37 protein-coding genes, 4 tRNA genes and 1 pseudogene are annotated in these 45,534 nt (G+C 42.8%); 30 read left to right on the forward strand and 12 right to left on the reverse strand.

All coding sequences use genetic code 11. The annotated features are described in order from the left end of the window. Window positions 1–78 precede the first annotated feature (78 nt). From R7Z77_RS18630 to R7Z77_RS18715, 18 genes and pseudogenes are all read left to right on the forward strand, one after another. Window positions 79–486, forward strand: a pseudogene (locus R7Z77_RS18630) (type VI secretion IcmF C-terminal domain-containing protein); the annotation flags it as partial. Further along, on the forward strand, window positions 468–1,163 hold the full coding sequence (gene tagF / locus R7Z77_RS18635; protein WP_005375944.1) for a type VI secretion system-associated protein TagF: 696 nt from the start codon (window positions 468–470) through the stop codon (window positions 1,161–1,163). The pseudogene R7Z77_RS18630 and the gene tagF, both read left to right, overlap by 19 nt. Window positions 1,164–1,172: 9 nt before the next feature. Continuing rightward, window positions 1,173–1,967, forward strand: a complete 795-nt coding sequence (locus tag R7Z77_RS18640; RefSeq protein ID WP_005375947.1) for a PP2C family protein-serine/threonine phosphatase — start codon at window positions 1,173–1,175, stop codon at window positions 1,965–1,967. Then, on the forward strand, window positions 1,960–3,075 hold the full coding sequence (tssA, locus tag R7Z77_RS18645) for a type VI secretion system protein TssA (protein WP_186585263.1): 1,116 nt from the start codon (window positions 1,960–1,962) through the stop codon (window positions 3,073–3,075). Before R7Z77_RS18640 ends, tssA begins: the two co-directional genes overlap by 8 nt. A 15-nt stretch (window positions 3,076–3,090) precedes the next feature. Continuing rightward, window positions 3,091–3,621 carry a type VI secretion system contractile sheath small subunit gene (tssB, locus tag R7Z77_RS18650; protein ID WP_005375949.1) on the forward strand — a complete coding sequence of 177 codons (531 nt, stop codon included), beginning with the start codon at window positions 3,091–3,093 and terminating at the stop codon, window positions 3,619–3,621. Continuing rightward, entirely contained in the window at window positions 3,621–5,114 is a 1,494-nt protein-coding gene (tssC, locus tag R7Z77_RS18655) for a type VI secretion system contractile sheath large subunit (protein WP_005375950.1), read from the forward strand. The genes tssB and tssC (R7Z77_RS18655) overlap by 1 nt, the downstream gene beginning before the upstream one ends. Window positions 5,115–5,166: 52 nt before the next feature. Then, window positions 5,167–6,678, forward strand: coding sequence for a type VI secretion system contractile sheath large subunit (gene tssC, locus R7Z77_RS18660; protein WP_318136785.1), 1,512 nt, complete (start codon window positions 5,167–5,169; stop codon window positions 6,676–6,678). 10 nt (window positions 6,679–6,688) lie between these two features. Then, on the forward strand, window positions 6,689–7,483 hold the full coding sequence (locus R7Z77_RS18665) for a type VI secretion system accessory protein TagJ (protein WP_017820215.1): 795 nt from the start codon (window positions 6,689–6,691) through the stop codon (window positions 7,481–7,483). Between the two features lie 7 nt (window positions 7,484–7,490). After that, a complete protein-coding gene (gene tssE / locus R7Z77_RS18670) occupies window positions 7,491–7,955 on the forward strand; it encodes a type VI secretion system baseplate subunit TssE (protein ID WP_017635621.1) in 465 nt (154 codons plus the stop codon). Further along, window positions 7,952–9,775 (forward strand): type VI secretion system baseplate subunit TssF, encoded by a 1,824-nt coding sequence (gene tssF / locus R7Z77_RS18675; RefSeq protein WP_017820213.1) that lies wholly within the window; start codon window positions 7,952–7,954, stop codon window positions 9,773–9,775. Before tssE ends, tssF begins: the two co-directional genes overlap by 4 nt. Next, window positions 9,772–10,737: a type VI secretion system baseplate subunit TssG gene (gene tssG / locus R7Z77_RS18680; protein WP_005375963.1), complete on the forward strand. Its 966-nt coding sequence runs from the start codon at window positions 9,772–9,774 to the stop codon at window positions 10,735–10,737. The genes tssF and tssG overlap by 4 nt, the downstream gene beginning before the upstream one ends. Before the next feature lie 10 nt (window positions 10,738–10,747). Further along, window positions 10,748–13,315, forward strand: a complete 2,568-nt coding sequence (gene tssH / locus R7Z77_RS18685) for a type VI secretion system ATPase TssH (protein ID WP_017820212.1) — start codon at window positions 10,748–10,750, stop codon at window positions 13,313–13,315. A 208-nt stretch (window positions 13,316–13,523) separates the two neighbouring features. Next, entirely contained in the window at window positions 13,524–14,003 is a 480-nt protein-coding gene (locus R7Z77_RS18690; protein WP_005375967.1) for an Hcp family type VI secretion system effector, read from the forward strand. A 49-nt stretch (window positions 14,004–14,052) separates the two neighbouring features. After that, the gene (tssI, locus tag R7Z77_RS18695) at window positions 14,053–15,888 is read left to right on the forward strand and encodes a type VI secretion system tip protein TssI/VgrG (protein WP_186585264.1); all 1,836 of its coding nucleotides are present in this window, start codon (window positions 14,053–14,055) and stop codon (window positions 15,886–15,888) included. An 11-nt stretch (window positions 15,889–15,899) separates the two neighbouring features. Beyond that, entirely contained in the window at window positions 15,900–16,190 is a 291-nt protein-coding gene (locus R7Z77_RS18700; RefSeq protein ID WP_005375969.1) for a PAAR domain-containing protein, read from the forward strand. Beyond that, window positions 16,191–17,030: a hypothetical protein gene (locus R7Z77_RS18705; RefSeq protein ID WP_054578967.1), complete on the forward strand. Its 840-nt coding sequence runs from the start codon at window positions 16,191–16,193 to the stop codon at window positions 17,028–17,030. 358 nt (window positions 17,031–17,388) lie between these two features. Then, window positions 17,389–18,522, forward strand: coding sequence for an exonuclease SbcCD subunit D (locus R7Z77_RS18710; RefSeq protein ID WP_186585265.1), 1,134 nt, complete (start codon window positions 17,389–17,391; stop codon window positions 18,520–18,522). Window positions 18,523–18,531: 9 nt separating this feature from the next. Then, the gene (locus tag R7Z77_RS18715; RefSeq protein ID WP_115386666.1) at window positions 18,532–21,588 is read left to right on the forward strand and encodes an AAA family ATPase; all 3,057 of its coding nucleotides are present in this window, start codon (window positions 18,532–18,534) and stop codon (window positions 21,586–21,588) included. A gap of 58 nt (window positions 21,589–21,646) precedes the next feature. Here R7Z77_RS18715 and R7Z77_RS18720 read toward each other — a convergent pair whose 3' ends face one another. Beyond that, entirely contained in the window at window positions 21,647–22,027 is a 381-nt protein-coding gene (locus R7Z77_RS18720) for a cystatin domain-containing protein (protein WP_005387498.1), read from the reverse strand. Between the two features lie 307 nt (window positions 22,028–22,334). Between R7Z77_RS18720 and R7Z77_RS18725 the strand changes: the two genes are divergently transcribed. Continuing rightward, a complete protein-coding gene (locus R7Z77_RS18725) occupies window positions 22,335–22,868 on the forward strand; it encodes a lipocalin family protein (protein ID WP_017820207.1) in 534 nt (177 codons plus the stop codon). Between the two features lie 207 nt (window positions 22,869–23,075). Here the strand turns inward: R7Z77_RS18725 and R7Z77_RS18730 are convergent, their stop codons facing one another. From R7Z77_RS18730 to R7Z77_RS18750, 5 genes are all read right to left on the reverse strand, one after another. Beyond that, a complete protein-coding gene (locus R7Z77_RS18730; protein ID WP_258641607.1) occupies window positions 23,076–24,071 on the reverse strand; it encodes a succinylglutamate desuccinylase/aspartoacylase family protein in 996 nt (331 codons plus the stop codon). Between the two features lie 110 nt (window positions 24,072–24,181). Continuing rightward, a complete protein-coding gene (gene yfcC, locus R7Z77_RS18735; RefSeq protein WP_005387492.1) occupies window positions 24,182–25,714 on the reverse strand; it encodes a putative basic amino acid antiporter YfcC in 1,533 nt (510 codons plus the stop codon). Between the two features lie 212 nt (window positions 25,715–25,926). Beyond that, window positions 25,927–26,247 (reverse strand): c-type cytochrome, encoded by a 321-nt coding sequence (locus tag R7Z77_RS18740; RefSeq protein WP_017633643.1) that lies wholly within the window; start codon window positions 26,245–26,247, stop codon window positions 25,927–25,929. Between the two features lie 78 nt (window positions 26,248–26,325). Beyond that, complete coding sequence (gene ltaE / locus R7Z77_RS18745; protein ID WP_025767724.1) at window positions 26,326–27,330, reverse strand: low-specificity L-threonine aldolase; 1,005 nt, start codon at window positions 27,328–27,330, stop codon at window positions 26,326–26,328. Between the two features lie 22 nt (window positions 27,331–27,352). Continuing rightward, the gene (locus tag R7Z77_RS18750; RefSeq protein ID WP_005375979.1) at window positions 27,353–27,868 is read right to left on the reverse strand and encodes an NUDIX hydrolase; all 516 of its coding nucleotides are present in this window, start codon (window positions 27,866–27,868) and stop codon (window positions 27,353–27,355) included. Window positions 27,869–28,137: 269 nt separating this feature from the next. Between R7Z77_RS18750 and R7Z77_RS18755 the strand changes: the two genes are divergently transcribed. From R7Z77_RS18755 to dld, 6 genes are all read left to right on the forward strand, one after another. Continuing rightward, window positions 28,138–29,799 carry an ATPase RavA domain-containing protein gene (locus R7Z77_RS18755; protein WP_005375980.1) on the forward strand — a complete coding sequence of 554 codons (1,662 nt, stop codon included), beginning with the start codon at window positions 28,138–28,140 and terminating at the stop codon, window positions 29,797–29,799. Window positions 29,800–29,808: 9 nt separating this feature from the next. Continuing rightward, on the forward strand, window positions 29,809–31,263 hold the full coding sequence (gene viaA / locus R7Z77_RS18760) for an ATPase RavA stimulator ViaA (protein WP_318136786.1): 1,455 nt from the start codon (window positions 29,809–29,811) through the stop codon (window positions 31,261–31,263). Window positions 31,264–31,467: 204 nt separating this feature from the next. After that, window positions 31,468–31,541 (forward strand) — tRNA-Cys (locus R7Z77_RS18765). Window positions 31,542–31,578: 37 nt separating this feature from the next. Continuing rightward, window positions 31,579–31,654 (forward strand) — tRNA-Gly (locus R7Z77_RS18770). 239 nt (window positions 31,655–31,893) lie between these two features. Continuing rightward, window positions 31,894–32,796, forward strand: a complete 903-nt coding sequence (locus tag R7Z77_RS18775) for a LysR family transcriptional regulator (protein ID WP_017633645.1) — start codon at window positions 31,894–31,896, stop codon at window positions 32,794–32,796. Window positions 32,797–33,178: 382 nt separating this feature from the next. Beyond that, a complete protein-coding gene (gene dld, locus R7Z77_RS18780; RefSeq protein WP_318111380.1) occupies window positions 33,179–34,885 on the forward strand; it encodes a D-lactate dehydrogenase in 1,707 nt (568 codons plus the stop codon). Between the two features lie 140 nt (window positions 34,886–35,025). Here dld and R7Z77_RS18785 read toward each other — a convergent pair whose 3' ends face one another. From R7Z77_RS18785 to R7Z77_RS18800, 4 genes are all read right to left on the reverse strand, one after another. Next, a complete protein-coding gene (locus R7Z77_RS18785; RefSeq protein WP_005375985.1) occupies window positions 35,026–35,334 on the reverse strand; it encodes an AzlD family protein in 309 nt (102 codons plus the stop codon). Further along, the gene (locus R7Z77_RS18790; protein WP_005375986.1) at window positions 35,331–36,062 is read right to left on the reverse strand and encodes an AzlC family ABC transporter permease; all 732 of its coding nucleotides are present in this window, start codon (window positions 36,060–36,062) and stop codon (window positions 35,331–35,333) included. The genes R7Z77_RS18785 and R7Z77_RS18790 overlap by 4 nt, the downstream gene beginning before the upstream one ends. A 311-nt stretch (window positions 36,063–36,373) precedes the next feature. After that, window positions 36,374–37,603, reverse strand: coding sequence for an alanine racemase (gene alr, locus R7Z77_RS18795; protein WP_005375987.1), 1,230 nt, complete (start codon window positions 37,601–37,603; stop codon window positions 36,374–36,376). A 201-nt stretch (window positions 37,604–37,804) separates the two neighbouring features. Then, a complete protein-coding gene (locus R7Z77_RS18800) occupies window positions 37,805–39,436 on the reverse strand; it encodes a methyl-accepting chemotaxis protein (RefSeq protein ID WP_005375988.1) in 1,632 nt (543 codons plus the stop codon). 549 nt (window positions 39,437–39,985) lie between these two features. Between R7Z77_RS18800 and R7Z77_RS18805 the strand changes: the two genes are divergently transcribed. From R7Z77_RS18805 to R7Z77_RS18820, 4 genes are all read left to right on the forward strand, one after another. Further along, window positions 39,986–40,072: transfer RNA gene (locus R7Z77_RS18805), tRNA-Leu, on the forward strand. 36 nt (window positions 40,073–40,108) lie between these two features. Beyond that, window positions 40,109–40,182, forward strand: a tRNA-Cys gene (locus tag R7Z77_RS18810). A 307-nt stretch (window positions 40,183–40,489) separates the two neighbouring features. Further along, on the forward strand, window positions 40,490–42,013 hold the full coding sequence (gene amyS, locus R7Z77_RS18815) for an alpha-amylase (protein ID WP_262638439.1): 1,524 nt from the start codon (window positions 40,490–40,492) through the stop codon (window positions 42,011–42,013). A gap of 130 nt (window positions 42,014–42,143) precedes the next feature. Next, the gene (locus R7Z77_RS18820; protein ID WP_005375990.1) at window positions 42,144–42,398 is read left to right on the forward strand and encodes a hypothetical protein; all 255 of its coding nucleotides are present in this window, start codon (window positions 42,144–42,146) and stop codon (window positions 42,396–42,398) included. Between the two features lie 74 nt (window positions 42,399–42,472). Here R7Z77_RS18820 and R7Z77_RS18825 read toward each other — a convergent pair whose 3' ends face one another. Together R7Z77_RS18825 and R7Z77_RS18830 are read right to left on the reverse strand one after the other, a co-directional pair. Then, window positions 42,473–43,261, reverse strand: coding sequence for a lipase family protein (locus tag R7Z77_RS18825; protein ID WP_005375991.1), 789 nt, complete (start codon window positions 43,259–43,261; stop codon window positions 42,473–42,475). 69 nt (window positions 43,262–43,330) lie between these two features. Then, complete coding sequence (locus R7Z77_RS18830; protein ID WP_025998536.1) at window positions 43,331–44,260, reverse strand: CHAD domain-containing protein; 930 nt, start codon at window positions 44,258–44,260, stop codon at window positions 43,331–43,333. A 789-nt stretch (window positions 44,261–45,049) separates the two neighbouring features. Between R7Z77_RS18830 and R7Z77_RS18835 the strand changes: the two genes are divergently transcribed. Then, entirely contained in the window at window positions 45,050–45,475 is a 426-nt protein-coding gene (locus tag R7Z77_RS18835) for a hypothetical protein (RefSeq protein ID WP_318136787.1), read from the forward strand. Window positions 45,476–45,534: the final 59 nt, after the last annotated feature.

Below are 45,534 nucleotides of genomic sequence, written 5' to 3' on the forward strand. Positions count from 1 at the left end.
AACGAGACATATTTCCTCTGTCACCGCCCCTTTAATTGGTTATTTTTTAACAGTGACAACTAGCCTGACACAGGGGGTTTCTTTGAATCTGATAATTCATTACGCGTAGAGTTTGGGATGAAGCCTGTTTATCTAGACCAGCACATTACTCGATTTGTCTTAGAGTTGGGTGGACAAGATTTGGTTTATAAGCATGGACCAGCAAGAGCTAAATCGTTGAGTTGGCCTGCCGGTCAAGATCAGACTCGAATTGTGTTCACACCACCTGAATCTAAACGCGAAATTGCGCATACCTATGAAGGTGAGTGGGGCATATTCAAGCTTTTGGATCAATCACTTAAAGCAAGGCCAGAATCGCGTAAAGACAATATAGTTATGATTGATTTAAAGGGAAATAAGGTGCAGCTAGAGCTTATTCCTTCTAGTGCCATTAATCCGTTTTGGTCAAATGAAATGGAGAGGTTCAGATGTCCACGAACCTTATAACATCAGGCTGGGGCTATATCGGTAAAATGCCTGCAAAAGGGGACTTTGTGAAAGATGGTTTATCACAAGATTTCTCGGAGCGTTGGCATGATTGGCAACAGGCGGTTATTGCAGTCAGCAGGGAACAACTGGGTGAAAGCTGGAATGAGCACTTTTTAACGGCTCCTGTGTGGCACTTTGCTTTGGATATTAGCTATTTAGAAGACTCAACCTACATTGGTAGCATGATTCCTAGTGTTGATGCATGCGGTAGATACTTTTTCTTTACTATAGCTCGTGCCGTAAAAGGTGAAGCTGCGCAATATTGGGGTGACAGAGCTTGGACCGAGGACAGTGCCGCTCTTGCTCTTTCAGTACTTGAGGACGACTTTGTCTTTGATGTTTGGCATAAGAGTACTCAAGAAAAAAATGACCTCGTTGCGAATGTAACAAGTGAAGTGAAGCCTCTAGAGTTTCTTTATCAAAGCCAAATATCTACAGTTTTTCATGATCACGGCAATACTGATCAAAACACGCTTTTGAATTACCTCATTAAAGAAAAATTGAGTAAACCATGTTTTTGGTGGACTGAAGGTTCAACGAAGGTTGAACCATGCATGTTCATTACTAGTGGATTTCCTTCAATTGGTCAGTTTTCAGCCATGCTTGATGGCGGCTGGAAAAAGTGGAATTGGTAGGATAGAAGAATGAATTGGAACTATTTTACCTTTGCTAAATCGCACGCAGGAAAAGTACGCCCTTATAACGAGGATGCTCTGTTGGATATGACAGAACAGCATATTTGGGTGGTTGCCGATGGAATGGGTGGACACAGTGCTGGCGATATAGCAAGCCAGATGCTAGTGGATAGAGTCGCGCGCCACATGCAGGATGTCTCCAATACTAATATCGATGATATCCGAAGAGTGGTTCAAGAAGCGAACTTAGAAATTTACCAATACGCACAAAATCACTTAGACGGTAAAACGATGGGAACAACACTTGTTTTGTTGTTTATTCAGGATGGGTATTACCACTGTCTTTGGGTGGGTGATAGCCGAATTTACCAGCTTAGAAGTGGTAATTTTGTCCAAAAAACACGTGATCATAGTCAAGTCATGGACTTAGTGGATCAGGGCTTATTGGCATTTGAAGATGCCGAATCGCACCCTCTTGCAAATGTTATTACCAGAGCTGTTGGGGTCGACGAAAGTGTCACTATTGATCAAGTTTCAGGGCAGTTGGCTGACGGCGATCAGTTTCTACTCTGTAGCGATGGACTCTCTAAGGAACTTACGAGTGATGAAATTCATCGGACATTGTATGCAGACTCAGTCAACCAAGCTGGATTAGCTCTCATGCATTCGGCTTTGGTTCGGGGCGCAAGTGATAACGTAACTTGTGCTTTGATCAAAGTTCGCCAAGCGCAAACGGAGTGCGAAACAGTAACTAGAGAAGACGCGACGATACCTGTCTTTCTAAGAGGGAGAGCTTATGAGTAATGAAATGTTTGATTGGTATGAACAAGCGTTGGCTCCTATATCTCAAGAAAATCCTACAGGTATTGATCCTAGAGAGGATGTATCACCACAGTCTTCTTACTATCGGTTGAAAGATCAGCGTATGGCCGCCCGCAACGCTGAACGTAATGCTCTTATAGAAGAAGAAAGTATCTATACCCACAGTAATTTATGGCGAGTATTTATTGAAGATGTCCCAGAAATACTCACGAATCAGTCTAAAGATTTGGAATTTGTTGCCTGGCTTATAGAAGCCCTAACTCGATTGTATGGTTTTCGTGGTATGGGCGTTGGCTACAAACTCGCAACCAGTTTAATTGAGAACTTTTGGGATGATCTGTACCCAATGCCTGATGAAGATGGTATTGAGACAAGAATATCGGCGATTATTGGCCTCAATGGTATCGATAGTGAAGGAACACTTATTTTTCCAATTGCTTGTATACCATTGACTGACTTAGGCGTGGAGCAAGCTTATGCCTATTGGGAATATCAGCAAGCTATAGAGCTTGAGCGCTTAGACGAAGATAAGCGCCGAAATCGAGTCGAGCTTGGGGCTGTTGAGCTACCTGAAATTATAACTACGGTTAAGTCGACTTCTGATACGTTTTATCAAGAATTAATCACGGATTTGGAGTTCGCTACAGAATCATTTAATGAATTCAGTCAGCGATTAGACGAAGCGGTCGGTGATGTGACTCCTAGCTCTTATATATCAAAAAGACTCGAATCAATACACTCGGCATTAAAGCACCTTCTAGGAGATCGTTTCAATCAACCACAAGCCGTGTTTGAAGAGCTAGAGGATCTTGATGAATCTTCTTCTGAACAACCGTTAAGTTCACAAAGTTGTGATGCATTATTAGCGACAAACATGAAATCACGAGAGCAGGCAATTAGACAATTGCAGCAAGTAGCTGATTTCTTCCGAGAGAGTGAACCTCACTCACCAGTTTCTTACTCCATCGAACAGATTATTCGTTGGTGTGGGATGCCTCTGCCGGAGTTACTGGCGGAACTTATCTCCGACGGGGATGCAAAGAAAAGCTACTTCCGTTTGGTTGGCATAGCAGAACAAAATGAAAATTAATAAAGGGAGAATGGTATGACGAGTATCCACTCGAAACTATCACGAGTACGGAAGCCTCGTGTCCACATTACCTATGATGTTGAAACTGAAGGTACGACTCTTAAGAAAGAACTGCCTTTTGTTGTAGGTGTAATGGGTGACTTCGCTGGTCAAAACACAGAAGCGTTGAAGCCATTAAAAGACCGCCGTTTTATTCAGATCGATCGAGATAACTTTGACGATGTACTCAAAAAAATGAATCCATCGGTGAAGTTTAAAGTTGCGAATAAGCTTGCGAATGACGATTCACAGTTTGAGGTCGATTTAAACTTTAAATCAATGCAAGACTTTGAGCCTGCTGCGATCGTAAATCAAGTTGATCCACTACGCCAATTGATGGAAACGCGTAATAAACTGCGTGATTTGATGACAAAAGTTGACCGCTCAGAAGAGCTTGAAAATATCCTAGAGGATGTTTTGAACAATACAGACAATCTGGCAAGACTTGCAGGCGAGTTAGATCTTGGCAAGAAAGCGAAGTCAGACAGTACTGAAGGAGCGGAATAATGACGACTGAAGCTGAAAAACAGTTAGATCCAACTGTTAATGAACAGACAACTTCATTCTTAGATCAAGCTATTGGTGCGACTAAGCAGACCGAAGCTTCTCGTGCTGAGGAGCTGATTAAAACGCTCGCTGAAGAAGCAATGAAAGGGACAGTTACTTGGAACAAAAACCTAACAGTAACTTTTCGTGAAGCGATTAATTTGCTCGATAGGCAGATTTCTGATCAGTTGTCTGAAGTAATGCATCACCCAGAATTACAGAAACTCGAAGGTTCTTGGCGCGGCTTAAATTATCTAGTGATGAATTCAGAGACCAGCTCTACTCTGAAAGTTCGCATGATGAGCATGACCAAGAAAGAGCTACATAAAGACTTGAGCAAAGCTGTTGAGTTTGATCAAAGCCAGATCTTTAAAAAGGTTTACGAGTCTGAGTTTGGTAGTGCTGGTGGTGAACCGTATGGTGCATTGATTGGAGACTATGAGTTTACCAACCACCCAGAAGATATTGAGTCGTTACGCCTAATGTCAAATGTAGCGGCTTCTGGCTTCTCTCCATTCTTGTCCGCGGCTTCACCAGCACTATTCGGCTTTGATGAGTGGACTGAGTTGTCAAAACCACGCGACCTAGATAAGGTATTTGAATCACTAGAATACGCCCAATGGCGTTCGTTCCGCGAGAGTGCCGATTCGCGCTTCGTTAGTCTGACGATGCCAAAAGTCCTTGCTCGTTTGCCATACGGACAAGCTACCGCTCCAGTCGAAGAGTTTGGGTTTGAAGAGTTCGAAGTAGATCCTGTTTCAGGTATTGCTGTTAACGCTGAACATAACGACTACTGTTGGATGAACTCTTCGTATGTTCTTGGTGTTAAGTTAACCGACGCATTTTCAAAATATGGATTTTGTACTGCCATCCGTGGTGCAGAAGGCGGCGGTCGAGTGGATAACTTGCCAACGCATTTCTTCATGAGTGATGATGGCGACCCTGATATGAAGTGCCCAACAGAGATTGGTATTACCGACAGACGTGAGGCGGAGCTTGGTAAGCTTGGTTTCTTACCGCTTTGTCACTACAAAAACACCAACTATGCAGTGTTCTTTGGTGCGCAAACCTGTCAAAAACCAGCGAACCATGAATCCCCTGAAGCAACGGCCAATGCGGCCATTTCTGCCCGCCTACCTTATATGATGGCAACATCTCGTTTTGCGCATTATTTGAAAGTAATGGCTCGAGATAAAATTGGTAGCTTTATGGAAGCAGAAGACGTTGAGTCTTGGCTGAACCGCTGGATCCTAGGTTACGTCAATGCTTCTGAAGGCGGTGGTCAAGAGATCAGAGCGAAATACCCTCTAGCAGACGCTCGTGTTCAGGTTAAGGAAATTCCTGGCGCACCTGGTTCTTACAATGCCGTAGCATGGCTGAAGCCTTGGTTACAAATGGAAGAACTGACCACATCTTTGCGACTTGTGGCAAAGATCCCTCAGTCAGGTGGATAAGAAATGAATTGGCTGGTCGAAAGGCCAGCCATGACCAATCTTTATGTTCTAGATGGAATTAGCAGTGTCACTTAACTTTCGCGACCCTAGCAAGCTAAAACATGAGTTCAGTACCGGAGGCTATGCTGAACTTGATAGCCCGTGGTTGACTCGATTCAATGAATCTTCTGATCTTGTATCGTCAGCTCGAATTTGGCTAGAAGGTACACGTTCAAGAGATTTGGACAGCTTTCGTCATAGTGTGATGAACACAATTAACCGCATTGATGAGCTATTAGAATCTCAACTAAATGAAATATTACATCATCCTGAGTTTCAACAGCTCGAAAGGGGGTGGGTTGGAGTTAGGTATTTATGTGAACAGGTTGATTCTCGTTCATCGGACTCTGTAAAAGTTAAGGTTTTAACGGCGACATGGAATGAAATCAGTAAAGATGCTTTAAAAGCCATCGAGTTTGACCAATCAGCACTATTTAAGTTGCTCTATCAAAATGAATATGGCATGGCAGGGGGAGAACCCTTTGGTGTGGTGGTTGGAGATTATCAGCTTCGCTGTGATCCTAGTAAAAATTATTTTGATAGAGATCTGTCTGTGTTGAGTAAGATCTCTCAGTCTGCAGCTGTAGCATTCAGCCCATTTATCATGTCTGCATCGCCAGAGATGTTTGGTGTTGATAGTTTCGCTCAACTCTCTGCGATAAGAGATATAGCAGCCCAATTTGAACAGGAAGATTATGCAAAGTGGCGTAGTTTGAGAGATAACGATGACGCTAAATTTATTGGTTTGACTGCACCTAACGTCTTGTTCCGTCAGCCATACAAAAGTGATGGCTCGCGGAATGATAAATTCAATTTTCAAGAACACATCTACGACTCCAACCGAGATTTGCTATGGGGGAGTAGTGCGTACTGTTTTGCTGCTGTATCAATTAGAGCATTTCAGGAACATGGTTGGTTCACGCATATGCGAGGGATTAAACAAGGCGATTACAGTCAGGGTATTATCGTCGCTCCTACAAGGAGCACGATGCGTGTTAATGGCAAGAATGATCGTGAAAGATGTCCGTTAAACTTGAAAATCACTGAGAGAAAAGAACAAGAATTGTCTGAGTGCGGTTTTATTTCTATTTCTCCAATACCTGAGACTGATATGGTAGGGATGACCTCGAATGTATCTCTCTACAAGCCCAAACAATACGCAGAAAAGCATATTTCAACGAATGCAAAACTGACATCGATGTTGCAATACACATTGTGTGTATCGCGAGTCGCACATTATCTCAAGGTTATGGGGCGTGACAAAATTGGTGGGTATCAAGACGCAGAAAGCCTAGAGCGTGACTTTCAACGCTGGTTACACCAGTACACTACCGCATCAGATGAAGCGTCTGATGAGCTTCGAGCTAAATACCCCCTAAATGAAGCGAAAATTACAGTTCGAGAGAAAAGAGAAACTCCTGGACATTATTACTCAGTTATCCATTTGCGACCGCATTTTCAACTCGATCAAATGGTATCTAGCATTAAATTAATTACCGAATTATCACCAGAGCACATGGTGTAAGGAAATAACAATGACTCAATGGAAAAATGCTTTGTCCCAAGGCCTATTGCAACACGCTCTAGAGCAATTAATTGATGAAATTAAAGCCACCCCTAAAGATGCGAGCTTGAGAAGTTCCTTCATTGAGCTTCTTTGCATTGATGGGGACTTCGAGCGTGCGGACGCTCAGCTCATGCAATCGATTAAATTGTTTCCTGAGTATCTGCCTGGTGCAAGTCAGCTACGACATTTAGTGAAAGCAGCTCAAGCTAGAAAGGATTTTATCAATGGTGCGGCTAGTGCCAAAGTATTAGGTGATGAGGAATTAACTAAAGAGCTTGTTCGATTTAATCTTGCTCTCGGAAATCAAGAGTACGAAGAAGCGTCACGTCTATCGCATCGCATTGAAGAGCGTCGTACTATTAAAGGGTTTAACGTAAACGGCACAAACTACGAAGATGCTAGAGATATTGATGATCGTTTAGGTGGTTACATTGAACTGTTTTCTACAGCAGGTAACTATTTTCTTGTACCCATATCGAGCATCCATACGCTAGAAGTTAAAGCACCTACTTCTTTGTTAGAAAGTATTTGGCGACCTGTCGAGTTTGATATCGATGGACTTGGTGAAGGCGAAGGCCATATGCCTTTGACGTATGTCGACTCAGAGACCGATGCACAAAAGTTAGGCCGAGAAACGGATTGGAAGCAGATTGGTGAGCAAGAATCTTTTGTTGGCTTGGGTCAAAAATGTTGGTTAGTCGGTGACTCAGCGCTTCCAATCTGTGATTTGACTACATTATTAGAACAGAAACAAATAGCGTAGAAATATCATGTCGTTAACCGTTTCTCTGCTCGACAAATTGATAGATAGTGATCCTCTCACTCGAGATGAGAAAGACTTCCCTGCAAGCCAGCAACAGATGTTGAGCAGCTTACTTAGAGATCTAGAGTCGATGCTGAATAGTCGTATTGGATGGAAAAATATTCCTGATGATCTTCTAGAGGTTCGTTATTCAATATTGAACTATGGGCTGCCAGATTTTTCCTCAATGCCCTATAGCAGCCAAGAAGGGCAGAATCAGCTTTGCGACATCGTTCATGATGCAATTAAAGAGTTTGAGCCGAGGTTAAGGAACCCTCATGTCCAGATTTCGGACGAGAAAAACGCTATTGATAGGGTATTGAGGTTACAGATAAATGCCACTTGCTTAATTGATAACAGTATTCATGAAGTGCGATTCAATTCTGAAGTAGAGCCGGTAAATTTAGGTATGAAACTGAGTAGAGCAAAATGAGTGAAGAGTTTCTCAAGTACTATAATCGCGAGTTAGCTTATTTGCGTCACAAAGGGCAAGAGTTTGGTGAGCAGTATCCCAAGATTGCCGCGAGACTTCGTATTAGTGAGGAACAGGTTGACGATCCACACGTAGAAAGATTGTTAGAAGGCTGCGCATTTCTAACAGCAAGGATTAGACAAAGCTTAGACAATAGTTACCCTCAGTTTACAGAGTCTTTGATGGGACAGTTATATCCGGATTTTCACGCCCCAATCCCGTCAATGTCAGTCATTAAAATGAGCTGTTCTAACTCCACTTCCTCTTATTTTGATGTAGAAGAAGGCGAGCGAGTTGTTATCGGTGCTACTGGATATCATGAATGCGAGTTTAGAACTTGTTATCCGGTCAGAATGTATCCTGTTGATGTGACCTCTGGCGTTTTTAAAAATGCGCCTTTCAAGCCAGTTGGCTCACGATGGGAAAGCAATGCTCATTCAGTTTTGAAAGTACAGCTCACGGCTCAAGATGAAGAGACTCCTCTTGGTGAAATGGGGATAGAACGGCTGCGCTTCTATTTAAACGGTCAATCTCAATTGACTTTTAAGCTCTACCAAATGCTGTTTCAAAACCTAATTGGTTTATCTGTTGTTGTGGATGGCAAAGAAGTTCGTCCTTTAACCAAAAGACATCTTTCTGAAGTAGGATTTTCAGAAGATGAGAAAGTTGTGCCATACAGTAAAAGAAGCTTTTCAGGAGCAAGATTACTTGTTGAGTATTTGCACTTTCCTGAGAAGTTTATGTTCTTTGATATCACCGAACTTGGATTATCTGAGCTAGATCTTGGAGAGCAAGTCGAACTGTATTTTTACTTTGATACCAACGATGACTGGCTTCCAAAGCAAGTGGACGAAGAAAGCTTAATGGTAGGTTGTGTGCCTGTAATCAACTTATTTAAAAGTATTATGGAGCCTAAGCGTATTCTACCAACTGAATACGATTACCACTTGTCTCCACAATACCAAGAATCTGAAAGTAATGAGGTTGTCTCAATTTCTGACGTAACGTTGAGAAACTGGAACAAAACGTACCACAATTTGCCATGTTATCACGCTGGTGAGCACACGCATTATACAAACACTAGTGAGATTTATTGGTTGATGAGACGTGAGGATAAGAACTGGGCTGGTGGGTATGATGAGCCAGGTAGAGAAACTTACATTTCTTTTGTTGATAAAAAACATCAATTGTTCAGCCCGGATAGCCGGGAAAACTGGTTAATGTACGTGGAAGCTGAGTGCTGTAACCGCAACTTAGCGCAGAAACTTCCATTTGGAGGTGGGCTGCCGCAAGTATCTTTACCGGAGGTAAATGACAATTTCGAATCTGTTCGTTGTTTAGTTTCTTTATCAGAAACTATTCGGCCAGAAATGGATGAAAGCACACGATGGCAGTTAACTAAGCTTTTAACTTTAAACCATTTTACCGAGGAAGATGGTTTAGCAACTTTGAAGCAGACCCTTAATCTCTATGCATTTTCTGGGACAGCAGAAACGAAAGCGGTAATCGATGCTTTAACTAAGTTAGAGTTTGAGCCTACTACAGGAAGAATTAGTCAGAAAGGCAAAGTTGGATTTGCGCACGGTATAAAAATTATTTTGACGGTTTCTGATCAAATTTTACCTAAAGAGCAGATCTTTCTCTTAGGTAGTGTTTTATCTGTTTACTTCTCGCAATATGCTGAAATTAACATTTTTACGCAGTTAGAAATAAGAATTAAGTCCACGGGAAAGTCTTTCCACCTATGGCCCGCATTAACTGGCGATAAGGTGTTGCTATGAGCGCGGAACAATTTTATCGAGAATTAAAGCAACATCCATTGTTTGAAGCGATTCATCTTATTGAACACGAAGTTCTGCAAGCAGAGGCGCAAATAGGAACAGATGCGTTACCGAAGCATGAAAAGCTAAACTTAAAGGTTAATCCATCATTAGGTTTTGAAAATGCTCAGCTTTGTGAACTGAAAAATATAGATGACAGCAAGTTAGAGATTGAGACCAATTTAATAGGCCTAACGGGTGAGCAAGGTGTGCTTCCCCAGCACTATAGTGAATTAGCTTTACATCGCCAAAAAGAAGGCGATACGGCTATGGTGGACTTCTACGATATTTTCAATCATCGCTTATTATCTCTTTATTATCGATGTTGGCAACTGAGTCAGCTGACTGTTCAGTCTCGTGCGCATGCGCAGGGCGCGCGTTCGCCGTTAGAAAGCTGTAAATCGGCATTAACTGGGAAAGGGAGTTCACTGTCCCGGCACTATGGTGGTGTGTTTGCTTCACCAGTGAGAAGTAAAGGTGGACTGAAAAGTATTCTTGAATGTTTATCTGGATGCCAAGTAAAAGTTCATGAATTTCAAGGACAATGGTTACACCTTACGAAAGAAGAGCAAACACGCCTTGCATCCCGAACTATGCCTGAAGGGCAGTTTGCTCAACTTGGTTTAGGAGCGTCTTTGGGTTCGAAAGCATGGAACATCAACGCGGGGACAACAATAGAATTTCTGCCAAAAGATAAACAGCTAGTTAGTAAATTGCTTCCTAACCAACCCAATATAGCAATCATTAAGAACGCTGCTTATGAGTTGATTGGAAAACATAAACAACTGAAGTGGCAGCTCACCACCAAACATAGTTTGCTACCACAAGCTTGTTTATCGAAACAGCAGGGGCAGTTAGGTATTGGTTCTGTGCTTAAAAAACACGAACGTACAAAAGATCGAACTATAACAATTACTATTTAAAGGAAATGTAATGGCTTCACTCTCACTTTCAGCGTTGGTCGAAAGATTGTCTCCTCAGGCTAAGGAAACACTTGAACAGGCAGCTGCGATGGCAAGCTCCCGAACTCATCACAGTATTGAAATGTCTCACTGGTTAATGATGATTATCCGCCATCCTGACGATATTTACTCTGAAGTTTTTGACGAATTTGATGTCGATAAAATCAAGGTTGAAACCGATATTCAAAAGGCATTAGAAAAATACAAAACAGGATGCCAGTCGGTGCCTGGGCTATCAGCTCATACGGTGACTGTTATGCAAAATGCCTTGTTGTCTGCAACCATTGAATTCAATCAAGAACAGTTGGGGTGCATCCATCTTTTATTTGCCTACTTGTCTGATGATACGTTAGTCAACATGGCTGGTTCGATTAGTCCTGAACTAAACAAGATAGAACCATCTCGCTTATTGAACTTTAAAGAAAGTAATGCGCCTCAATCAAGATCGAATGACTTAGCGCAGTCAAACGCGAATTCCGCCTTGAATCAATTTACAACAGACCTTACTGAGCAAGCTAGGGAAGGTAAAATAGATCCGGTGATTGGTAGAGATAATGAAATTCGCCTAATGATCGATATTTTATTAAGACGCCGACAAAACAACCCGATTCTTACGGGAGAAGCTGGTGTTGGAAAAACAGCCGTTGTTGAAGGTTTGGCGCAAAAGATCATTGATGGCGATGTACCTCCCGCTCTGCAAAATGTGGCAATTAAGTCTCTGGATTTGGCGTTACTGCAAGCCGGCGCAGGCATGAAAGGTGAGTTTGAAAACAGGCTTAAGAACCTTGTTAAGGAAGTAAACGACGCTCCACAGCCTATTATATTGTTCATTGATGAAGCTCATGGCCTAATTGGCGGTGGTGGGCAAGCGGGCCAAGGTGATGCGGCGAATATTCTGAAGCCAGCATTAGCGAGAGGTGAACTCAGAACGATCGCAGCAACAACGTGGGCAGAGTATAAAAAGTATTTTGAAAAAGATGCAGCTTTAACTAGGCGTTTTCAAGTCGTAAAGGTTGATGAGCCTGCCCCTGAACTCGCGATCGAAATGTTACGAGGCTTACTTGATGTAATGGCACAACACCACGATGTTCATATCACTAACCAAGCTCTCAATGCAGCGGTCCAACTGTCAGCTCGATACATTAATGGTCGTCAACTGCCAGATAAAGCGGTTTCTGTTTTGGATACGGCCTGTTCTCGAGTTGCGTTAAGTCAGTCATCTACACCGGGAGGCCTAGATGCGAAAAGAAACAAACTTAAAGCAAAGCAAGCTGAGTATGAGCATCTTAGCCAAGAGAGTCGGCTAGGAGCATCTCTTGATGTGCAGCTGCAAGGTGTCCGAAAAGAGATTGATGCGCTATCTAATGACATTATTGAATTAGAAGTACTTTGGGAAAAAGAAAAAGAATGGGTAAATGAAGCTAAGTCACTTAGAACCCAAATAATCCAGGAGGGTTCTGAAACTGCTAGAGACAAGTTACAAGAGCTTGAAAATAACCTTTCCGCTAACTCACAGCCCTTAGTTTTTTCGCATGTAAATGAAGCGCTAATCGCAGAAGTTATTTCGGATTGGACCGGTATACCGCTAGGTAAACTTCAGGATGATGAAATCCAAGCAGTATTGGGTTTGAAAGAAAGTTTGTGTAAGCGAGTTGTCGGGCAGGATCACGCTTTAGAGCTCATGTCTGAAGTGATAAAAACCGCGAGTGCGCAGCTCACGGATGAGACACGACCAAATGGTGTATTTCTCCTAACCGGACCAAGCGGAGTGGGTAAAACCGAATCGGCTTTGGCGATTGCAGAGAAAGTCTATGGTAGTGAAGAAAATGTCACGACTATCAATATGTCGGAATTTAAGGAAGAGCATAAAGTCTCATTGCTATTAGGTTCTCCTCCTGGTTATGTCGGTTATGGAGAAGGAGGTGTACTGACTGAAGCTGTTAGACGTAAACCTTATAGTGTAATTCTCCTCGATGAAATGGAAAAAGCGCACCCTGGTGTTCAAGATATTTTTTATCAGGTGTTTGATAAAGGCTCAATTAAAGACGGTGAAGGTCGAGATATAGACTTTAAAAACACTATTATTATTATGACCGCGAACACAGGGACCGAAACGACGATGTCTTTGTATTCTGATCCTGATTTATCTCCTGAGCCGTCAGCACTAAAAGATGCTTTACGCGATGATTTGTTGGTCGACTTTAAACCTGCATTTTTAGGGCGTGTGAACGTATTACCTTATTTGCCTCTATCAAGAAAAGTATTGATAGAAATAACAAAATTAAAGTTGGATAAAATTACGACTCGTATTCGTAAGCACTATAACGCTGACCTGTTTTTTGATGAGGAACTAATTAATGATATTGTAGACAATAGCAATGAGTCTGGCAGTGGTGCGCGTGTGGTACAAACAACCATAGAAAATACATTGCTTCCGAAGATTTCTCATGAAATATTGCATGCAATTCTTAATGATAAGACGTTTGATGAAATTATTGTTAAAGGTACAACTAGTGGACTTGATGTCTCAATAGTTTAACATCCTTTACACTCTCAATAATAATTGGGAGTTGGTTCATATTAACTATTATTTTTTATAAAAAACGCTTAAATTAAATCTTATTTAAAGATATAACAGGGCGTATTTAAAATGAAGTTTTTGATACATTAATCACTAATTATCACCAAACGTCAGATAATTAAATTACTACGATATATGTCAATTAATAATGCTATAGGAGATTAGCATGCAGTCTAATACGTATCTTAAATACGCAGATATTAAGGGTGAGGCAACAGCCGAGCAATACAAAGATTTGATTACACTACTATCTGTAGATTGGAGTGTAGGTCGTGAGATCTCATCATACACTGGTACAGCGATGGACCGTGAAGCGAGCGCTACTCGTCTATATGATTTGACTATCACTAAACTTCAAGACCGTTCTTCTCCTGACTTATTTAAAGAAGCGACGATTGGTAAAGGTAAACCAGCGGTTTTCCATATTACTAAGCAGGGTGAGAAGGTTGAAGAGATCATGAAGATCGAACTGACTGATGCGATGATTTCTAACTACTCAGTTTCTATCCAAGACGATCGTCCAGTTGAAACTATCACAATTTCTTACACAGAAATGATGATGACAGTGACTCCTACTGACGATAAGAACAACACTTCTGCTCCATTGGTATACGGCTACAGCGGTGTTAAAGGTCAACAAATGTAATTTTCATGCGGGGGAGTATTCCTCCGCATTTTTTTGAAAGAAGTATTTAATGAAAAGAGCAACTCAAGATAACAATTTCATCCGAATTTCTTCCCCATTCGGTAAAGATGCCATCATACTAAACTCGTTTGAGTATAAAGAAGAGATCTCAGAACTTTTTTCATTGCGTGCTAAAGCTTACTTTAATGATCAACGAAGTGAGTTAAACGAAATTATTGGTAAGGAAGTTACCATTACCCTTGAAAATAATGAGGATGTTTCTTCAAATCCTCGTTATATGCATGGTTACGTTTCTGCTGCAAGATTAGAAGGGAAAAGGGTTTCTAATACACATAAAGGCGAAAATTATAAAAACATAGAATTATTAATAGAGCCTAAATTACGTTTCGCTGAATATCGAAAAAATTGCAGAATATTTCAGCATAAAGATATAAAGGAAATTATCTCTGAAGTACTATCGGAGCATAGTGTTGCCTTTAGTTTTGAGCTAACCAAGTCCTATCCTAAATACACGTACAAAGTACAATATGAAGAATCAGATCTTGAATTTGTTCGACGTCTGTTATCGGAAGAGGGGCTATCATTTTTTTTTACACATACTAAGTCTGCCCATACGCTCAATATTTTTGATGACATCAGTTTTTATAAGCCGGGTACTGAGTTTTTAGTCGATTTTGATACAGGTACGGCGAAATCTAGCCACATTTCTTCTTGGCATGAAACGCAAATTCTGACTACTAAAGCGAGTCAAAAGTCAGGCTATAACATGCTCAAGCCTTCTTCGAATCCTAAAAATACTGCAAAGGGTGAAAGTGATTTTTTTACAGTGCCTGAAAGCGAGTATTTTGAATACATGGGTGAAATGGAGAGCAATGATCAATACGCACTGAGAAACACGCATGCAATAGAAGCACTACAGCAAAATGCATATTTGTGTCGTGGCGAGGCTACGTGCAGAACATTCAGCGTAGGCAAGTGCTTCAAGTTTAAAAAACATGAAGATAAATCTCGAGTTGGCAAAGAATATGTACTGTCTTCTGTTTTTTTGTCTGCTGCTGTTTATAACCAGACTGGTCAAGGTGGCACCGGTGCGCAAGGTGTCAAAGTCTCGTTTAGTTGTGTTGACTCAAAGACAATCCTTCGTCCTTCAGTTAACTATCCGAAACCTCAGATGAAAGGTTTGCAAACTGCAATAGTTACGGGGAACAAAGATGGTGAAATTTACATAGACAAACATGGCCGTATCAAAGTTCAGTTTCACTGGGACCGTGTTGGTAAATACGATGTAAATAGTTCATGTTGGATTCGTGTTGCGCAAAATATCGCAGGTAACGGATGGGGGTCGGTGTTTCACCCTAGAGTCGGACAAGAGGTCATCGTCGAGTTTGTCAACGGAGACCCTGATCAACCAATCGTTACGGGGTCACTATATAACGGTAGTCAACTCCCTCCTTACGCTTTACCAGAGCAAAGTTCTCAGAGTGGTTATAAATCACGCTCTGTACAAAAAGGTACATCCAATTTTAATGAGTTGCGCTTCGATGATAAGCCTGGTGAAGAGCACATTTATCTTCATGCTGAAAAACTGTTCCAAATGCTAGTTGAAGACTGTGTTGATATCGCCGTTGAAAACAGTAAAACCGAAAAAGTGACCAATGATGTTAATCAAGAGGTTGGTCAGAACGCGAGCTTGAAAGTAGGTAAAAACTTTTCGAATGAAACGGGTGAAGTACTGTCTTTTAATGCAGGAAAGAGCGTCGAGATCAAAGTAGGTGGTGCTTCTATTCAGATGTCTAGCTCTGGAGAAATCAATATCAAAGGTAATAAAATATCCATTAACGGCTCAGCTATTGCTCTTAAAGCTGGGCAAATTTCATTGAACTAAGGTGATTTAAAGTGGGTAAACCAGCCGCAATTTTGGGCAGCTTTCATCTTTGCCCTAAAAAAACAGGAAAGATACCGCATGTCGGTGGTCCCGTCGTTGTTGGTTCACCAAACGTAACGATTGGCGGGATACCTGCGGCAAGACAAGGCGACAAGCTTATTTGTATCGGTCCTCCGGATAGTATCTCAGCAGGTTCTTCTAGCGTAACAATCAACGGTAAACCAGCCGCAAGAGTCGGCGATTCAACGTCTCATGGTGGCAAAATTCTATCTGGTATGCCTACGGTTTTAATCGGAGGCTAGATGCCACTCGCATTTCAAACGCATCTTCTATCCTTTAATGGCCGTTCACACACCGTTCGCGAGATAGCTGATGATTCTTTTAGATTGTCCGAGGAAATCCGACCCCCTGACTTTGCTCAATCAATAGATGAGCATATATTAAGCCTCGTGCGCTCTGAGCGCGAGAGTCTTGAGCAAGTTGATATCAAAGGGAATCTCTGTGTTCTTTTACCATCTTCGGTAGACAAAAGCTTGCTTAAAGCATTGATAAGCGAGCTTTCTATTTTCGTTGGCCAAACTGTCAATACTGAAATTTACTTTTATCCTTATGGCCAAGCTGCATTTTTGATGGCACTAAATCGGATAAATCGTGAAGTTAATGAAACGCAAGCGACTTGGATACTGGCTATAGAGGTTACGAGCGATGTAGAAGGGCATGTCAAACCTCAAAGCTCTATCATTTTAACCAAGTGTTTTTTTCGACATTCAGGTCTTGTGCCTGATGTTGTTCGAATTGATTTAGATGCCAAACAACAACGCATCGCCGTGGACAAGGTGTTTAAGCAATTAGGAGTAAGTTGTGAACATCCACTCAGTCAATTGTATTTATCCGTTAATGAGGAAGAGCCGCAATGGTTAAACTCAATGCAATTCTTGTCTCCGTGGGTGACCGATCAAACTCAGTATCAATTTGTTGATATAAAACTTGGCGGATTGGGTGCATGTGGCGGAGTTTTAAAAGCGTTAGTGATTGATGAGCTTCAAAGAAGCAGCCCCTGCCCAGACTTTCACGTTTTGCAAGCCGACATCGAGCCAGATGGCTATGCGGTAGGAGTAATATACAATTGGCGTAGCGAATAGGTCTGGCTATTGCTTTTCCTTCTAGTAGCTGAGGTTTTAGTGATGCAAATGTTATGGGGGATTGACTCGAAACTGGCCCTTTAATGATGTTTGGAGAATGACTAGGCGCAGCTTGCTTTTCAAAATAGCTTTGCTCACCGCGTTTTTACAGTGTTCTTCTCGCTTTCTGATTAAATAGCCAGCCATAGAACACAAACCACATGAAAAGCTGTTCGACTCAAGATATCCTTACCGATATAAAATAACTTGAGTTTTGGCTTGTTCGAGATCCCACCCGTGACGCATTCCTTTTTATAAACGGTACATGGACTCTGACAGAAGCAAGCCTACTCATAGAATTGGCGGAAAGTGAATTCGAATGAAGTTTATCCACACCTCAGATTGGCATCTTGGTCGACAATTCCACAACGTATCACTACTCGAAGATCAACAAGCAGTACTCGAACAACTGATTAACTATATTGAACGCAACCCCGTCGATGCAGTTGTAGTGGCGGGAGATATCTATGACCGTTCGGTGCCACCAACGGTTGCAATAGAACTGTTAGATCGAGTCGTGAAACGCATTTGTACCGAGTTAGAAACACCAATGATATTTATATCTGGCAACCATGATGGTGCAGAAAGGCTAGGTTTCGGCTCAGAGCAAATGAAAAATGCAGGTCTCCATATTGTTAGCAACTTTGAAGATATGCTCACTCCCATCATCATAAAAACGGACTCTGCGGACGAGGTCGCGTTTTATGGTATGCCTTATAACGACCCTGAACAGGTCAGGTTTGCCTACAAAGCCTCGGTATCCACTCATGATGAGGCTCATCAATTGCTTGTTGAGCAAATTAAAGAGCGCTTTATCTCTAAGCAAAAGCGCGTGCTCGTGAGTCACTGTTTTGTTGATGGGGCTATCGAGTCAGACTCTGAACGACCATTATCTATTGGTGGTTCTGATCGCGTGAGTCATGAACACTTCTTAGATTTTGACTACGTCGCACTTGGTCATTTGCATCAGCCTCAAAAGAAAGGCGCAGAGCATATCCGTTACTCTGGCTCTCTCATGAAGTATAGCTTTGGTGAACAGAACCAGAGAAAAGGTTTCACGTTAGTTGAACTGGACAAGAAAGGATTCGTTTCTGCAAAGCATATTGATCTTACGGCTCCTCATGAAATGCGTATTGTAGAGGGCGAGCTGGATAAAGTTATTGAGCAAGGGAAAACAGACCCCAAGAATGAAGATTATTTGTTAGTTCGTTTGATGGATAAACATGCGATTTTAAACCCAATGGAAAAACTTCGTTCAGTGTATCCAAACGTTTTACACCTTGAGAAACCTGGCATGTTAATTGGGGTAGAGCAGGAAATGGCGCAAGCAAAGTTGGCGCGAAGCGAAATTGATATGTTCGGAGATTTTTTTATTGAGGCGCAAGATAGCCAGTTGTCTAAAGAGCAAAAGCAAGCTGTTACTGACATTATTAAGCAATTATCACAGCAATAGGGACCAAAGATGAAACCAATTAAACTAACCATGCAAGCCTTTGGTCCGTTTGCAAAAACTGAAATCATTCATTTTGAGAAGCTTGGCAGTAACCCTCTATTTTTGATTAATGGTCCTACAGGTTCCGGTAAAACGTCGATCTTAGATGCCATTTGCTTCGCCCTTTATGGTGAAACCACAGGTAATGAGCGACAAGGTATTCAGATGCGGTGTGACTTATCCGCGCAAGACTTACCAACCGAAGTAGTTCTCGAATTTTCGTTACACGGCAAACAATACCGAGTTGTTCGATCCCCTGAGCAGGAAGCGCCCAAGGCCCGTGGTGAAGGGATGACGATTAAAAAGCACACTGCGGCTCTTTATGAACTCGGTGAGACTGAAACGCTTATCACCAGCAAGACGACTCAGGTTAAAACTGAAGTTAGCAATATTATTGGCTTGAATGAAACTCAATTTCGTCAAGTTATGGTGTTGCCTCAAGGAAAATTCCGAGAACTGTTGCTTGCTAGCTCTAAAGAGCGTGAAGAAATTTTTGGCCAGCTCTTTCAAACTGACATATATAAAAAAATTGAGTACGCGCTCAAAGATAAAGCGAGTGCAATTAGTAAAGCGAAAGGCGAATTTGATAATCAAATTCGAGGTGCTTTACAAGTTGCAGAAGCGAGTTCTGAACAAGAACTATTACAACAACTGGAACAAGTAACTAAGCAATTAGAGTCTGATAAAAAGAATGAGCAAGCAGCGTTAGATAAGCTCAATACTGCTAAATCTGAATTGCAAAAAGCGGAAACCTTGAATGGAGAGTTTTCGAAACGAGAGCAAGCAGAAAGCGCACTCAAGCTGCATCTAGAACACGCAGATTCGATAAAAGCTCGTCAACAGCAATTAGAAAACGCTAAAAATGCCAATAAGATAGAGTTGCCCTACATCTCATTACAAAATGCAAAAGCTCAAACGCAAGAGCTTAGGCAAAAAATCGTAGCTTTGGAAGAGAGTCTCGAAAAAGCTAATGTCGTTGCGAGAGAACAAGAAAACTTGCAGCAAAGTGCAAAAGAGGCAGCGGCAAAGGTCCCGCAGTTAACGCAACTGCAGTATCAGCTTGAAAGTATGAAAAACAAGTTGGTCGAGAAAGACAATTTGGAAAGTAAAATAACGGCGGGTTATCAACAAAAACAACAATTTGAAGCAACGTTAAAACAGTACATAGAACTAAAAGATAAGTTAACGTTACAGGCCCAGCAGGGACAGAAGGAGCTAGAGAAAGCACGAGTTGATGTTGCGCTTATTGGCAGCATCGATGCGGAAATAAAACAAAAACAACGGCTGTTACAGGATCTACAAAAGCTGCATGATCTTACTTTAGAGCTCTCTAAACTCAATGCGCTAACTGTAGGCAAGCAGCAGTCACTACACGAAGCCAGTCAGCGCTATATGCAGCGTCAACAAGCCGCTGATACGATAGAGCTTAAGTGGCACAACGCTCAAGCGGCAGTATTAGCGCAGCGACTAAAAGCAGGTGAAGCATGCCCGGTGTGTGGTAGCGAAACGCATCCTAACCCCGCAACGTTTGTTGAAGAAGCCGTTACAAAAGAGCAAGTTCAGGCGGCTAGAGCTAAAGAGCGAGAAGCTCAAACCTTGTTGAACCAACTAAGCAATCAGCTAGAACAACATAACGTTGTCATTAGTCAGTATCAGAATCAGTGTAACCAGTTGAAAGAGGAGTTGGGTGAGTATGCTACATCTGAGATCTCGACGGTTCAAAATGATTTGCAAGCGATCAATGCTCAACTCCTACGTCTACAAGCTATTGATATTGAAAAGCTAGAAAAGAACGTTGAACAGCTTAATCAACGCTGCGTCGTGGGTGAAAATAAAATTCATGAGCTGCAGAATAAAATGGCGGCAAATGAATCAACCGTTAAAGCGAACCAAGAACAATTGGCTCAATTACAAGCTTCTATTGACCCAAAATACAGTTCCGCTGACTTGCTTGAACGTGAAATTTTGCTGACAAAAGAGCAAATTCTGAGTTTGAACACAGGCTTAGAAAAGGCGCAAACCGCTTTGCAGCAAGCGATATTGGAGAAATCAAATGCGGAAAGTCACTTAGCGACGAACAAGCAGTGGTTATCTGAGTCAGAGCAAAAACTTAGCCAAGCAGAATTAGCGTGGAATGAGGCACTACAGGCGAGTAAATTTGAGGATGAAAGCCATTATCTAAGTAGTCGAGTGGGAGATGATGAACTTCAAGCCTGGCAGCAAGAAATAGACAGCTTCAAACAGGCACAAACCAAGCTTGAGCAAACACTACATGATTTAAATCATGCATTGAAAGATCTTGAAAGGCCTAATTTAGAGTCGTTTAACGATAGGTTAACCACTCTGCAGGCGCAATATATTGAAGTAAGGAATCAACTTGATACCACACGCTCAATATTTGAACGTCTTGAAAAGGTTCGTAAAGATATTGCCGTGTTGCATGAGAAAAATAGTAAGTTAGAAGAAGAATACAAAGTCTTTGGTACGTTGTACGACGTTGCTAGCGGTAAAACAGGCAGCAGGGTTAGCCTACATCGCTTTGTTCTTGGTGTACTGTTGGATGATGTGCTGATTCAGGCCTCTCAACGCTTAAGCCTTATGAGTAAAGGGCGCTATATTCTTGCTCGAAAAACAGAGGGCTTCAAAGGCGCTGCGGGTCGCGGCTTAGATTTAATGGTTGAAGATGGCTACACAGGAAAAACGCGTGATGTTGCGACACTTTCCGGCGGTGAATCATTTATGGCAGCGCTTGCTCTGGCACTTGGTTTGTCGGATGTTGTGCAATCCTATAGTGGCGGTATTCGTTTAGACACTTTATTTATTGATGAGGGCTTCGGTAGTTTAGACCCAGAGTCTTTAGATCTTGCTATTCAAACGCTAGTGGACCTGCAACAGACTGGGCGCATGATCGGTGTTATTTCTCACGTTTCTGAGTTGAAAGAACAAATGGCGCAGAGGATTGATGTAGAACCATCAAGACTTGGTTCAACGGTGTCGATTAAATCTCAATGTCGCTTCGCTGTCTAATTCAGTGACTACTGTTAGATCAAAAAGCCCCTAATGTTGGGGCTTTCTGACTAAGTCGCTACTGTTCGCAAAAGTGGCCTTCTTTTGGCGATTGGGTAATCGCATATTCGCCATCGAGGTTGCGATAAACAATCGTGTTCCAAACAGAGCCATCATCCAATTCAAACTCAATAGCATAGTTGACGCCACTAACGATTTGCGCGTGAACATTCAGTATTTGTTTAAACGACGCTATTGTGTCCATTTTCTTTAAAACAAAGGCCATTGCCTTTTGTGCATCAGGGGTCGCGTTAAACTCATTCCACCCACCTGGCATGTTTCCTTGTGCATTACATACATCTGCCGAGGTCGTTAATTGTGTCGTTTCGCTCGGCTTTTCCTGCTGACAACCTGCAAGTAACACCAAAAGTGCACAAACTGACACTGTTTTTAATTTCATAACAATAACCTCTGTCTATAACGCAACGTATTATAGGAGGGTGATATGCCTACGAATGTCTATGTTGTGCAAAGTTTCTATATGCATAGGGTTAAATGCTGACAAAATATACAAGCATGGTCAGCTTGTAAGTCAAAAATAGAGCAATCTTGTTAACGATTTGCTGAGATGACGAGGTTTCGGTGTTCAGCGCGCTATTGATGATGAAGAATTGTGATGTGTCCCTATTAGGGCGATGGTGCGGCTTAGTGATCGATTTGTTATCTTCTAGAGTAAAATCAATCACTAATTAAAATTTAGGTGTTGTATGAAATCGATAAAAATATTTTTACTTTTGTCACTTGCAACTTTATTTGGTTGTACCTCGAAGCCGGATGGGGTGGAACCCGTGAATAATTTCGATTTAGAGCCATATCTAGGTAAGTGGTACGAAATTGCACGCCTAGACCATTCATTTGAGCGAGGCTTATCCAACGTTACCGCTGAGTATCAGGTTCGCGAGGATGGTGGGGTTAAGGTGATAAACCGTGGATATTCCGAAGAAGAGCGACAGTGGTCAGAAGCTGAAGGCAAAGCTTATTTTGTTGAAGATAAAACGGTTGGACACTTAAAGGTTTCCTTTTTTGGGCCAATATACTCTTCTTACATTGTTTTTGAGCTAGGTGAAAACTATGACTATGCGTTTGTTTCCGGTTACAACCACGACTATTTGTGGCTACTGTCTAGAACGCCTAACGTTGATGAGAAAGTAGTGGAGCGCTTTAAGTACGTAGCTAAAGAGAAAGGTTTCGCTATAGACGAGCTCATTTTTGTTGAACAAGAGAAACAAAGACAGCTTTAAGTTCATCAGCGTGGCTGAAAAAGCGGACAGAGGGGAAGCTTCCTAATTAAGAGCTCAGTTTGTCATTTCGCTTAACAGTAATTTGTTACCGCGTAACTCAATGTGGTCAAAATGGATATAGCCCCATCATTTGTGATTACTCGTGATGGGGCTTATATAAATTTGAGTGAGCGTCGAAAGGTTGATCTATCAACAAACGGTTATGGTTTACTTAATCAAACGAACGATCAGGGAACCTGGTGCTCGAATAGATTCAACATTGTGGCTAAGTACTGTGCCGCTTGTTGGGGCGGTGTAGCGTTTAATCTCAGCGCCAAAGCTGTCGTATTGAATCGCAAGAAGTTGGCCTTGCTCGACAAAATTCATCAAACTGACATGAGGCAGTACAAAGCCGCCGTGTGTCGCTTTCACACTGATGATTTCGTTTCCTTCCAAGCATGACGTAATAGGGTCCATATCACCTTCAACAATGTTATGCTTTTTCAGCACATTAAAAATGCCTGTTACAGTTCGACTGATAAGTTCTTGCTCGGTATATCGCCCCATACCTACTTCAACAGTAATACTTGGGACACCATGGTTATTCCAGACCGTTTCAAGGACGCCAGCATCTCCAGGATCATTTAAAATCGCATCAGGATTAATGAGGCGAGCCATTTCTAATGATTGCTCGATTCGGAAATCTGCAAACACGTAAAGTGGATAGGCCGCACCACTGGTTTGAGTGTGAAGGTCAATGGCTAAATCAGCATTTGGCTTGAGCAAATCATTCCACAATGCATATAAGTAACGTTGGGCCTCATTGCCGTTTTGGTCACCAGGAAAAAAGCGGTTTAAGTTTGCAGGAGACGCATCAGGGTCTGCGGAATAGAAATCGCGGCTGTGGTTTAGCATACCAGGCATGTTAATGGTTGGAACAATAGTGACAGTACCAGCGACTTCAGTGCCGATGAGCTCTCGAGCAGTTTTCTGCGCTGCTAACACACCATTGTACTCATCACCATGAACCCCTGCGGTAATCATGATCTTCTTGCCAGGTTTTTCACCTTTGAACACTAGCACAGGTAGGTGTTGCCACTGAGAGAGAGCATTCGTTGCGATGCGAAACCAAAACTTATGCTCGCCCGAATTTAGGTCTGCTACATTGAGAGACTGAATCACTTGATGACCTTGAATCACGTCATCGAGAAATTGTGTTGCCATTAAAGTTACCACTCCAAAACCATAAGCTAATCTAAAACCTTAGCGTCGTCATACCATGAATATTAATAAGGCGAGAACATGTCTCGCCTTAATTACCAATTGGTTTCGTTTTACGCAAAACCCATAATATGAGCTGCGATAACGACGATACTTGATAGGGTAAAGAGTAATAGAATAAATCGCCAGCAGAATTTTGCCCAGTCACCCCAGTCGATACGGCAGACACCAAGCGTTGCCATGAGAGATGCCGAAGTAGGGACGATAACGTTAGTAAAGCCATCGCCAAGTTGGAATGACAAAACTGCCACTTGGCGCGTAACTCCTGCAATGTCTGCCAGAGGGGCCAGTAGAGGCATCGTCAGTGCCGCTTGTCCAGAGCCCGAAGTGACGAAGAAGTTGAAGATAGATTGGAATACATACATTAACCATGCCGCAGCCACGTCAGGAAGCCCGCTAATCACGCCGCCAGCACTGTTTAGAATTGAGTTCAGTACACTCGCTTCATCAGTTGTACCACCACCAAGGATCAACAATACACCTTTTGCACAACCCACTAATAGGGCAGGTGCAAGCATAATAGCTGCACCTTCTTTAAATGCATCAGCTGCGCAGTTTAGCGTCATACCGTTTAGGCGGAAAATCGTACCGATGATCGCGACAACAAAGCCCATAGTGAAAAATTGAGACGCGATTTCTGGGATGTACCATGCGTTAGCGACTACGCCCCAAACAACCCACACCGTGGTCGCAATAACCGTAAGGATAACGAGTGTGTCACCTAGGTTCCAACGAGAATCTTGATTGCCAAGCTCTTGCTGACGGAAATACTGGTCTGTGCGATGGCTGTAAGAAAGTTTAGGATTTGACTTCACACGAGCGGCGTAGATCATTGTGAAAGCGATACCGATTAACGTAAAGCCAGCCCATAACCCCATGCGTACTGTCATGCCGGATAAAACAGGTACACCCGCAATGCCTTGCGCAATAGCTACGGAAAAAGGGTTCATCCAAGAAGTAGCGAAGCCAATTTGAGTCGCAACATAGGTAACCATTACCGTAGTGATACCATCATAACCAAGGCGAACCATAAGCGGCGCGATAATAATCGCAAACGCTACGGCTTCTTCACCCATACCAAATACCGCACCGCCTAGCGAGAACAGCAAAAATAGCACTGGAATGAATAGCGCTTCGTTACCTTTGGTCTTATCGATAAGGCGCAGGATACCGTTATCGATTGTGCCTGTGCGCATTACAACGCCGAAAGCACCGCCGATAACCAACATGAACATAATCACGCCGATTGCGCTGCCCCATTTAGAGCCAGAAACTAGCCCTTCGAAAGGGAAGTTCATCAGACCAATGCCACCACCAGAAGCAAACAGGCCAACCTTGTTGTAAACCAGTTCACCGTTTTCGTCGGTTGCATAAGAGAAAGAAGAAGGATCGATAACTGTGCGAGTTTTTTCTGCACCGTCGACCATGTAGGTCACCTGTTGGCTATCAAAATGACCAGCAGGAATTAAGTAGGTAAGAATCGCAGCAAGAATACCAACAATGAAGATCAAAATGAGGGTATCTGGCATCTGCCACGACTTAGGGGTAGCAACCGAGTCTGCTGGTTGCGCATGTGTGTGAGACATAACTTACTTCACGTCAAATTCAATAAAGCATGAAATATCGATAAAATAGAATAAAAAGTCAATATTAATGCTTATGTTGAACTATAAATTCATCAAATATTTGAAGTGAAGTTAATTTGATTGTTTTGTGGTCAAATGTTGGGTTAATGTTTCAATATGTGTTGAGTTTGGATGATTCACGAGCTTTCATAGTACATCTACAGGTGATCTAATCACTTGATTTCTGTCTGTTCTGCATAAAAAGCAGCGACATCACGAAGGTCTTCATCATTTAACATTTTTAACTGTGCTGCCATCATTTCTGCAAGTGGCCCTTTACGCTCACCGGCTTGATAAGATTTCATTGCATTGTAAAGGTACTGAGCATTTTGACCAGCAAGGCTTGGATAGGTGTTGTTCGTTGCGATGCCTGTAACACCGTGACAATAGACACAGCTAGGTGATTTGATTTTACCTTTATCAGCATCACCAAACGGCTCGGCATGGATAGCGGAAGAGAAAATAAAAGAGATTAGAAGTACAAATCTGAGCATGGAGGTTATCTATTCGCTAAAAATCATGCCGATACAATAAAGCTTCCCCTTAGGGGAAGCTCAATGATCAAAATCAAATTAAAGTAGAGATTTTATACTTGATAAGAAAGTGTCGATGTCTTTCGCTGAAATATCTTTATGAGTTACAAAACGAATTGGATTTCCAGGGGTTATCGTGATGTTTTGTTCCTTTAGTTTCGCAGCGATACTTACTATGTCCACTTGAGGATCAAGCTTCGCGAACACGATGTTCGTTTGAACAAATTCAGGGTTGACTGAAAAACCAGGCAGTTCTGCTAAACCTTCCGCTAAGGTTTTTGCGTTGATGTGATCTTGTTTTAGCTGTTCCACTTGTTCGGTAAGGGCAAGTTTGCCTGCTGCGGCAAGAATACCCGCTTGACGCATACCACCGCCGACCATCTTTCTTAAGCGACGTGCTTTTGCGATGTAGTCTTTGCTACCAAGTAGTAGCGAGCCAACAGGGGCAGCCAGACCTTTCGACAGACAGATCGTCATTGAATCAAAGTACTGACCGATCTCTTTTACCGGAACATCAAGTGCAACGGCTGCGTTAAAAACGCGAGCGCCATCTAGATGCATCTGCAAGTTATGTTTATTCACGAAGTCACGTGCTTCTGCTAAGTAAGACAGAGGTAGTACTTTACCATTAATTGTGTTTTCCAAGCTGAGAAGCTTAGTGCGAGCAAAGTGATAATCATCTGGTTTAATCGCAGCAGCCAGTTTATCAAATGGTAGCGTGCCATCTGGGTTATTTTCGACTGGTTGAGGTTGAATTGATCCCAAAACCGCCGCGCCACCAGCTTCGTATTTGTAGTTATGTGCTTGTTGCCCACATAGATATTCATCTCCCCGCTCGCAATGCGCCATTAAACCGAGCAGATTGGCTTGAGTGCCTGAAGTGGTAAACAAAGCTGCTTCGAAACCAGCAAGCTGCGCAGCAAATTTTTCAAGCTCATTGACCGTAGGGTCATCACCATAAACATCATCCCCAACGGGGGCCTTAAACATGGCTTCTCGCATGGCTTGGGTGGGCTGTGTAACGGTATCTGATCGAAAATCCATGAATGTCTCCTTGGTCAAAGTCCTAAATATATCCGCAAAGGCGCGCTTTGCTTAAGCAAGCGATCGTTTTGGCATCGGTGATCGTGCCATCGACTATCTTTTCTTCGAGTTGCTTGATTGACAAGGTGACGACCTCAATCACTTCGTCTTCATCGCACTCGTAACGGTTTGTTTTGTTGAGCTTTTCGGCAACAAATAGATACTGTATCTCATCACAAAATCCGGCAAGAGGGGTGACTTGGCCGAGAGACGTGAATTTCTCTGCGCTAAACCCAGTTTCTTCCTCTAACTCTCTTTTGGCGCAGCAGAGTGGCTCTTCGTTGCCTTCTCTGGTACCAGCAGGAAGTTCCAATAGCCATTTATTAAGTGAAGGCCGAAATTGGTGGACAAGGACAATGTGACCCTCCGCTGTAATAGGGAGAATCACCGCAGCACCCGGATGATGGATTGTGGTGTGCGTAATTGCCTGTCCTGTAGGAAGCACAACGTCTTCTTCAATCAGAGAAATTTGCTTCCATTTATGAATTATCTTGCTCATGCAGTTATAAACCCTAGCTGTTACCGCATTTTTGACGTTTTTCGACATTAACCACAAATGGTGGGAAACAAAAGCAAAAAATACTGCAACACGACGAAAGCGTTTGCACTTTAAGTGAGCAATGTCTCATAAATGGAAACTTTGATTGCTTCGTCAAGAAGGGGAAAAGCATCTGCTATAAGGGGAATTCGACAAAATACATTTGTAACAAAGTTATAACAAGTGTATAAAAATGTTAACGCAATACCACTTCAGCAGCCGGAGAACGTATGACACAAACCTTATTTACCTCAAATGCCGAAAAAGCGCTTCTCTCAGAACGCATCAATAAATTGGCGAAAGCGTTAACGGATGGCGTTTATGAGCGTGAACATACGATCAAGCTCTGCCTTCTTGCTGCACTTGCTGGTGAAAGTGTTTTTCTTTTAGGTCCCCCTGGTATTGCAAAAAGCTTAATTGCCAAACGACTCATCCAAGCGTTCGATAACAGCAGTTACTTCGAATACCTGATGACGCGCTTCTCAACCCCTGAAGAGGTGTTTGGGCCACTGAGTATCCAAGAGCTAAAAGACAACGGCCGTTATGTTCGCTTAACTAAAGGGTATTTGCCAACTGCACAAGTCGTATTTTTGGATGAAATCTGGAAGGCGGGCCCTGCAATTCTTAATACATTGCTGACAGTGGTTAATGAGAAAACATTCAAAAATGGCAGCGATATCGAGCGTGTGCCAATGCGCTTGTTGGTATCGGCTTCCAATGAATTACCCGATGAAGATAGTGGATTGGATGCGCTCTACGACCGCATGTTGGTGCGTGTGTTTGTGAATCGAATTCAGAATAAACAAAACTTTAAGTCGATGTTGACTGTGGGCACATCGCAAGAGGCACAAGTACCAGAAGGCCTAGCGATAACTGATGAAGAATATCATCAATGGCAACAACAGCTCGACAAATTGACGTTAACCGACAATGCATTCGAAAAGCTTTTCCAGCTTAAAACGATGTTAGAAAGCAAAGTTGAAGCTCAGTTTGGTGATGTGGCCAATACCGATATGTATGTCTCTGACCGCCGCTGGAAGAAAGCCGTGAAGTTGTTAAAAGCGAGCGCGTTTTTTAATGGTCGCGATGAAATAAATCCGCTTGACCTTTTACTGCTGCAAGATTGTTTATGGAACAGTCCTGAATCGCGAGATGTGGTACGTGAAGTGGTTCAAGAGTTCGCCTTAAAACATGCATTTGATCAACAAGACGCGGAGCAGGAAATCGAGTACTGCCGTGAGTCTTTGGTTGATGTCCAACATGAACTAGAAGATGCCTACCGCATGACGTTAACGTCTGAAGCGGCCACGGGTATTTTGCGTAAAGAAACCATGCGCTTTGATACCTCTAAAGCCAAGATGTACAAAGTTGGCGCAGCCGTTAACTTAGTTAAATTGGTTGTCTTGCAAAGCAACATGTCGGTTTCAGAATCAGAAAAAGGTGATAGCCGCTGGGTTTATGTACCCAAAGATGAGTTAGATCGAGTCATTAAAGAGGGAAGCGGTGATGTGTATGGTTACGTCAATCAAAACACCAACATGTGCCGTTTACGATTTGATGTTGACGCGGCGAATAACCTAGTTATCCGTGATATCGCGAACCGAGGCATTTTGGTTAGCCTAGTGACTCAAGAGGGCTTGGATGTAGAGCTTTACCAAAAGTGGTTAACGCAGAGCGAAAAAGCCGTAAATCAGCTTAGTGAGGCAGAACACCATATGCGCAAGGTGAAAGCGAACTTTCATGATGCGCTTCCGCATAGCTTTGTTGATCCTGAACTACCCCGCCTTATGGAGTCGAGTCTACAACAGGTCAGTCAGAGACTTGAATCAATCCAAGCAGAAAGTGAAAAAGTTATCCAACGCTTTAAAAACTTAAATCAGTTTTTCTCATAAGGAGACGACATGCTAGGTGCAGACGGACTTAACCTCGCGCTGATGGTGGCCGACTCCGGCATCATCGATAGCGCAGTTAATGATTTGATGGCTCGTTCACAAGTCATGATGATGGCAGAAAACCGAGGTGTTAAATCTTCGGTCAAAGGTCACTTGTTAAAGTGGCGAGGCAGCGTCAAAAAACGGATCACCAAGGTATGTGAGACAGAGCGTTTCCAACAAGAGCTGTCTTTATATCAAGAGGTTATTCATTGGGATGAAGAGGCGTTTTTTGAAAACATCGAAGATGTGATTAAAAAGCTGGAATGGCACTCTGCGTTTTACATGCAAGCTCGCCGAATGATGGAAAAGAACAAAGGGATGAATAACCCTATGTTCCCTCATTACTTTTGTGATCAATGGTACAAAAGCCTCACCGATGCTATAAAACAAGCGCAAGTAAGCGAGCTTGAAGCCAATAAAGAAAAGGTGCTGAATGACCTGTATCAACGTATGGAAACCATGCGTAATATGGATAAAGTCACGGAGTCGGGTGACGCTGAAAGTGTAGGGCGCCTGTGGGATATGGCATCTGCCAAGTTGAGTAAAACAGACTTAACGGTGATGAAACGCCATGCTGAGTTTCTGAAGAAGCACCAAGGCTTGCAAGAAATTGCGGAGCAACTCGGTCGTATGGCGGGGCAAGTAAATGATCCTGAACTAAATCGTGCGCCCACTGAAGAACTTCAATTGGTCGAAGAGAAAAGTGATGAGGCGACGGATGATATTGTCGGTATTCACGAAAGCGATGATCTAAATAAGCTACTTCCCAACGAAACGATGTTTTTGGCGTATCCTGAACTTGAAGTTGTGTTCTATAAACACTTAGTTGATAAACGGCTCATGAACTATCGTACACAAGGCAAATCGCGCACGTTACGTAAAGTTAAAGCTCACCGACCTGACCATAAAGCGGTAGATATCGAAAAAGGCCCCTTCATTGTTTGTGTGGACGCGTCCGGTTCCATGAGTGGCTTTCCTGAGCAATGCGCCAAAGCCATGGCTTATGCTCTGATGCAAATCGCACTAGCGGAGCAACGTGATTGCTATGTCATTATTTTTTCTACGGAACACATTACCTACGAACTAACCAAACAAGATGGTCTGCGCGAGGCGGCGGACTTTCTAACTTATAGCTTCCATGGTGGTACAGACTTAGAGCCAACTTTGATTAAATCTATCGACTTGATGAGCGGTGGTAAATATAAAAACGCAGACATGGTAGTCATTTCCGACTTTATCGCGCCAAAACAACAAGACGAGTTACTGGCCAAAGTGGATGCGCTCAAAGCGAAGAAAAACCGTTTTCACGCGATTAGCTTATCGAAATACGGAAATCCTGCATTAATGTCGATGTTTGATCACACTTGGTCTTATCACCCTAATGTTGTGGGAAGATTGCTAAAAAGGGTCAGCAACTATTAAACGCCTTAATGTTTCATGGGACAAAACGAACTGAAAGCGAGATTTATATTGCTTCGTTTTAAGCCAATAAGATCGAACTTTGGTCGAATTGACTTAAAAGAAATCAAACGAACAGAAAATGAAATGTTTTTGTTTGACTATCTTCTCTCAATCCGTAAAGTAGCCACCAACGCAACGGGGTAGAGCCCTGAAGCGTAATAAAAAGGCGCCTTGGCAGAGTGGCTATGCAGCGGATTGCAAATCCGTGGACCTCGGTTCGACTCCGGGAGGCGCCTCCATTATTCTTTTGAGAGCGAATGGCTTTCGAGAATAAATGCGACACTAGCTCAGTTGGTAGAGCGCAACCTTGCCAAGGTTGAGGTCACGAGTTCGAACCTCGTGTGTCGCTCCAAATTATTCAGATATGGCCATGGCGGTATCTCGATGCCAAGTGCATCAACTTAAAACCAGCGAAAGCTGGTTTTTTTGTATCTGAAGACTGATAAATTCACACCATCTCTTTTTCATTACCTGTGAGCTTAGCAACCCCATCTCTGTCACGAGTTTCTGATATTAAGTGTGACCCGATGTTTCGCACCTCAGCCAATTTCAGTTTACAATACGGGCTTCCAAAGGATTTGACGACGACGCATGAGAAATACCGACGATTACATCATTTTTTATCACTTGATCGAGCAAGGTTCATTCAGTGCTGCCGCGAGACATATGTCACTGACCAAATCGGTCGTCAGTAAACGGATTGCCAAGCTTGAACAAGAGCTTGGTGTACAGCTTCTCTACCGAACAACGCGAACGCTAACGTTGACTGAAGCAGGACGAGCGTTTTTTACTCATGCAAAAGCGGTTTATCAAGCGGTGGCAACGGCGGAAGAATCCATTGTGGGTTTAGGTAAAAACTTATCTGGAAACATTAAAATTTCGGTGCCTACTATCTCTGGTGAATTAATTCTTCCTCAAGTGATTAATGAATTTAATCAGAAATACCCAGACATCAATATCGATATGGATCTAGATAATCGTTTCGTCGATATCGTGAATGAACGTTTTGATTTGGCAATTAGAACGGGTGTGTTGCCAGATTCTAGTCTGATTGCAAGAAAGCTGGTGGATGCAAATTGGATCATTTGCGCGTCACCCCAATACCTAGCTAAACATGGCATACCTAAACAACCTCAAGCCTTGGCTAAACACAATTGTTTAGTCTATTCCTACCAAGAAACCGGAGCGCATGAGTGGGCGTTTAAAGATGGAGACGAGGTATATCAAATCACCGTCGACGGTAACCTCTGTACTAACAATTCTTCTGTATTGAGAAATGTGGCGCTGTTAGGGCAGGGAATCATCTATGTGCCGCGTGTATTGGTTTATGAAGACTTAAAGCAAGGCAGTCTGATTCAGTTATTTAAAGACGAAACAGCCAAATGTTTGGGTATTTATGCGGTGTACCCTTACACTCGTCAGCAACCAGAAAAAATTAAGATCTTTATCGATCATCTATACACAAGCTTTCAAAGTCAAAACCATCGATTTTAAGCCAATAACTCAACACCGATCGTTATGTTGGTGTTGAGCTTATGTTTCCATCTTCATTTCTAAGAGTCCTCTTAAATTTAGGAGCTTACGCTTCTCCTCGTTTTCTTCACTAATATTGATAACAAGATACCCCGCACAACTGTTAACAAATGGTTTTGCTATTGTTTCTTTTAAGAAACGGTCTGTTTCTTACGTTAAATTTCTCAAATGTGAAAGATAAGTAACAGAAAAATAAAGAATTATTTTGTTTGTTGTTTATTGATTACGTATTGTTCGTCCGCCTGACATAGACGCAGAGAAATGGACTGCTTATAGTGGCTCAAACGCCATGCCTGCCGCTAAGCGGTGTTGTGAGCGAAGTACAATAACTAGAGATACGGATATGAAACAAAAGCAGCTGATTGAAGAATTTAAAACCATCGTGGGGGAAGAAAATGTTCTAACCGACGAGGTTAAAACGAAATATTACCGCTCGGGGTTTCGTTCGGGTAGTGGTAATGCGCTTGCTATCGTGTTTCCTAACACTCTTCTAGAACAATGGAAGATTATTAAACAGTGTGTTGAAGCAAACTGCATCATTATCATGCAGGCGGCTAAAACAGGTTTAACAGAGGGCTCAGCTCCGAGTGGTAATGATTATGATCGCGATGTGGTTGTGATCAATATTACCAAAATCAAGAAGATTCACTTATTAGATGGTGGTAAGCAGGCGGTTTGCTTGCCTGGTGCGAGCTTACACTCTTTGGAAAAAGAGCTGAAGGCAGTGAATCGAGCACCGCATTCTATCATCGGTTCTTCATCGCTAGGTGCCACTGTGGTCGGTGGTATCGCTAATAACTCAGGCGGTGCGCTAGTTAAGCGTGGTCCTGCTTATACGGAACTGGCGATCTACGCGCAGGTCGATAAGCAAGGCCAGTTACATTTGGTGAACCACCTTGGTATTGAAGGATTAGGTGAAACGCCAGAAGAAATTCTAACAAATCTGCAAGAAGGGAACTTTGACCCAGCGAAGATAATTCATGATGAGCGAATGGCATCAGACAAGGAATACGATGAACGTGTTCGAGACGTGACTTCTGACATTCCTTCTCGCTTTAATGCCGATGAACGCCGATTATTTGAAGCCAGTGGCTGCGCTGGCAAGTTGGGTGTTTTTGCCGTTCGGGTTGACAGCTACCCAGTACCCGAAAAAGAGCAGGTTTTTTACCTTGGCACCAATGACCCTGCGAAACTAACGAAGTTGCGAAAAGACTTCTTATCTACGTTTGATAACTTGCCTGAGATGGGAGAATACTTGCATCGAGATATCTTCAACATGGCAGAGAAGTACGGCAAGGATGTGTTCTTATCAATCGACTTGTTAGGCACAGATAAGCTGCCAAAAATGTTTGCACTCAAAGCTAAGGTAGAAAACTTCTTAGAGCGCATCCCGTTTGTCAGTAAATATCTGCCAGACACCATTTTGTACTACGCGAGCAAGTTGTTCCCACAACACTTACCAGAGCGAATGCTGGATTTCCGTGACAAGTATGAGCATCACCTGGTATTGAAAATGAGTGATGGTGGTATTGCTGAAGCACAAAAATACCTCAAAGAAGTTTGGGCTGTTGAAGACGACTGTGATTTCTTCGAGTGTACGCCGGAAGAGGGTAAAAAAGCTTATTTACATCGCTTTGCAGCAGCAGGTGCAGCAATTCGTTACGAGACGATTCACCGAAAAGACGTAGAAGACATCGTTGCACTTGATATTGCATTGCGACGCAATGATGAAGAGTGGCTAGAAACTTTGCCTGAAGAGGTGAGTAAGCACCTTGTTCAAGCGCTCTATTATGGTCACTTTATGTGTTACGTCTTCCATCAAGATTACATTTTCAAAAAAGGGACTGACACGAAGTTGATGAAAAAGCTGATGCTAGAGCACCTCAATAGCCGTGGTGCCAAATACCCAGCAGAACATAATGTGGGTCACTTGTATGAAGCCGAAAACTCGTTGCAGAAGTTTTACCACGAATTAGACCCAACCAATACCTTTAACCCTGGTATTGGTAAAATGGACAAATATAAGCGCAATTGTAACTGCTGTGCGTAATGTGCTGTCTCACTATGATTAATAATCGTTGTTCATCGTTCAAATGATGAGCATAAGATAAGCCCTGATGACACTTGTGACATCAGGGCTTTGTGTTTTGGGTCTTTTATTGATGACTGGTATCGGCGTTGAAACAGCGACTAAAGAGCACGTACCGCGGCGGCGGCGATGATGCCTGCTGCAATTGCTGGTAGAGGCTTTTTCACGATGAACATGACAACAGCAGTAGAAAACAGTGCTGCTCTAGCACCATTATCACCCTCTACTGCTAGCGGAGCTAAAAGGGCAACCAGTACGGAGCCTGACATCGCAGTAATGAAACGTTGAACCCGTTCGCTAATTGGAATGAATGACATAACATACACTCCGCCCCAGCGGGTTATGAGCGTGACTAACGCCATAGCGATGATGATAAGCAGTGTGCCACCTATGGTTGTTTCGATGTTCATGCTTTCTTCTCCTTCCAACAAGCACCCAATACTCCGCCAGTAATGGCGCCAACCACTACGTGGCTATTCTCTGGCAAATACCAATACGCCAACATAGAAGAGGCTGCTGCTATGGCCCAAATCGCAAAGATTCTTAAGTCTTTCGGCCCGGCCACCACCATAGACAGCAGGAAGCATCCCATAACCATATCGAGCCCGAGGCCCACCGGATCTTTGATTGCGCTACCAAAATAAATGCCGATCCAGGTGCCCACAATCCAAAAAGACCACATCGCTAAGCCGCCACCAACAAGCAAGCCAAAGCCTGGTTCTTTTCTACCAAATGCATTGAGTGCCATTGCCCAGTTAGCGTCTGATGCTACCAGCATTACACCGTAACGTTTTGTTGGTGGGAGTTGTCGTAACCATGGATAAAGTGTGGCTCCCATCAAGAGGTGACGAGCATTAATCGCAAATACAGTAATAAGTACTGGAATGAAAGGGACTTCCGCTCCCCACATTTCTAACGTGGCAAATTGTGAAGCACCGGCGAAGACCAGTGTGCTCATCAACATAGTGGGAAATACATCTAGTCCAGTCTGTACCGCAGCAACACCGAAAGCGAGGCCAAATATGACCACGAACATAGAGAGGGGTAAAAGTTGGGTGAAGCCGTTCCAGACGTCAAGCCGATTAAATTCGTGCAACTCAGTGGAGGAGCGTTGAAGATGTTGAGTATTTTCTGTCATAGAGATACCTAGCTAGCAGGCAAAGGGGCAGTGCCATACGAGTGTGTTTGTTATTCTTTTGTAAACTTCATGTTTAACATCAATTGGAGGGGCTTTCAAACTCTAAGTGCTATATAAAATTGAGCCATCCAAGCGGCTTTAAGAAACAGAGTGTTGAGAGTCGCGCTTGGTAGTGCTAAAGGAGAATAAAACAACAGAAATAGTAAGCTCTGTTTAATTGATAACATCACGAGCTAGTACAGATTAGTAAATAAGAAAGAAAGCGAGCACGAGGCTCGCTTTTTCGCTCTGTTACGAATAACTGAATAGGTTTATTTTACGTAGACACGAGGGTTCGCGCTTCCCCAAACCGTGTATAGTTCAGGGAAGATGACTTCTGCGTGTTTTTCCATCTCAGCAGCTGAAATCGTTTTGCCTTGTTGGGAGCCAAACAAAACAACTTCAGAACCAGGCTCAACATCTTTGATACCTGTAACATCTACCATTGTGGTGTTCATTGAAGCAACGCCCGCAACTTTTGCACGTTGGCCATTGATCAGAACTTCTGCCGTATTCCCCATTTTTCGTGGATAACCATCAGAGTAACCAACAGGAATGTTCGCCATTAAGCTTTCTTTGCTTGTTGTGTAGCTGCTGTCGTAACCGACTGTGCTATTTTTTGGCAGGTGGTGAACGGATGCCACGCGTGTTTTGAAAGACACGATAGAAGGGTACTCAGGGTTAGTTGGTAAGTCTCCGTATAAAACGCCACCAGGACGAACCATATCAAGCTGCGCCTCAGGAACATTAAGCGCGGTGTAAGAGTTTGCTACGTGCAGTAAAATGTTGTCGCGTTTTAGATTCGCTTCTTTAATCAGCCATGCAGAACTGTCTTTGAATGAAGCTAACTTTTGGCGCACGTCGTCTGCATTGTAGTTAGGGAAATGAGTCATGATACCAACAATATTAACGCCAGCTTGTTGAGCGATTTCTAGCGCTTCTTTCTTGCCCGCTTCTGTCGTCATATCAACACCATTACGTCCCATACCACCGTCGTTCAGAGCAAGGTGAACTTTGATTTCTTTACCAGCTTTCTCGGCTAGTTTAGACAGTGCTTTAGCTTGCTCTGCTGTGCCTATCAACTCTTCGACATTTAGGTCGATTACGGCTTCAATCTCGCCAATATCCGCTGAGCGTACACGCATAAGTTGGCCTTTAAAGCCACTGTCGCGAACAGTTTGTGCTTCGGCGTTACTTGCAACGGCAACGCAAGGAATTTGTTGCTCGATAATAGTCGGCATCAGGCCTGCGATACCATTGCCGTATGCGTCGGCTTTCATCACGGCGCAGATTTTCGTTTTGCCATCCATGTGCGATTTAAACTGCTCAATATTATCGCGGAACTGACCTAAGTTTATTTCTAGCCAAGCGTTAGCACCTTGAACTTGCTCTGCTTTTGCTGCTGTATTGCTAATTTGAAGAGGAGCGGCAGTGGCTTGCATTACAGGAACCGCGACTGCAGCAGCGATAGTCAGTGATAGTAAGGTTTTATTTAAGCGCATAAAGTCTCCGTACGCGTTTTTTGTATTGGTTATGTTATTGAGTACTTGGGGAAAGTACCTGACGAAGTAAAACGCTCCAAGTGGTGCTTTGGAGCGTTTATTAAGATAGTGATTTAATATATACCTAAATATACCTCAGTGATGACATTCAATTTAAGCAAATCGGGATTGATTTGATATCTACTAAGGTATCCACTGAGTTTAACTCAGTTTAAAGCGGCTCATTACATCTTTAAGAGAAATGGATAGCTGGCTTAGTTCGCGGCACGCCTGTGCGGTTTGCTCCGAACCTTGCGAGACCTCTTGAGATGCCAAATGTATGTTTTCAATGCTGCGGTTAAGCTCTTCCGCAACAGAGTCTTGCTGGTTACAAGCCGTGGCGATTTGGGTACCCATGTCTGAGATGTCCGAAATCGAATGCTCAATGTCGCTCATCAGCTGTTTTGATTGAATGCCTTGTTCTGCACATTCTGAGATACTGGTTCTAGAAAGTTCAGTAGCTGATTTTGCGTCTTTTGCAAGTGATTGTAGCTGCTCAATGATCGAAGTGATTTCACTCGTTGAATCTTGCGTACGGCCGGCAAGAGTTCGAACTTCGTCTGCAACGACGGCAAAGCCACGACCAGACTCACCAGCACGCGCCGCTTCAATGGCTGCATTAAGTGCAAGTAGGTTGGTTTGATCGGCAATGTCGCGGATAACATCCACGATCACGTTAATTTTATTCGATTGCTGTTCAAGCTCTGCTACGGTATCGCCTGCAGCGCCAATTACGTTTGAAACTTCTTGAATCGCGTCAACCATACCTTGGGTTTCACGAACACCGTGTTGTGTGCGTCGGTTTGCTTCGTTAGCTTGGTTCGCTGAGTCTTCAGTGTTACGAGCAACATCGGCTACGGCCGCTTTCATTTCTGTCATTGCTGTTGCGATGTGCGTAATTTGCAGCTGTTGATCTTTCATACCAGACGCAGAAATATCGGAGATTTGGTTCATCTCTTCGACAGCGCTGCTTAACTGAGTAACTGCAGCAATCACGTTATCGATAACTTGGCGTAAGTCATCTTGCATCTTAGTGGTCGCGTCTGCCAGTTCACCAAGCTCGTCATTGCCGATTGCTTTACGGTCAATGTCACTTGATAGATCACCTGTCGCGATGGCATTTGCTTGCTCAACAACAAGTTTAAGTGGGCCACAAATTAGGCGAGTCAGCACGTATGTCATGCCTACCATGATCAGTAGAATAATCACGTTACTTGCAATTGAAGAATTACTCAATCCATTTACAGAGGACAGGATGTGAGTTTTGTTGCTGTCCATAGCTTCTTTAAGGAGACGGATGAGTTCGCCTAACTCTGAGTCAACCGCTTCGAAAGCAGACAAAGAGTTCGCCAAAATAGGGTGGGCCTTGCTTTTGTCGTTAGCTAGCATCGCTTCATTGTACTGGTCCATAGTAACCAAGTACTTTTTCCATTGACGCATAAGACGCTGGTAAGTTTGCTGCTCTTCGCCAGGCCAGATAGTTTCACCGTAAGCGTTGAGCTCTCTAGTGATCTTTTCGCGTTCTCTAATATTGTTAGAAATTTTAGTTTTGACTTGGTCTGCGTCTTCATAAGTGTACGCAGCAAATTGAGCTCGGCGCCAGCGAGACAAATGATCTCGAATCGAATCGACCCTTTCCATTGCAGGAAGCGTATCATCGGTATAGTTTAAAAGCTCAGATTTGATGCTTTTGAGCTCTGTAGATAAAAACACGCCAAATGCAATGTTGACGATGGCAATGAGTAAAAACGATAGCGATATCTTTTTCGCTATAGAAAGATTCTTGATAGACATTAGTGATATACCTTGTTTTTCTTATGTTGTGTCGCCAAAGTAAACCACATCCTTATATGTGATATATGTCCATTAAATTACTGCAACTCGTGTAACGTACCATTATTTATTGATATTTTCGATAATGAATTGAGCTTTGTTTGAAAATAAAAAAAGTCAATGATTTTATAAAGGTACGACCACATTCGATATAAAGTTATCGGTAACAAAATATGATGTTCTGTACGCAGTCGTGCCAAGAGTAGGGAATCAAATTGTTACAGATGTTACAGCGGTGAAAAGATCAGCGTTCATAGCTGATAGTCGCGTGTTTACCTCGAAGCAGTTTCGGGCACTAGTATGCGTATGACTTTATAGCTAATGAAAGGGAACGGGTGCTTATTGGTCTAATTGAACGCCAAATATACTAGGCAGATCGCTTTTTAAGCACTTAAATCAAAAAGATAAAATTTATTGTTGACCAGATAAATTAATCCGTTAAAGTACGCCTCGTTCTCACGGCAAAGGTCGCTGAGACAGATGGTGTCTAACCCATCGCATGATTGCGTTGCCCTGGTGGTGGAATTGGTAGACACAAGGGATTTAAAATCCCTCGGCGTTCGCGCTGTGCCGGTTCAAGTCCGGCCCGGGGCACCATCAAAATCTTTGGTGACAGAGATAAAAAATCAGAAAGGCGCCTTGGCAGAGTGGCTATGCAGCGGATTGCAAATCCGTGGACCTCGGTTCGACTCCGGGAGGCGCCTCCACTATTTCGAAAGCCAGTCTTAAATGACTGGCTTTTTTCGTTTTTAGTCCACCTTTTCGTAACCCTTCGCGCTTTCCTAAAGTCTCCCATGTTTTGATCACCATTCAATATTTTTAACGCGCTAATCATTGATTTTATAAATGTTAGACAACTCAATAATTGTATAGTGTGATTGGTGATAGTTTCTCTTCGATTGTAATCCGAACTTTTTGTATTACAGGCAGCAACCTAGCTAGCGTCATAGTTAGTATCGCTTGGTGCGTATATGCAGAAAGGAGGATTCTAGTCCTTAACGTGAGAGAAAAATAATGAAAACATTCAACCTTAAACCTACACTTTTACCCTTAACTTTGTTGCTCAGTTCGCCTGTAATGGCGGCACAAAATGGCACCATGATGCAGTATTTCCATTGGTATGTGCCAAATGACGGTGCACTCTGGACACAAGTTGAAAACAACGCTTCGGCACTATCTGACAACGGCTTTACTGCGTTATGGTTACCGCCCGCCTATAAAGGTGCTGGTGGTAGCAACGACGTCGGTTATGGCGTTTATGATATGTACGATTTGGGAGAGTTTGATCAAAAAGGTTCGGTGCGCACCAAGTATGGCACCAAAGATCAGTACCTAAGCGCCATCAATACTGCCCATAAAAACAATATCCAGATTTATGGCGATGTGGTGTTCAACCATCGCGGCGGTGCGGATGGTAAATCCTGGGTCGACACCAAGCGAGTCGATTGGAACAACCGAAATATTGAACTTGGTGATAAATGGATTGAAGCGTGGGTAGAGTTTGATTTCCCTGGGCGCAACGATAAGTACTCAAACTTTCATTGGACGTGGTACCACTTTGATGGCGTGGACTGGGACGATGCTGGCGAAGAAAAAGCTATCTTCAAATTCAAAGGTGAGGGTAAGGCATGGGATTGGGAAGTGAGCTCGGAAAAAGGCAACTACGATTACCTTATGTACGCTGATCTAGACATGGATCACCCTGAAGTGAAGCAAGAGCTGAAAGACTGGGGTGAGTGGTATATCAACATGACTGGTGTTGATGGGTTTAGAATGGACGCGGTGAAGCACATCAAATATCAATACCTGCAAGAATGGATTGATCACCTACGTTGGAAAACAGGGAAAGAACTATTCACGGTCGGAGAGTACTGGAACTACGATGTGAATCAGCTGCATAACTTTATCACCAAAACCTCTGGCAGCATGTCTTTGTTTGATGCACCGTTACATATGAACTTTTATAATGCGTCTAAATCGGGTGGTAGCTACGATATGCGTCAAATCATGGATGGTACGCTGATGAAGGACAATCCAGTCAAAGCGGTTACCTTAGTAGAAAACCATGACACTCAGCCTTTGCAGGCGTTGGAATCAACCGTTGATTGGTGGTTCAAGCCGCTCGCTTACGCGTTTATCTTATTGCGTGAAGAAGGTTATCCATCCGTGTTTTATGCAGATTACTACGGCGCGCAGTACAGTGATAAAGGGCATGACATCAATATGGTCAAAGTGCCTTACATTGAAGAGCTAGTAACACTGCGTAAAGATTATGCGTATGGCAAACAACATTCTTATCTCGACCACTGGGACGTAATTGGTTGGACTCGAGAAGGTGATGCAGAGCATCCACATTCAATGGCCGTGATCATGAGCGATGGACCAGGCGGCTCGAAGTGGATGTATACGGGTAAACCAAGTGCTCGCTACGTAGACAAGTTGGGTATCCGAACTGAAGAAGTTTGGACTGATGCGAATGGTTGGGCTGAGTTCCCAGTAAACGGCGGATCTGTCTCGGTTTGGGTTGGCGTTGAATAATCCATTCTTGTGATTTTGATACAGAGTAGGCAATTCTTAATAAAACTTTTCAATGAATCAATGTGTTATTTGATATTCATTCTACAAATGAGTAACTTATATTTGAGCATAATCTAGAGGAAGATAAAGAATGGAATCTATTGCTGATGTATTGGTTGTGGCTATTGTGTTCGGTGCCATATTTGGGGGCGGGATAATAAAGTTAATCTTGAACCATCGTAAAGAAGTAAGAGCGTTGGAGATATCTGAACGTAATACGATGAGCCGAGAAGAACAAGATAACCTTAACAAGCAAATTGGTGACTTGAAGCGACGTGTTGAAGTGTTAGAGCGAATTGTCACAGATAACAAATATCAACTTGAAAAAGAAATTGCCTCTCTGTAGATCACCACTTAATCGTAAAGCCGGCGAAGTCCGGCTTTTTCGTGTCTGTACGTCATACCTTTCGGATGTTTAACTCAGCGTTCATCAAAAAAGTCTTTGTCGCGAATGTATTTACTCATAAAGTGATAAGAGAACGGTCGCATTAACCAACTAAATAAGGAGCGCCCAAGCCGTATGAGCGTTGGGGTGTTCTCGTATATTCTCCCGTTATATAACCATAGCATTTTGCCTACATGCCAATACAAAAAAGGTACGGGCGGCATAAAGGTCACGATGTCGATGTCGCAACAAATCCTGTATGTTTTGTGCCCCAAACGGTAGCGTTTCTTAAACGTCCAATCCCCGACAGCGGGCTGTCCGAAAGTGACCACGCGTTTAATGCTTTTTGGGTATTTTTTCTCAATATAGTCAGCAAAAACACTGCCAATCGCGCCACCTGAAGAGTGGCCAGTAATAGTGATTCTTTTTCCCCTAAGAATGAGCGGTACAACGATACCTTCGAGGCGTTCGATCACGGTCAACCCTAACCGATCTTCATTCCGGCTCGGTAAACTTTCTTGGAACAACAGATGATAGAAACCCGCGTGAATGCGATAGTTTAGTCCCAACCTTCGACAGCTTCTCGTCCACATCGCGAAGTTCAACAACCAATCACTGATACTGTGTGAGCCTTTAATCACTACGACCACTTCACTCTGTTTTTTACTCCAGAGCACGCGAATCATAATCTTACCGTGTTCATTTCTAATGACTCGTTGCCCATTAGGATCGAACCCGTATTGAGTTTGCCTGAAGACGCGAGGGTAGGCGAGATTACAAAGCACCGCATAGCGCTCGTATTGGTATCGTTTTAATGGTTTCACGTTATCTTTCTTAGTGGAGCCTAACGATTGACTGTAATTAATGAATATTAAAAATACGTGAACCTTGATTTAGAGCCGATAGAGATTCTGTGTATTGGTATCGCGAATGAAAGACTCAAACTGCCTTAAATGCGTCAAGATGGTTTGGCGAGAGAGTTCATGATGTTCGCTAAGCACGTTAATTAGCTTTTTCAAAGCCTTACGATCTTGTTTATTGAGATTTGCTGTTTCTTTGAGTTGTGCGAAAAATTCAATTTGACTTGAAGTGTCGTTAAAGTCACCGAGCTTGTCTTGCAATAGTTTTAGTTGTTTCACGTTGTTTTTGTGCTGTTGGGAAGGATAGAGCGTGGAAAATCCTTCTAACAAATAACGAAGCGCTTTGCACTTTATCCGCATCGAATGAATCACGCTGTCACGACTTTTGTCCGAGATTTTGCGTCGTGCTTTATCAACTTTTTTAAATTGAACGGAGATTTTTTGGCTTGCGAAAAGTAACGCAGGTACGTTGCTATCCACTGGTTCGTGTTGCGTACTTCGCAACATACTATTCCTGATCAAAGTGCAGTGCGTTGTGTATTCTTGTGTATCTAGCCAACGCGTAACTTTTGCTTGTTCGTAAGCACGTTCAGATTCTATAAAGCAAAAAAGTTGCTCAAGAGACGATTTGTGATTTGGGAGCATTTCAATGTATTGGTTTTTGTCCAAGATAAATACGTCCAAATCACGCAGCTTATTTGTTTTCTTCATCATTATTCTTAAATGAGGTTTCAAAATACGCTGTTCAAAAGGAGGGATCAGTTCGCGAAGTAGTGAGCATAGTGAGCGTATGCGCCTCAGTGTGACGCGATATTGGTGTGTATATTCAGGATCCAAGTCGTCGATGACTCCCTGCTCCAGAGAGCGTGCATAATCAAATTCAGTAAGGAAGAAGTGGGGCACTACGAAGTCGAGTTCGGAGTCGGCATGTAAGGGTAAGTGAAATGATGGTTTTCGAAACATGATGAGCGCTATTTTGTTCTCTGAAATACACGTTAAGTTTATACCCATACTGTTACCTTGCGCGATTTGTTGGCTCTTCATTGATATAAAATGAGAAGGTTAAAAGGCACGAAAGCAAAGCGTATTGATGATCAAATAAGCAAAATGATCGCCCTTTGTTCGTTAGAGTCGTCTTTTTAACCATTTGAATAAAAAAGACTAATTTTTTGTTGACCAGATAAATTAATCCGTTAAAGTACGCCTCGTTCTCACGGCAAAGGTCGCGAGATAGATGGTGTCTAACCCATCGCATGATTGCGTTGCCCTGGTGGTGGAATTGGTAGACACAAGGGATTTAAAAATCCTAGAAAAATTGCGGTGTCGTAATCAGTAAAAATCATATCAAGCCGGCTTAATGCTGGTTTTTTTGTACCTGAAATTCAGGGTAAGCCTTCTCCTCAAACCTACCTCCTGTCTATCTCCTGTTCTCTGTGCAGATTTCCTGTGCGATTAAAGTGTCAAGAATCTCCTGTGCTGATGAACTGTGCGTGATTTACGTGCCAATATAGCCAAGGCTGAATTGCTGTGGGTCTCTTGTCTGTGTCCGGTCTGGTGGGGCGTGATGAAGCGGACGCGAAACCTAATAAAAGTTTTTACTTAAGGGTTAGTGTCCACTTTATAGAAAATTAACTAGTAATCATCCCGGCCCAAACGTTATCAGTTCACAATTTTTGGCAAGTATGCGCATGCTGGAATATCTTTCTTATGCAGCGTGTTGATATGATTGTGTGCTAAAGATCAGCTTGAAATATGTCTATCGAAAACCTGTTTGTTGAAGACATTCAAGATTCATATTTGGAAAAGGGCGAGTTAATGAGTAAAGTATCATTGTTTTTTGGTGCTGGTGCCGAAATTGGCTATGGTTTACCGTCAGGAGGGAAATTTGCCCTCGACATATTTAGAATGGATGTTGCTGAAGACAAAAAACGGTTAAGAGAAGCAAGGGAAAAAGTCAATAAACGCTCAAATTATGCCAAGAATTGGCTACCACAAGACTATGAGAAGAAGCCCATATCATCATTTGGTAGAACTCAATATGAAAGCTTGGTTAAAAGTAGTTTAGAGTACAAACGTTTTGATATTATTAGATATCTATCAGAATTTGACTCTAGAGTCTCAGAATTAGCCCGTAAGTTTGATGAAACATTTGATAGAAACATAGGCTTTGTTGCGTAATTCGGACAGAAAACCAAGTCGTCCGAAATTGAATAATTATTAAACAATATACTGAGTTT

It is taken from the genome of Vibrio sp. 1401 (genome assembly GCF_033340295.1).

What these genes read in the sequence shown, in the direction of transcription:
- tssB (WP_005375949.1), top strand. Translation starts at nt 3,091, where the DNA reads ATGACGAGTATCCACTCGAAACTATCACGAGTACGGAAGCCTCGTGTC.
- R7Z77_RS18725 (WP_017820207.1), top strand. Translation starts at nt 22,335, where the DNA reads ATGAAATCGATAAAAATATTTTTACTTTTGTCACTTGCAACTTTATTT.
- R7Z77_RS18715 (WP_115386666.1), top strand. Translation starts at nt 18,532, where the DNA reads ATGAAACCAATTAAACTAACCATGCAAGCCTTTGGTCCGTTTGCAAAA.
- R7Z77_RS18790 (WP_005375986.1), bottom strand. Translation starts at nt 36,062, where the DNA reads ATGACAGAAAATACTCAACATCTTCAACGCTCCTCCACTGAGTTGCAC.
- tssG (WP_005375963.1), top strand. Translation starts at nt 9,772, where the DNA reads ATGAGCGCGGAACAATTTTATCGAGAATTAAAGCAACATCCATTGTTT.
- R7Z77_RS18710 (WP_186585265.1), top strand. Translation starts at nt 17,389, where the DNA reads ATGAAGTTTATCCACACCTCAGATTGGCATCTTGGTCGACAATTCCAC.
- alr (WP_005375987.1), bottom strand. Translation starts at nt 37,603, where the DNA reads ATGCGCTTAAATAAAACCTTACTATCACTGACTATCGCTGCTGCAGTC.
- R7Z77_RS18800 (WP_005375988.1), bottom strand. Translation starts at nt 39,436, where the DNA reads ATGTCTATCAAGAATCTTTCTATAGCGAAAAAGATATCGCTATCGTTT.
- R7Z77_RS18830 (WP_025998536.1), bottom strand. Translation starts at nt 44,260, where the DNA reads ATGTTTCGAAAACCATCATTTCACTTACCCTTACATGCCGACTCCGAA.
- R7Z77_RS18665 (WP_017820215.1), top strand. Translation starts at nt 6,689, where the DNA reads ATGACTCAATGGAAAAATGCTTTGTCCCAAGGCCTATTGCAACACGCT.
- R7Z77_RS18755 (WP_005375980.1), top strand. Translation starts at nt 28,138, where the DNA reads ATGACACAAACCTTATTTACCTCAAATGCCGAAAAAGCGCTTCTCTCA.
- R7Z77_RS18740 (WP_017633643.1), bottom strand. Translation starts at nt 26,247, where the DNA reads ATGCTCAGATTTGTACTTCTAATCTCTTTTATTTTCTCTTCCGCTATC.
- R7Z77_RS18835 (WP_318136787.1), top strand. Translation starts at nt 45,050, where the DNA reads ATGTCTATCGAAAACCTGTTTGTTGAAGACATTCAAGATTCATATTTG.
- tssI (WP_186585264.1), top strand. Translation starts at nt 14,053, where the DNA reads ATGAAAAGAGCAACTCAAGATAACAATTTCATCCGAATTTCTTCCCCA.
- tagF (WP_005375944.1), top strand. Translation starts at nt 468, where the DNA reads ATGTCCACGAACCTTATAACATCAGGCTGGGGCTATATCGGTAAAATG.
- R7Z77_RS18785 (WP_005375985.1), bottom strand. Translation starts at nt 35,334, where the DNA reads ATGAACATCGAAACAACCATAGGTGGCACACTGCTTATCATCATCGCT.
- amyS (WP_262638439.1), top strand. Translation starts at nt 40,490, where the DNA reads ATGAAAACATTCAACCTTAAACCTACACTTTTACCCTTAACTTTGTTG.
- R7Z77_RS18690 (WP_005375967.1), top strand. Translation starts at nt 13,524, where the DNA reads ATGCAGTCTAATACGTATCTTAAATACGCAGATATTAAGGGTGAGGCA.
- tssA (WP_186585263.1), top strand. Translation starts at nt 1,960, where the DNA reads ATGAGTAATGAAATGTTTGATTGGTATGAACAAGCGTTGGCTCCTATA.
- tssE (WP_017635621.1), top strand. Translation starts at nt 7,491, where the DNA reads ATGTCGTTAACCGTTTCTCTGCTCGACAAATTGATAGATAGTGATCCT.
- tssC (WP_318136785.1), top strand. Translation starts at nt 5,167, where the DNA reads ATGGAATTAGCAGTGTCACTTAACTTTCGCGACCCTAGCAAGCTAAAA.
- dld (WP_318111380.1), top strand. Translation starts at nt 33,179, where the DNA reads ATGAAACAAAAGCAGCTGATTGAAGAATTTAAAACCATCGTGGGGGAA.
- R7Z77_RS18775 (WP_017633645.1), top strand. Translation starts at nt 31,894, where the DNA reads ATGAGAAATACCGACGATTACATCATTTTTTATCACTTGATCGAGCAA.
- R7Z77_RS18720 (WP_005387498.1), bottom strand. Translation starts at nt 22,027, where the DNA reads ATGAAATTAAAAACAGTGTCAGTTTGTGCACTTTTGGTGTTACTTGCA.
- R7Z77_RS18730 (WP_258641607.1), bottom strand. Translation starts at nt 24,071, where the DNA reads ATGGCAACACAATTTCTCGATGACGTGATTCAAGGTCATCAAGTGATT.
- yfcC (WP_005387492.1), bottom strand. Translation starts at nt 25,714, where the DNA reads ATGTCTCACACACATGCGCAACCAGCAGACTCGGTTGCTACCCCTAAG.
- tssC (WP_005375950.1), top strand. Translation starts at nt 3,621, where the DNA reads ATGACGACTGAAGCTGAAAAACAGTTAGATCCAACTGTTAATGAACAG.
- ltaE (WP_025767724.1), bottom strand. Translation starts at nt 27,330, where the DNA reads ATGGATTTTCGATCAGATACCGTTACACAGCCCACCCAAGCCATGCGA.
- tssH (WP_017820212.1), top strand. Translation starts at nt 10,748, where the DNA reads ATGGCTTCACTCTCACTTTCAGCGTTGGTCGAAAGATTGTCTCCTCAG.
- viaA (WP_318136786.1), top strand. Translation starts at nt 29,809, where the DNA reads ATGCTAGGTGCAGACGGACTTAACCTCGCGCTGATGGTGGCCGACTCC.
- R7Z77_RS18750 (WP_005375979.1), bottom strand. Translation starts at nt 27,868, where the DNA reads ATGAGCAAGATAATTCATAAATGGAAGCAAATTTCTCTGATTGAAGAA.
- tssF (WP_017820213.1), top strand. Translation starts at nt 7,952, where the DNA reads ATGAGTGAAGAGTTTCTCAAGTACTATAATCGCGAGTTAGCTTATTTG.
- R7Z77_RS18705 (WP_054578967.1), top strand. Translation starts at nt 16,191, where the DNA reads ATGCCACTCGCATTTCAAACGCATCTTCTATCCTTTAATGGCCGTTCA.
- R7Z77_RS18820 (WP_005375990.1), top strand. Translation starts at nt 42,144, where the DNA reads ATGGAATCTATTGCTGATGTATTGGTTGTGGCTATTGTGTTCGGTGCC.
- R7Z77_RS18640 (WP_005375947.1), top strand. Translation starts at nt 1,173, where the DNA reads ATGAATTGGAACTATTTTACCTTTGCTAAATCGCACGCAGGAAAAGTA.